Raw genomic sequence first — 54,663 nt, forward strand, 5'->3', positions numbered from 1 at the left:
CCCAGACTGCGCAGCCAATGTCGCATCTCGACGGCTCCGGTTCACCGATCCGGCCGCGACCACCTGCAAATACTCAATAGCGCGGGAGGCGTCCTCGACCTTGGCGGCGAAGTCAGCGGCCTCACGGAAACCCATAAGCGCGGCGTCAGCGGCCGCCGTCGAACACATACCCTTCAACAACTCAAGGCCCCGGGCAAGACCACCGGAACCGCCGCCGTCGGCCGCTAAGTCAGACCCGAAAGCAGGCGCCAACCCAGCTAACTGCGCCGTCCCGGCGGGGACACTACGGAGCCCGCGGAAGTGGCCTTCGGGAAGCACAGCGGCACCGGGCAACACTGCCCACGGCCCTGCGCCTCCTGCCGGATCTTCCCCCATGGCTTCCATAGCTAAACTCTGCCAAAGGGGTCGGACATTATTAGTTATCCGACTGCCCAGGCGACCACCAGCAGCGCCCCGACGCTGAGCAGCGTGGTGCAGAGGATCACGTCCCTGGCCACGGTTATGCCCCTGCCGTAGGGGGAGGCGAAGAGGAACACGTTCTGTGCGGTCGGGAGGGCGGCCATGATGACACTCGCGAGGAGATGCTGGCCTTCCAGGCCGAAAACGAACCGGCCCAATACCCAAACAACCAGTGGCATGCCTGCAATCTTCAGGAAGGTCGCCACCAGGGTTTCCGTGCGCCCGTCGTCTGCTTGCAGGGGTGCCTTCCCGGCCAGGGAGAGGCCAAAGGCCAGCAGCACCATCGGAACCGCGCCGCCCGCGAGCATATCGATGGGTTTCTGTAACAAGTCCGGGGCGCTCCAGCCGGTAAGCGCTACAACGGCGCCGAGCGCGGAGGCGATGATCATCGGGTTGGCGAACGGCTGGACCAGCATCTTTTTCCACGAGATTCTGGCTCCGGAGGACAGCTCCAGAACGGTCAGATAGAAGGGGGCCATGACCAGGATCTGCACCAGCAGCACCGGTGCCACGTGCTGGGCCGTTCCCACGGCGTAGAGCGAGACCGGGATCCCGATGTTGTTGGCATTGGCATAGCTGCTGGCCATTGCTCCGACAGCGGTCTCCGCAACGGGTCGGCGGAAGAACAGGAAGCTTAGCAGGCAATAGAGTAGCCCCACTATCACTGCTGACAGCAGCGCCAGTGGGGCGTCCGTTCCGAGCGCCGCCCGGATGTCACTTCCGGCCACCACAGTAAAGAGGAGTGCCGGGTTGGTGATGTAGAAGGCCGTGCGGGTCAGCGCACCCTGGATCTCGGGACCGAGGATCCGCAGGCGGGCCGCGACATAGCCCACGGCGATGACGGCGGAAACTATGAGGATTCCGGAGACGACGCCGCCCAAGCTGAGCCCTTCTATTTAGCTCTATTCAACATAATGAGTGGGTTCCGCACGGCCGGCTCCTGTTGCGGGGAGGTCCGGCCGTGCGGAAGATTTTGGTGCTTGTCTACCCCACTCGCATTAGCGAACGAGGCAGGGACGCTTCGGGTCGAAGGACCAGCCGTCGATGTAGTACTGCATGCCGATGCTGTCGTCGCGGGCATCGAGGCCGTGCTGCAGATACAGCTCGTGTGCCTTGTCCAGCGCGTCCCGGTCCAGCTCGATGCCGAGACCGGGTGCATCCGGAACTTCGATGGCGCCGTTCCTGATCTGCAGCGGGTCCTTGGTGAGGCCCTGGCCGTCCTGCCAGATCCAGTGCGTATCCAGCGCCGTGATCTCGCCCGGTGCGGCCGCGCCTGTATGCGTGAACATGGCGAGCGAGATGTCGAAGTGGTTGTTCGAGTGCGAGCCCCACGTAAGGCCGAACTCGTTGCACAACTGCGCCACGCGTACCGAACCGTGCATGGTCCAGAAGTGCGGGTCTGCCAGTGGAATGTCGACGGCGTTGCTGCGGATCGCGTGCGACATTTCGCGCCAGTCCGTGGCGATCATGTTGGTGGCCGTCTTCAGGCCGGTGGCACGCCGGAATTCCGCCATGACTTCGCGCCCCGAGAAGCGGCCTTCCGCGCCGCAGGGGTCCTCGGCGTAAGCCACCACGCCCTGCATTCGCTTGCCCAGCCGGATAGCCTCCTCAAGAAGCCACCCGCCATTGGGGTCGAGCGTGACACGGGCTTCGGGAAAGCGCTTGGCGAGTGCCGTGACGACGTCCACCTCGGCGTCGCCGGACAGCACGCCGCCCTTGAGCTTGAAGTCGCTGAAGCCGTAGCGCTCCTGCGCGGCCTCGGCCAGGGCCACCACTGCTGCGGGTGTCATCGCTTCTTGCCGGCGCAGCCTCTCCCAGCGGTCCGCCGGCGCATCCTCCACGAGGTACGGAAGGTCGGTCCGTCGGCGGTCGCCGACGAAGAAGAGGTAACCGAGCATGGGAACCGAGGTGCGCTGCTGCCCGTCGCCCAGCAGTTCCGCGACGGGGACGCCCAGGAACTGGCCGTGAAGGTCCAGCAGGGCTGATTCGACGGCGGTGACCGCGTGGACCGTGGTGCGCAGGTCGAAGGTCTGCAGGCCACGGCCGCCGGCGTCGCGGTCGGCGAACTCTGCGGCAATCTCGCGCAGCAGGGACCGGTAGCGGGCCACCGGCTTGCCGGTGATCAGTGCGCCGGCTTCCTCGATGGTGGTGCGGATCTTCTCCCCGCCGGGAACCTCACCGAGTCCCAAGCGGCCGTCCGAGTCGGTCACGATGACCACGTTCCGGGTGAAGAAGGGCCCGTGGGCGCCGCTGAGGTTCATAAGCATGCTGTCGTGGCCGGCAACCGGGACGACTTCCACGCGGGCGACGGTTGGCTGGGCGCTCATGCGTTGACCTCTTCTCTCTCTGCCTGAGCGGCGTCTGCCTGGACAACCGTGCCGTCGACGCGGCGGCTGAGCTGCCAGGGGTTGGTGTCCTGGAGGGGTGCGGGGAGCAGTTCCTGGGGCAGGTTCTGGTAGGCGACGGGGCGGAGGAAGCGGTTGATGGCGAGGGTCCCGACGGAGGTGGTGCGGCTGTCGGAGGTGGCGGGGAAGGGGCCGCCGTGGACCATGGCGTGGCCGACTTCGACGCCGGTGGGCCAGCCGTTGACGATGATGCGGCCGACTTTCTGCTCCAGCGCCGGGAGCAGCTGGGCCGCCGTCGGGTGGTCCTCTCCGGTGAGCTGCAGCGTGGCGGTGAGCTGGCCCTCGAGCCGGCTGATGGCGGTGAGGAGTTCCTCGGTGGTGGAGTAGCGGATCACCAAGGACGCGGCGCCGAAGATTTCCTCGTGCAGCACGTGGTTGGAGACGAAGGTGTTGATGTCGGTACCGAAGATGGCCGGTGCGGGGGCGTTCTCTGTGCCACCTTGGGTGCCTTGGCCCACGAGATCGACGCCGGCTGCGGCGCCGAGCGCTTCGGCGCCGGCGTTCCGGGAACCGGCGATGCCCTCGGTAAGCATGGTCTGCCCGGCGCAGCCGGATACCGCGCGTCCGACGGCGGCGGCGAGTTTGTCTCCTGCCTCGCCGGCCGGGGCGAAGAGCAGGCCGGGGGAGGTGCAGAGCTGGCCTGAGCTGCCGGTGACCGCGGTGACGTACTGCTGTGCCAGTGCGTCGATTTGTGCGGCGGAGCCTTTGAGGGCGCCGGGGAAGACGAAGACCGGGTTGAGTGAGGACATCTCGGCGTAGACCGGGATCGGTTCGGGGCGAGCGGCGGCGGTTTGCATCAGGGAGACGCCCGCGGCCCGGGAGCCGGTGAAGCCGACGGCCTTGATGGCCGGGTCGGACACGAGGGCCTGGCCGATGCTGGCGCCGGGGCCGTAGACCAGCGAGAACACGCCGGGGTGCAGCCCGGTGTCCTTGACGGCCTTGACGACGGCTTGGGCGACAAGTTCGCCGGTGCCGGGGTGGGCATTGTGGGCTTTGAAGACGACGGGGCAGCCGGCGGCGAGGGCCGAGGCGGTGTCTCCTCCCGCCGTCGAGAAGGCCAGCGGGAAGTTGCTCGCGCCGAAGACCGCGACGGGGCCGAGCGGGATCTGGCGCAGGCGGATGTCCGCGCGCGGCAGCGGGGTGCGGTCCGGGATCGCGGGGTCGATGCGCACGCCGCGGAAGTCGCCTTGGCGGACCACGGTCGCGAAGAGGCGCAGCTGGCCGGTGGTGCGGGCCCGTTCGCCCTGCAGCCGGGCCGCGGGGAGGCCGGTTTCCTGGCCGGCGCGGATGATCAGTTCCTCGCCGAGGGCATCGATGTTGTCCGCGATGGCGTCCAGGAACGCGGCGTGCGTCTCGGGGTCAAGGGTGCTGAAGGACGGGAAAGCCTCGGCGGCCGCGGTCGTGGCGGCTTTGAGCTGCTCTTCGGTGATCAGCGTGTAGGCGGGCTCGAGCCGCTCATTCGTGGCCGGGTCGAATCCAAAAGCGGTTTTGCCTGCGCCCGGGACGGGCTCTCCGGCGATCAGTGAGTGTCCGTTGAGTGTCATGGTTCTTCCTAGGAGACGGTGGCGATGAGGGCTTTGAGGTCGGCGAGGTCCTGCGCGGCGAGGTTCTGCAGCGGCGGGCGGACACCACCTGCGGAGCGGCCGATGACGTCGAGGCCGGCCTTGACGATGGAAACGGAGTATCCCTTGACCCGGTCGCGGATGTCCAGGTACGGGATAACGAACTCGTTGAGCTTCTTGTTGACGGCCACGCGGTCGTTGTTGCGGACGTCCTGGTAGAAGTCCAGGGCGAACTGCGGGACGAAGTTGTACATGGCGCTGGAGTACGTGCTCATGCCCAGCTGCAGCAGCGGAAGCGCGAAGGTTTCCGCGGTGGGGAGGCCCCCGAGGTAGAACAGGCGGTCGCCGAGCTTGGCGTAGACGCGGGCATCGTGCTCAAGGTCGCCCACACCGTCCTTGAAGCCGATCAGGTTTTCGTGCCGGTCGGCCAGGGTGGCCACAGTGGTGTCCTGGTAGATGGCGTTGGCGCGGTTGTAAATGATCACGCCGAGCGAGGTGGCACGGCAGACGGCGCTGACATGCTCGACCAGGCCGCCCTGGTCCGCCTCGGTGAGGTACGGCGGGAGGAGCAGGATGCCCTCGGCGCCCGCCGCTTCGGCCGCTTTTGCATTCTCGATGGCCTGGGCGGTGGACCCGCCGGCTGACGCCAGGACCGGAACTGTGTTGCCGACTTCCTCGACGGCGGCACGGACGACTCGTTCCGACTCGGCAGGCGTGAGGGAGAAGCCTTCGCCGGTCCCGCCGGCGGCGAAGAGCCCGGCCACCGGGTAGCTGGCCTGCCACGCGAGGTGCTTGCGGTAGTTCTCCTCGTCAAACTGCAGCTCTGCATCGAAGGAGGTCACGGGGAAGGAGAGCAGCCCGTTCTTGAGTGTGTCGGCAAGTTCCTGGGGTGAGTATTTGGCCACGGTGTGGTCCTCCATGTTGGCGCCGCTTCGGTGCGGCGGATGAGTTCGTTCCTTCCACAGTAGGGAGGCATTTGATGCCTGTCTAAGTTCATTTTTGTATGCACTGATACCGTCCCGGCATCATTTGGGCTACGGACTTCGGGGCTCAGTTACCGCGGAATTCCAGCCCGTGCAGCAGACGGGAGAGCGCTGGGTTCCGGATGTTGCGGTTCCAGATGGCATGGAGTTCCACCGGATCCTCCACGCTGCTCTTCAGCGGAAGGAACTCGACTGCTTGGATGCCCAGCAGGGTGGCGGAGTGCGGAACGAAGGCCACGCCCCGTTTTGCGGCGACCAGCGAGACCATGGTGAGGATCTGGCTGACGGTGTGGACCACATTCGCGTGCTGCACGGGAATCATGCGGACCACGAGGTCATAGAAGTACCGGGCCTGCGTTGGCGAGTGCATGATGAGGGGTTCGTTCTTGAGGTCATCATGAGTGATGTCCCGGCCCAGGTCGGCGAGCGGGTGGCCTGAGGGAACCGCCAGCACCATGGCTTCCCGGTACAGGAGGTGGGAATCAAAGATTTCGCTGTCGAAGGGCGGGCGGGCCAGGCCAAGATCCAGTTCGCCGGTCTGAAGTCCCATGATCTGCTCGCCGGTGACGAGCTCCTGCAGGTCGAGGTCGACGTCCGGAAGGATATCCGCGGCCTCCTCGAGCAGCGGCCCCAGAATGCTGAACCCGCTCGCGGCGGTAAAGCCGATGCGCAGATGCCCTGACCGGCCGGATGCTATCCGGCGGGCCGTGACCGGTGCCCGTTCCGCCAGTGCGATCAGCCGACGGGCCTCCTCCAGGAAGGCGCGGCCCGCGGGCGTCAGCTCGACTTTCCGGTTGTCGCGCTCAAGCAACTCGGCGCCCACTGTTTTCTCAAGCTTTTGGATCTGGCGGCTGAGGGGCGGCTGCGTCATGTTGAGCCGCTCGGCGGCGCGGCCGAAGTGCAGCTCCTCGGCGACAGCGATGAATCCTGCAAGCTGGTCGAACGTAAACATGATGCCTTCCCGGTATTACCCGATGCATATTTGGGTTTAGACACGCATCATACCGGCTCCCTACACTCGAGAAAGCGAGCCGGCCGTGACCCGGTTCACAACTACTTGCCGGGCACCCCCCGCCCGCAGTGCAAACGAGGAGTTTCAATGACGCACTTCCCCTCCCGCCGTTCCATTCTCGGAGCAGCATCCGCCGTAGCGCTGATGGCCCTGACTGCCTGTGGCAATGTCGCCGGCGGCGGCGCCGATACATCGAAATACCCGAGCGGACCGGTTAACCTCACGGTTGGCCAGGCTCCCGGCGGAAGCACCGATCTTATTGCCCGCGCCATTTCAGAAGGCGCGTCAAAGACCCTGGGCGCCCCGATGCCCGTAGTCAACAAGCCCGGTGCCAACGGTGCCTTGGCCTCCAAGGAGGTGGCGGGCAAGCCGGCTGACGGCCAGAACCTGATCCTGCTCAACGCTTCCCTGATCACCATCACGCCGCTCGCCGTGACCGCGGACGAGGCTGTGAACATTGATGATTTCGATGTCATCGCCGGTTTGTCCCAGGATGACTACGTGCTGGTGGCAAGCGAGAAGTCCGGCTTCAAAACCATCAAGGACGTGACAGGGGCGGGCCGCAACATCACGTTCGGCACCACCGGCGTGGGGACCGGAAGCCAGCTGGCACAGACCGTGCTTTTCAAGCAGGCGAATGTGAAGGGCACCGACGTTCCCTTCGACAGCGGCAAGCCGGCATTGACTGCTGTCCTTGGCAACCAGGTGGAGCTGGCGACCATCCAGCTCGGCGAGGCAATGCCCCAGATCAAGGCCGGCAAGGTTGCCCCGCTGCTGGTCTTCTCCGAGGAGCGCAACACCTTCCTGCCGGACACGCCCACCGCCAAGGAATCGGGCTACGACGTTCCGGTGGCCCAGTACCGGGCCGTCGCCGCGCCCAAGGGCACGCCTCAGGAGGTCAAGGACAAGCTCACCGCAGCGCTGCAGGAGACCTTCAAGTCCGACGCCTATAAGCAGTTCAATGAGCAGAACCTGCTGACCCCGAAGGAAATCTCCGGTGAGGAAGTTGTCACGCAGTGGAAGGACTACGCCGCGAAGTACAAGGCACTGGTGGAGAAGTACAGCATCAGCCTGAGCGGAACAAAGTGATTTCTGTGAAGCCAACACCCCCAGTGCCCGACGGCGGAGCGCTCCCCGGCGTTGATCTGGACGATCTCACGCCGGAACAGCTGGCGGCCCAATGGGAAGAGGAAAAGCCGCCCGCCGCCGGGGCTCTGGCCAACGTGGCCTCCTCGCTGGTGGTTCTCGGCCTAGGCGCCGGTGCCATTATCCTGTCCCTGGCGATGGGACTGGGCACGCCGGCCGCTCCGCAACCCGGACTCTGGCCGTTCATCATCAGTTGCGTGATGGTGGCGCTGGGCCTCTTTCAGCTGGTGATCGGCCGGCGCAACCGGGACGCGGAGAAGTTCACCCGCATGTCCATGGCACCCCTGACCGGCCTGGTGACACTGGCCCTCATGGTCGCGCTGATGCCGACAATCGGATTCGAACTGCCGGCGTTGGCGCTGTGCATCGTCTGGATGCGGTTTCTGGGCAGCGAAACCTGGCGCTCCACGCTCGTGGTGAGTGCCGTCGTCGTTGGCGCGTTCTATGGGCTCTTTGTCCTCGCGCTCAACACTTCCATCCCCCATCTCTTCTAGGAGACACCCGTGGATTTTCTGAATCCCGTGATCAACGGATTTGCGGTTGTCCTGGAGCCGACAAACCTCCTGTACTGCCTCATCGGCGTGGTGATCGGCATGCTGATCGGCGTGCTGCCAGGCCTCGGCCCGGCTGCCACGATCGCCATTCTGCTGCCACTGACCTACAACGTGGAGCCGGTGACCGCCATCATCATGCTGGCCGGCATCTTCTACGGCGCGCAATACGGCGGAACGATAACTTCGGTGCTGCTCCGGCTTCCCGGCGAGGCGTCGTCGGTGGTGACCGTATTCGACGGCTATCAGATGGCGCGGCAGGGCAAGGCCGGCACCGCACTGGGACTGGCCTCCATCGGATCCTTCGTCGGCGGCACCGCGTCCATCATCGGCCTGACCTTCCTCGCCCCGATCGTGGCGAGCTTTGCCCTGGACTTTGGCGCGCCGGAGTACTCCGCCCTGGCCCTGCTGGGCATCCTGCTGGTGGCAACGATCAGCAGCGGCGCAAAAACCAAGGCTCTCATCGCCGCGGCACTCGGACTGCTGCTGGCCACCGTCGGCCGCGACGTGTTCACCGGCGAGAGCCGCTTCACGTTCGGCAGCCTGGAGCTCGCTGACGGGATCGACTTCGTGCCGATCGCCATGGGCATCTTCGGCCTTGGCGAGATTCTGTACAACCTGGAGGAACGCCACCGTGCCGCCAAAGCGCCATCCAAGGTCGCCAATGTGTGGCCGTCACGCAGCGACCTGAAGCAGGCCTCCGGTTCGATAGGACGCGGCTCCATCCTGGGCTTCTTCCTTGGCATTCTGCCTGGCGGCGGCGCCACGATTTCGTCCATGGCCTCCTACGCCATGGAAAAGAAGCGGGCCAAGCAGCCGGAACGCTTCGGCAAGGGAGCCCCCGAGGGCGTTGCCGGGCCCGAGACGGCAAACAATGCAGCCGCCACCTCCTCCTTCATCCCGCTGCTCACGCTGGGTATCCCGGCCAACGCCACCATGGCCCTGATGTTCGGAGCGCTGCTCATCCAGGGTGTGACCCCAGGCCCGCAGTTGGTGGAGGAGAACCCGGACCTCTTCTGGGGCGTCGTGAATTCGATGTATATCGGCAACATCCTGCTGCTGATCATGAGCCTGCCGCTCGTGGGCCTGTTCGTGAAGATCCTGCGGGTCCGGGCCGCGATCCTGGCTCCTGTCACGGCACTGATCACCCTGCTTGGCGCCTACACGATCAATAACAGCATGTTCGACGTAACGCTTGTGGTGGTGTTCGGCGTCATCGGCTACCTGATGAAAAAGTTCGGCTTCGAGCCCGGTCCGCTGGTCCTGGCGTTCGTGCTGGGTTCGCTGCTGGAGAGTTCGCTCCGCCGCTCGCTGCTGGTCTTCGGCGGCGATCCGCTGGGCTTCTTCGGCAGGCCGATTTCGGCAACATTGCTAGCGGTGTTCGTCCTGGTCGCCGTGCTGCCGGGGATTCGGAGCATGCTGGTCAAGCGCAGGGCAGTCGTTCCCGCAGAGCCCGGTACCGTACAAATCAAGGAGAAGGTATGAGCATCATCGTCGGTTTCGTCCCTACGCCCGCCGGTGAGGCGGCCTTGAGTGCGGGCATTGCCGAGGCCCGGTTGCGGAAGCAGGACCTCGTGATCGTCAACTCCGCCCGCGAGGGTGCGCTGGTGGATAAGTCGGTGGCGCCGGTGGATGTGCTTGCCCAGGCCTCCCGGCGGGCCGCGGAGGCGGGCGTGAAGGCAACTGTGATCCAGCCGCCGTACCAGCACGACCTGGCAGACGAGTTCCTCGAGGTCGCCCGCGAAGCCGACGCCTCTCTGATCGTCATTGGCCTGCGGCACCGGTCGCAGGTGGGCAAGTTCATCCTCGGCAGCCACGCGCAGCGAATCCTGATGCAGGCAGACCGTCCCGTGCTCGCAGTCAAGGCGGGCGACGGCCAGTTTTAGTCGGCGCCACCGCTTCGTAAGGCACACTGCATTGACAAGGCACTGCCAACTACGGCACCACCGCATGGAAACGAGGCGGGCCGGAATCCAACAGGGATGCCGGCCCGCCTCTGTTCTGTGCCCAGTTCTTGCTTGTCGACATCTTTCCGGGGATCCCCGTCACGTGCCGACGTAGGCCGCCAAGTGCTCCCCGGTCAGGGTGGAACGCGCGGACACGAGGTCGGCGGGCGTGCCCTCGAAGACAATCCGCCCGCCGTCGTGCCCGGCGCCGGGACCGAGGTCAATGATCCAGTCGGCGTGGGCCATCACCGCCTGGTGGTGTTCGATGACGATCACCGACCTGCCGGAGTCGACGAGCCGGTCGAGGAGACCGAGCAGATTTTCGACGTCGGCGAGGTGCAGCCCGGTGGTCGGTTCGTCGAGAATGTAGACATCGCCTTTTTCGGCCATCTGGGTGGCCAGCTTGAGCCGCTGCCGCTCGCCGCCGGACAGCGTCGTGAGCGGCTGGCCGAGGGTGAGGTAGCCGAGGCCGACATCGGCGAGCCGGTCCAGGACCTTGTGGGCAGCCGGCGTGCGTGCTTCGCCGTCGTTGAAGAACTCCTCGGCCTCGGCCACCGGCATCGCGAGCACTTCGGCGATATTGCGACCGCCCAGTGTGTACTCCAGCACCGCCGCCTGGAACCGCTTTCCCTCGCACTCCTCGCAGGTAGATTCGACTGTGGCCATGACGCCCAGCTCAGTGTAGATGACGCCCGCGCCGTTGCAGGTGGGACAAGCACCTTCGGAGTTGGAACTGAAGAGCGCCGGCTTTACCCCGTTGGCTTTGGCGAATGCCTTGCGGATCGGTTCGAGCAGGCCGGTGTACGTCGCCGGGTTGCTCCGTCGCGAACCGCGGATCGCACCCTGGTCGATCACCACCACGCCGTCGCGGCCGGCGACCGAACCGTTGATCAGCGAGCTCTTGCCGGAGCCGGCGACGCCAGTGAGCACGCAGAGCACCCCTAGCGGGATGTCGACGTCTACGTTCTGGAGGTTGTTCGTCGATGCGCCGCGGACTTCCAGCGCACCGGAGGATGAACGTACCGAGTCCTTGAGCCTCGCACGATCGTCGAGGTGGCGGCCGGTGATGGTGTCACTCTCCCGCAGCCCATCCAAGGTGCCCTCAAAGCAGACGGTGCCGCCCCCGGTGCCGGCGCCGGGGCCGAGGTCGACGACGTGGTCAGCGATCGCGATGGTCTCCGGCTTGTGCTCCACGACGAGTACGGTGTTGCCCTTGTCACGCAGCTGCAGCAGCAGCCGGTTCATCCGCTCGATGTCGTGGGGGTGCAGGCCGATCGTCGGCTCGTCGAACACATAGGTGACGTCAGTGAGGGAGGATCCGAGGTGGCGGATCATCTTGGTCCGCTGCGCCTCGCCACCGGACAGGGTCCCGGCCGGCCGGTCCAGTGAGAGGTAGCCCAGCCCGATTTCGGCGAACGAGTCGAGCAGGTGCCGCAGTCCTTTGAGGAGGGGTGCGACCGACGGCTCGTTCAGCTCGCGGACCCAGCCGGCGAGGTCGCTGATCTGCATCTCGCACAGGTCGGCGATGTTCTTGCCCTGGATTTTCGAGGACCGCGCTTCCGGGCTGAGCCGTGTGCCGTCGCACTCGGGGCAGGCCTGAAACGTGATGGCACGCTCCACGAAGGCCCGGATGTGAGGCTGCATCGCGTCGACATCCTTGGAAAGCATTGATTTCTGGATCTTCGGGATCAGGCCCTCATACGTCAGGTTGATGCCCTCGACCTTGATTTTGGTGGGCTCCTTGTAGAGGAGGTCGTGCATCTCCTTCTTGGTGAACTTCGCGATCGGCTTGTCCATGTTGAAGCCGGCGCCGCTGAAGATGCGTCCGTACCAGCCGTCCATGCTGTAGCCGGGGACCGTCAGGGCACCCTCGCCGAGCGACTTGCTGTCGTCGTATAGCGCAGTGAGGTCGAAGTCGGAAACCGAGCCCATGCCCTCGCAGCGCGGACACATGCCGCCCAGGTACACAGCGCCCTGCACAACACTCTTCTCGACGCGGCCGCCTGCTTTCTCGGTGCTCATCACCCCGCTGGCCTTGCGCGTGGGGACGTTGAAGGAGAACGCCGTGGGTGGCCCGACGTGCGGCTGTCCGAGCCTGCTGAAGAGGATGCGCAGCATCGCATTGGCGTCGGTCGCCGTGCCGACGGTGGAGCGGGGGTTCGCGCCCATTCGCTCCTGGTCGACGATGATCGCCGTCGTCAGGCCTTCGAGGAGATCGACGTCCGGCCGCGACAGCGTTGGCATGAAGCCCTGGACGAAGGCGCTGTAGGTCTCGTTGATCATCCGCTGCGACTCCGCGGCGATCGTGCCGAACACCAGGGAGCTCTTGCCCGATCCGGAGACGCCGGTGAACACGGTCAGCCGGCGCTTCGGGATCTCGACGCTGACGTCCTTGAGGTTGTTCACCCGCGCGCCCTGGACTCGGATCAAATCATGGCCGTCGGCGACGTGCTGCGTGGGCTCCTGCGTGTCACTACTGGTGGCCATGCTCATCATGTCTCCATCTGTTGATCGGGGCGGCAATCGTCGTATCGGCGCGAGTGCTCGAGGGGGTACCGGGCTCAGCGGTCCTGAAGCAGTCCCAATACGTTGCCGTCGGGGTCGGTGACGGTGGCCACCAGACGGCCGCCGCCGACGTCGTGCACGGGTTCCTTCACGGTGGCGCCCGCGGCGGTCACCTCGGCAAGCTTGGCTTCGATGTCCGGCACATGCCAGTAGGCTACGGGTGAGGTCATGCCCTGCGGTCCACCGCCCGGCACCAGCCCGATATGCTGGCCTGCGGTGTCAAAGCCGACATAGTAGGGGCCGTCGGCCTGCGGCGGCACGCCGAGGAGGGCCGTGTACATGCTCTTGGCCGCAGCCAGGTCGGACACGGGATGCAGGACGGTCTTGATTCCCTGGGTGGAAGAGTCGGTCATGGTCACTCCTGTGGTCCTGGGCCGTATTCGACCCGGTATTTACGGTGTGATGTCGATGGGATTCATGCTAGCCGCAGCGCCTTGCGGACGCGTGCTGTCTGCCTCATTTTCTTGAGCCGATCTTGCGTTGACACTGTCCGGGTCTTGAGGCTCCGGGGTGAGACTGTGATCGGCGGCCGTGCAGCAGCGTCGCGGCCGGCGTGTAGCACCAATGATTCTTGGGGAAGGATCTGTGATGGCTGGAAGCAATGTCGAGACGTTCTACGAAGACCTGTTGTGGAAAACCCGCCGCGAAGGGAGCGCTCAATCCCTTGTGGTGAGCACGAATCAGTCCGAGGCGCTGGACGCCGGACGACGAGCCGCTGTGCGCGACAGGGTCGACCACCTCATCCGCGACGTCGACGGCACACTCCTGTGTCAAAACAGCTACCGCGACCTTCCAAACCGCTACTAGCGCCGACCGGGACCGGGCGTGGCCGGCGTGTCGGGACGCCCTGCGAACTGGGTCCCGGCCCCCGGCTTCTTGGCAGATATGATTTCCCTCAATCACTTGCATTTTCCAAGGGGGAGACATGGAAGGTACCGTGCGGCACGACCCCAGGACGCGTCGTGGCTGGATCTGGCCTATTGTCGCCGGATTCGCTGTCTCGGTTACCGGCATCATCGTCGGTCTGCAGAAGGTGGGCCCCCTTTGTGGCAGCCCGTTGATTCCCCCAAGCCGTCAGGCTGAAATTTTCGACGCGCTTCGAAGCGGCTCACGGATGGCCGGTGAGTGCTACCGGAAAATCGATGAGGCCGCGGCTCCGGTCTGGATGCTGATCGCCGCGGGCATCATTATGGTCCTGACCGCAGTGATCATTCGGGTTGTCGCGATCAACCGGTACACGGCCGCCTCTGCCGTTCCGTCGGTGGCGTCACAGATCGAGGACCTGGAGCGCCGGTACCGTGATGGCCTGATCAGCACCGAGGAGTTCGACCGCAAGCGGGCCCGGCTGCTCAACCAGCTTTAAGAAGCAACGCCTAAGGAAGCCGCGTCGGCCGCAGCAGGGCAGGCGCGCCGGCGCTTCCGGGGTCGAGCGGCACTGGGCTGATGAGCACGGCCGGCCCGCGGTGCAGGATGCCGTCCGAAAGGGGCTGACAGCGGACGCCTCCCCGCCCGCGCAGGGCCTTGTGGGCGCCGGGGGCGAGCATCTGATCCATCCAGGCGCAGGGGTGGGCAGGACGTCCGGCCCTTAGCCGCAGCAGGTCACCGCGCGATTCCAGCACGAACTCCTTGCCAAGCAGCGGAGCCAGGTGGGCGCCTCTGAGGACTACGTTGCGTCGCGTCAGCAGCGGGTCGAATGGTGCGACTCCCAGTTCCGTGGCCATGGCATCGAGGGCTTCGGCCGCGATCAGGGTTACCGCTGCGTCCATATGCGCGGCCTTGCCGAAGAACCGATCACCGACTATGCCCTTGCCGGCTACCAGCTCCACCCGGTCGGCGTCGGTTGTGGGGACGTCTGCGGCACCCTCGCGTGCACGGCCAAAGTACGCGTGCGCCGGCGACACCAGCAGGTGCAGGATCTCCAGGTCGTACCTGTGGGTGACTGTCATACAACTATCCTCCCCAATATGGGGGATTTGTGGGTGCCCGGGCATCGTCGGCTTAGAATCGACAGTAGTCAACCACTGAGGGAATCATGAAGAAACTCACCACCGCCCTGCTGGCCGCCGGGCTTCTACTGTCCGCTTCCGCCTGCGCCTCGCCGCAGCTTTCGACGGCGGAAACCTGCGACCGGGTCAGGACTGTAGTTTCCAGCCCCACGGGAAACATGGGCAAGACCGGCATGATCAAGCTTGCCAACCAGATCCGGCCGATCGAGGCCGTGTCCTCGAACGACCTCAAGCCGGCCCTGCAGGCAATCCTGGAGTACGCGGACGAGTCCGTGAAAGAGCACCCTGACAACGCGAAGCTCGCGCAGCTTACTGCCGCGTACCAGGAAGCGGGCAGCACGTACAGCAGATTCTGCAGCTGATTTCTGGGGCTGATTTCTGGGGGCCGGTGCTGCTGGCCCAGCGTGCTTAGGCTGAGACGCTCAAGGCTGCGTTGGCGTCCTTCAGAACCTCGGCAGCCCTGCTGCTGAGCCGGCAGACGCGCCCCGGCTGGTGTTCGGCTCGGCCGAGGAGTTCCTGCACGAACAGCTGCTGCCCACCTACGTCCCGGACGTCGATGACCGCAGCGCCAAGTGGTGCATGCTTAGATCACCAGAAGCGGTACGAACTGGCATCTGACCTTCAAGACGCAAATCAGGAAACTGGACGTTATGCTCCAAGCCCCGGACGGGTCGGAACTAATCTCGCCGAGTCTGAACATGGGCTTTCCCGCTCAACTCTTAGGCGTGCTCTCGCAAGAATGAGCCAGTTATGGAAGGGCCAGCCTCTAGACGGCGTTGAGGCTGATTCGCCTCGAACCATATGGCCCGTCCTCTAAGTGCATGAAAGCAAACGGGGTGCCCGACATTCGATACAGCATCTTGCTGGCCTGCCAGACGGTAAGGCGGAGGTCATCGTAGCCTTCCAGCTTTATATGCACCGTCTCAATACGGGGCTCATTCAGGGCCGACGATATAGAAAAGGAGTACGCACGGTTCGGAAATAGCTGCCAGATATGGGCGTGAAGGTCAGGCAGAAGGCGAAGAAGCTCGACAGCGTTACGACTAACGCCGCGGCCATCCCAAAGTTGTATGAGACAGAACCTTTGTGTCTGGTGGAACTTCCGGAGGTTTTTCCTATCTTTCAGGCCCTGGAAGAAGACGAAAGCCTTGGACAGAGCAAGGATGAGGAGAGACGCCCAGACGTTCTGGATCACGCTCTCCATGAAGGGGCCGATTGCGCTGCCTGTGCCAGGGATGTCAACGGGACTCGACTTGAGCCCTGCGCGCCGGAGCCAATCGTGCACTTCTTGGCGGATGTCTTGCGCCAAGGACTCATCATCGTGGCCGCCGTCGATAACGCCAACGCCAATAGTGCCGGCTTGCGATGATGATCTCTCAGGGTCAGCCATAGCCCGACCATACCCTTCTGTACTAATGCGGCTGGCTGCGGGGCATGCCGCCTGCCGCTTCCGCGCTCCAACAGAAGGCCAGGATGGCGTAGCCAGCCTGACGAAACGATGATTATCGGCGTGGTAAATAAGCCAACCACGGGACGGCTACGATCAGCGCTATCCCTGCGTTTCCTGACAATGACGCGCACAAACCGTGCGCGCGTGGCCAACGTTGACGTATGCGTACTGCTGTGCGGTCGGGAAGACGAGGTGGTCACCCGCGCGGAGCTCGGTATCGCCGTCTTCCGTCACGCATGAGAGCCTTCCGCGAACCTCCGTTTCATCGCGGCGATTCAGCAGGCAGCGGAACTTCCGAAAGTAATTAGCAAGTACACTTACTATTTAATAGTAACCATGCTTACTATTATCTGGCGTGCTGGTTCATCAACAGCAGCTACCCCTGAACAGGAAAGAGAGCAATGATGACCGAGAACCAATGGCCGCAGACATCTGATCCCTACGCAGCTGACCCTTACGGCACGCCAGGAACAGCGACCTCATCCACGGCGAAGGGTGGGGTCACCACTAAGAAGGACGCTGTGAAGGAAGAAGCGTCGAACATGGCCGGGAAGACAGCAGGCGCAGCCCAGGGCGTGGCTGAGACTGCCAAGGCCGAGGTCGCGAACGTCGCCTCCGAGGCGAAGACCAGCGCCAAGGATCTTCTGCACCAGGCGAAGACGGGCATGACGGACCAGGCGGGGGCCCAGCAGCAGAAGGCCGTCGAAGGGATCCGCACGGTCTCCTCGCAGCTGCGCACTATGGCCGACGCTCCTGAGCAGCAGGGTGTCGCGTCCGATCTGATCCGCCAGGCCGCGGAGCGTTCCGAATCCGTCGCGTCCTGGCTGGAGAACCGGGACCCGGGTTCCCTGCTGGGTGAGGTTAAGTCCTTTGCCCGCCAACGGCCAGGGGCGTTCCTGCTGATCGCGGCCGGTGCCGGTCTGCTCGCCGGACGGCTGGGCCGCAGTCTTCAGGCCGGCGCCCCGTCAGCCACGGCAACGGCAGGCGGCGCCGCTGCGCCGCAGGCGGCCCGGACCCTGGCTCCTGAGAGCACCCTCGCCTCGGGGATGGGTGAGCCCTTCTACGAGGAAACCACCACCGGTGTATCTGCCTACGGGGAAACCGCGTACGGGGAACCCACCATCCAAGGCACGCGTGGGACCCCGGCACAGACCCCGCCGGGAAGTTCCACTGCAGGCGTGCCGCTGCGCGATATTGAGGACCAGTACGCAGAGGGTGAAGGGCGCCAGCTGTGAGCAGCCAAATACCGGAGCCTCCTCCCACAGCCGCGCATGCGAAGGCAGACACCAATTCCCTTGGCGAGCTCCTGGGGGATGTCACCCGGGACCTGTCCACCCTTATGCGCCAGGAACTGGAGCTGGCCAAGGCGGAAGCGAAGCAGTCGGCCACGAAGGCTGGCAAGGGCGGCGGCATGCTCGCCGGCGCCGGCGTCGCGGGCCACTTCGTTCTCCTGTTCCTCTCCATCGCCCTCTGGTACGCGCTGGGCGAGCTGATGGGCCTGGGCTGGTCCGCCGTCGTCGTGGCCGTGATCTGGGGCATCATCGCCGCGGTACTTGCCTCGATTGGCCGCAAGGAACTCAACAAGATCAAGGGCATGCCCCAGACCGCTGAAACACTCCAGGAAATCCCACCGACCCTCAAACCCAATGGAGAGAACCGATGAGTGAAAATCCGGACGCCATCCGCGCCGACATCGAAGCAACCCGTGCCCGCCTGGGCACGAACGTGGACGCCGTGGCCGACAAGGTCACGCCCTCGAACATCGTGAACCGCCAGACCGAGAAGGCCAAGGACAAGGTCAGGAACGCTGTCTTCGGAGTGAAGGAGAAAGTCATGGGAGCAGCGGACACCGCCACGTCCAAGGTCTCCTCCGCCACCGGCAGCGCAGGTTCCACCATGGGTGATGCCGGATCCACCATCGGCTCCACGCTCAGTGACGCAGGTTCAGCCATCGCCGACGCACCGCACCAAGCGGCTGCCAAGGCCCAGGGCAACCCCCTGGCCGCAGGGCTGATCGCCTTCGGCGCCGGACTGCTCGTCTCCTCCCTGATCCCGCCCAGCCAGAAGGAACGCGAAGCAGCCCAGACCCTCAAGAGCGCGGCCGAACCCGTCACCACCCAGCTCACCGACGCCGCCAAGGACATGGCCCAGGGCTTGAAGGAACCCGCCCAGGAAGCCATGGAAAACGTCAAGGCCACCGCCACCGACGCCGTCCAGAACGTCAAAGACGAAGGCCAAACCGCAGTTTCTGACGTCAAGTCCAGCGCCTCGGACGCCAAGGACCACGTCCAGAACACGTGAACAGCCCGGACCAGTTCCCTGCGCCGCCCCGCAGGGAACACCCCGGCCGAGGGCTTGCCCGTTCGGCGGGCCCGGATGACTGGCCGATACACCGGCTCCTGAGCATTGCCGCACGCCTGGACGAACGGTGGATCAACCGTCACCTCACACAACTCGGTCTGACCAAGAGCGCCCTCGATGTGCTGGAAGCCGTCGCCGAGCTCCAACCGGCCAACGTCTCAGACCTGGCCGCGCTGCTCTGCATCAGTAAACAAAGCCTCGGCAGCACGGTCCGGCGCCTGCAGGGTCTTGGCTTCCTCGTCAGGGAGCACGGTAACGACCGCCGGAACGCCGACATTCGGCTCACCGAGCGCGGCGAGTCGGCGCTGCAGGCCGCGGAAGATCTCCTGCACCAGCTGCCGCATACCGGTCTGGAGGCTGAGAACACGCTCCGCGGACAGCTGGAACACCACATCCATGCGCTCAGGCAGTACGAAGCGCACCACCTGTTCCCATAACCACGAAGGAGTCCACCATTATGATGACCACCAACCGCGCAACCGCCCCCAAGACCAGACTCCAGACAGCATCCCAGGCCGTCGGGGCAGTCTTCCTGCTCGTCGGCATCCTGGGATTCATCCCCGGCATCACGAGCAACTACGACTCCCTGGGATTCGCAGGACACGGATCCGAAGCCCTCCTGCTCGGCATCTTCCAGGTTTCCGTGCTGCACAACATCGTCCACCTGCTCTTCGGCGCCGCAGGTATCCTCATGGCCCGCACGCACAGCCAGGCCAGGAACTTCCTCCTCTACGGCGGCATCATCTACCTGGTCCTTTGGCTCTACGGGCTGCTCATCGGCCACGACACACCTGCGAACTTCGTCCCGGTCAACAGCGCCGACAACTGGCTGCACCTCGTCCTCGGCCTCGGCATGATCGCCTTGGCGGTACTCCTGTCCCGGAACACCGCAACCCGCCGCTGACGACCACCACAGCCACCTATCGCTCATCCCGACAACCTGCCGTTGTAGCCGGCGGTCCGGGTGGAGTACCAGCCAGGGCAGCATCGCAAAGGGCGGATGTCCCGACCCCGGACACATTCATTGCCCTGACCCGCCACCCACCCACCATCACCGTCACATCGAAAGGCCGCTGATGCTTTTCATCTTCGGACTAAGTACCAAACTCAAGGCACTACCCTCCCGAGCCGCAACATGCCGGTACTGCAGGGCTTTCGTTCAGCACTACCTCGAAGAGCGTGCCGCCAGGATCACACTCTTTTTCATCCCCGTCTTCACCACCTCCAGGTCGTACCGCATCACCTGCTCAAACTGCGGGCAACACTCCTCCATCAGCAAACGCGAGGCAAACGCGCTAAGCCGGTAAACAACACGGTTCCCGTTTCTGCCCCAAGGGAAAAGCATTGGTCCGGTGGCGGACTCAGTTTCCCAGGTCTCGGCTTACGAGACATGCAAACTAGCGTCACTGGGAACAGGCGTAGTGTGGCCGACCCTCATATCCGGTGGAAGCACACACGAGAAACGCCAGCTCAAAGGCCAGATCCTGGCGCGGCGTGGGCCTTGCCGGCTATGCCTTCGAACTCAGCGTGGTTGCGCGGGCAGGGCCGTAATGAGTCGTTGGCCAACCCTTTGCGGCTCACAACGTCTCTGGCCGGGACGCGCTGGTGGAGCCGGAGCTGGGTCATCAGGGCGCTGCCCCTGCGGTAATCAAGGGGTCAGAGGTCTGCTGCCCGCGCCTCCAGGACGGCCCGGGTGCGGTCGTTCCTGGCGAAAGCGGCCGCCGTCGTGAATTCCGCGCGGGCTTCGTCGGTCCGCCCCAGCCGAACGAGCAGTTCGGCGCGGACGCTGGGCAGCAGATGCCCTCCGCGCAGGGCGCCGTCCGAGGCGAGGCGGTCAACGATGGCCAAGGCGGCGGCAGGACCCGTCGCCATGGACACGGCCACGGCCCGATTGAGTTCCACGACGGGGCTCGGCGCCACACGGCCGAGCACCTCATAGAGCAAGACAATGCGCGCCCAGTCCGTCTCCTCAATGCTCGGCGCCACCGCATGGCATTCGGCGATGGCGGCCTGCAGGGCATAGCTGCGGCGGCCCCGCCCGAACTCGTCGGCCCGGGCCAGGGCTGCACGGCCCCGCCCGATCTGGCTACGGTCCCAGCGGGTGCGGTCCTGGTCCGCCAGCAGGATGGGCGTGCCGTCGGGCCGGGTGCGGGCGGCGAAGCGTGAAGCCTGGAACTCCATGAGTGCCACGAGCGCATGGGCTTCGGGCTCGCGTGGAACCAGCCCGGCGAGAACGCGCCCTATCCGCAAGGCCTCGTTCGCCAGATCGGGGCGGATCCACCGGTCTCCGGACGTGGCCGAATAGCCCTCGGTGAACATGAGGTAGACGACCCCCAGGACCGCGCCCAGTCTCCCGCCCCACTCGTGTGGTTCGGGGACCTCGAAGGGCACGTGTGCTGCGGCCAGGGTTTTCTTGGCCCGCACAATCCGCTGCTGCACGGTGGCGACCGGAACGAGGAACAACCGGGCGATCTCGTCCGTCGTCAGGCCGCCCACCGCCCGCAGCGTCAGCGACATTTGCGCTTCGCGGGAGAGGACGGGATGGCATGCCGTGAAGACGAGCCGCAGCACGTCGTCGTCCACCGGCTCCCATGACAGGTCTTCCGCGTCCGAGAGTCCGTGGGCAATGGTGCGGTAGCGCTCATCCAGCATCTCGGCCCGCCGCCAGGCGTCGACCGCCTTGCGTTTGGCGACGGCGGTGAGCCAGGCGGCGGGATTCCGCGGGACGCCGGTCCCCGGCCACTGGGCCAGGGCATCGGCCACGGCCTCCTGGGCCAGATCCTCGGCAAGACCGAAATCCCGGGTGGCCCTGGCGAGGGCCGCGATGATGCGGGGGCCTTCGATGCGCCACAGCGCATCGATCCGGCGGCGGACTGCCGCGCCCGCCGCCTCGATCGCGGCTTCCTCATTCACCGGGGCCTCCTGGCTCACTCCCGCTTCACCGGTCGGATCAGGCCTGGCCCAGCTCCTCGCGCCAGAGCGCCTCCTTCTGGATGTACTCGTTGTCCTCGAAGTCAGCGAAGTCCTCGGCTTCTGCGACGCGGCGGACCTCCAGCTTCGAGCCCGGTCCGAGCGGGCAGCGGCTTGCCCATTCGGCGGCCTCCTCCTTGGATGCGACCTGGACGATCCAGAACCCGTTGAACAGCTCATGCGTTTCGCCGTAGGGGCCGTCCGTGACCACGGGGGGTTCCTCGGAGAAGTCAACCACGAAGGCGGAACCCTCTGAAAGGTCGGCGAGGCCCTCGCCGGCCAGCATGACACCGGCCTTGATGAGTGATTCGTTATAAGCGCCCATCTTGTTGAGGATCTCCTCGAAGGGGACCTTCTTCGATTCCTCAATTGCCTCGTCGGTGGCGCGCATGATGAACATGTACTTCATGGGATTTCTCCTTTGACTGGATGAGGACGCCGTGTGCGTCCTTCTACTATCCCGTCGAACGGGGGTGCCAGGAATCGACACGCGCATGAAAAGTTTTTTGAAGTCTAGGCGCAGGACGTCACTACACAGCCGGCACGGCGACAGATTCCCCAGACGCGGCGGGCACTATACCGACGGACCCCCGCTGGATCAGCTTCGCATTGAACTCCGGGGCAGGGGCCACGGGCGAGCGGCCCTCGATTTGCCGGATCAGGGCAGCCGCCGCCGCCGCACCCATCTCATAAACGGGCTGCGCCACAACCGTCAGGGGCGGCGTGGTGAGGCGCGTCCAGGCGAAATCGTCGTACATCATGAACGAGACATCGCCAGGCACAGCCAGTCCCAGTTGCTGGATGGCCTCCAGGACGCTCAGTGCGATCAGTCCGTCCGAAGCGACGACGGCGGTGGCCGCGTCGTCGCCGAGGAGGACCTCGCGGGTGAGGTTCCGGATGGATTCGGCGGCGCCGGCGTTGAGCCGTACCAGGTCTTCCGGAAACGGGCAGCCGGCATCGGCAAAGGCCCGCCGCATCCCGTCCAGGCGATCTGCGATCTGGGAGGAGTCCAACCGCATGTCCGGGCTGTAGGCGGCGTCGGTGCGCAGGGTTGAGATGAAGGCGATCCTTCGGTGCCCGGCATCAAGGAGGTGGCGGGTGGACTCGTACGCGATGGGTGCCATATCGACGGCGACCGTCTGCACATCGAGGCCCTCCGCGGCTCGGTCCAGCAGAACCAGTGGCCGGCCGGAATCGCGGACGCGCCGCAGATGTTGGGTTTCCACAGAGGACGCCGGGGCAATGATGAGGCCATCGACCCGCTTGTCCAGGAGCACCCGCACGGCGTCCACTTCCGCGGCCGTGTTCTCGTCCGTGTTGATCAGGATGACGTTGAACCCGCTCTTCTTGGCGGTGTCCGTGATGCCCCTGGTGGCGAGTCCGAAGTGGGGGTTTTCGATGTCGCCCACCACCACCCCGATGGTGTGGGATTTTCCCGTATTCATGCTGCGGGCCAGTTCGTTGGGCCGGTACTCCAGCTCTTCCGCGGCCGCGAGGACCCGCTCACGCACGTCCTCGCTAACGGCCCCGTAGTTGCCCAGGGCCCGGGCGGCCTGGGCCTTGGATACCTGGGCAGCTCTTGCGACGTCGGCGACTGTTACGTCCCGCCGTCTGGCTCCGTCACTGCTCATGTTCACCTTTCCAAGGAGGGCTGTTGACGCGGCTTGTGAGTTCCGCTACATTTTCATTCAATCGATGTGAGTCCGGTCTCAATCGTAGGGACTGAGACCGGACTCAGCAAGACCTTCATCGACCAAATCCTTTGGCGGCCCTGACAGCACCGCTTTCCCTCCCACGATTGGACAAACGCTGTGATCAAATTGAACTTCCGCCCGGCAGCCGTTGCTGCGGCAGCCCTGGCGGCGATCCTCGCCCTTTCCGGCTGCGGCGGATCATCATCGGCCAATTCGACTCCTGCCGAGAACCCGTACGGCCTGATCGAACCGGGCACCATCCGGGTGGCAAGCTTGGGCGATTCGAAGCCGTATACCTTCACTGACGCGCAGGGTAACTTCACCGGTTTCGACGTCGAACTCTTCAAGGACGTGGCCCACCGTGCAGGCGTAGACAACGTGGTCTTCACCGGCCAGGACTTTTCCGGACTGCTTGCCGCTGTGGCCAACGGCCAGTTCGACGTCGGCGTGGCCGCGATCGGCATCACGGACAAGCGCAAGGAAACCGTCGACTTCTCCGAGGGCTACCTTGCGGGATACCTGACGGTCATCACCACCAAGACCTCGGGCATCAAGGACGCTGACGGTCTTTCCGGCAAGCGCCTGGGCGTGGTCCAGGGAACGCTGCAGGAAGCCTACGCGGTGAAGAACTTCACGTCGGCAAACCTGGTGCGCTTCCCTGACAACAACACCGCCATCTCCGCCGTGAACAGCGGCTCCGTGGACGCCCACTTCCTGGACTACGAGGCAGCCAAGGCGTACCAGGAGCAGTATGGCCTGGTCAGCGCCGCAGACATCCCGTCCTTCGACGCCCCTGCGGGTTTTGCCGTGGCCAAGGGCAAGACCGCCCTCAAGGAGGCGCTGAACAAGGGCCTCGCGGAAGCGATGGAGGACGGAACCTGGAAGAAGCTCTACCAGAAGTGGTTCCCCGGTTCGCCGATGCCGGAGCAGTACCTGCCGAAGGCCGAGCAGACCGCGTCCCCGGCCCCCAGCAAGTAGCCCCCAAAGGCAACCAAGCCAACCGGCTTTCCGGGCGGGCCGCCCTGCGCGGCCCGCCCGGGACCCCTAAGCGAACTACGTCTGAGAGCAACCATGGACTGGCTCAACACCATCATCCGAACTTTCTTTGACTTCGGCGCAATGGCCGAAGTGCTGCCCCAGCTACTGGGCGTGGGCCTCCTCAATACCCTGATCATCTCCATCGCCGCCACCGTTCTGGGTGTGGTGCTGGGCATGGTGATCGCCATTATGGGCATCTCGCCGTCCAAGTGGCTGAGGGTTCCGGCCCGGATTTACACTGACCTCTTCCGGGGCCTTCCCGCAATCCTCACCATCCTGCTGATCGGACAGGGCTTCGCGAGGTTCAGCCAGTCCGTCTTCGGACCGTCGCCTTACCCCCTCGGCATCATCGCACTGAGCCTTATCGCCAGCGCTTACATCGGCGAGATCTTCCGCGCCGGCATCCTCAGCGTGGACAAGGGGCAGGGCGAGGCCTGCCGCGCGCTGGGCATGAGCTACGCCAAATCCATGGCCCTGGTGGTGGTGCCGCAAGGCATCCGCCGCGTGCTGCCCGCCCTGGTGAACCAGTTCATCGCCATCGTCAAGGACTCTTCCCTGGTCTACTTCCTGGGCCTGCTGGTCAGCGAACGTGAACTGTTCCGGGTTGGCCAGGACGCCGCCGTGCTGTCCGGCAACCTCTCGCCGCTGGTCATGGCCGGCATCTTCTACCTGGTGATCACGGTGCCGCTGACCCACCTGGTGAACTACTTCGACAACAGGTTCCGCACCGGCCGCCGCCGGCCGTCTGCACCCAGCAGCGGGCTGAAGGAAGTCAAGGAACTCGACGCGGCCTCGCCGCTGATTACCGGGAGCAACACATGAGCCTCGCAAGCAACACGGCCAACACTGCCGCGGAAAGCAGCACGTTCCACGGTTCAAGCCTGGAACTGAAGAACCTGACCATGGCTTATGGGGACATTGAGGTGCTCCGCAACGTCAGCCTCACGGTGGCCCCCGGCACCACCACGTGCATCATCGGCCCGTCCGGCTCAGGCAAGTCCACGCTGCTGCGCGGGATCAACCGCCTGCATGAACCCAAAAGCGGCGACGTGCTGCTGGCCGGGGAGAGCGCCCTGAAAGTCAAGCCCGACATCCTTCGGGCCCGCATCGGCATGGTGTTCCAGCACTTCAACCTCTTTCCTGACCACACTGCGCTCGAGAACGTGGCCCTGGCTCTCTGGAGCGTGAAAGGAATGCCTAAGGCCGAGGCAAGGGAACGTGCCCGCAGCCGCCTCGCCGAGGTGGGACTCGCCGAACGCGCCGACCATCGTCCCCGGGACCTCTCGGGCGGACAGCAGCAGCGTGTCGCCATTGCCCGGGCCCTGGCCATGGAACCTGAGGTGATGCTCTTCGACGAGGCCACCAGCGCGCTGGACCCCGAACTGGTCAAGGGCGTGCTGAACCTCATGGCCGGACTGGGCCGCCGCGGGATGACCATGGTGGTGGTTACGCACGAGATGGGCTTCGCCCGCAAGGTCGCGGACCAGGTGGTCTTCATGGATGAGGGCGAAGTGGTGGAGGCCGGCACGCCGGCCGAGCTCTTCGACAACCCGCGCAGTGAACGGCTGCAGCGCTTCCTTTCGGAGGTGCTGTGATGCGGACCGTGGCAACGGCACCCATCCGGACGGCCGTCGTCGGCTTTGGCATCTCGGGGAAGGTCTTCCATGCGCCGCTGATCGCAGCCGATCCGGGCTACTCCCTGGACGTGATCGTGACATCGGATCCGGAGCGCGCCGCTGAAGCCGCGCGGCTCTACCCGCGGGCCAGAGTGGTTCCCAAACCCGAGGCGCTGTTCGCCCTCGCCGCCGATCTCGACCTCGTCGTCCTCGGCACTCCGCCGCTCACGCATTTCGACCTCGCGGCCACGGCCATTGCCCACGGCCTCCATGTGGTGGTGGACAAGCCGTTCGTCACAACGGCGGCGCACGGTGAAGAGCTGATCGCCAGGGCGTCCGACGGCGGTGTGCAGCTGACGGTGTTCCAGAACCGGCGGTGGGACGCCGATTTCCTTACGCTCCAGAAGCTCGTACACGAAGGCGCCCTTGGGGAGGTCCGCACTTTCGAGTCGCGCTTCGAGTGGTGGCGGCCGGACGGCTTTGGAAACTGGCGGGACACTGCCGGGTTGACCGAAGGCGGCGGCATCCTCAACGACCTCGGCGCCCACCTGATCGACCAGGCCATCCAGCTGTTCGGCCCCGTTGGGGAAAGCTACGGGGAGACAGCCAACTACGGCCATCCGGATGGTGCCGACACCGAGGCCTTCGTGTCCCTGCGTCACGAATCCGGCGTCCGCTCCAGGCTGTGGATGAACGGCATGGCGGCCCAGGTCGGCCCGCGCTTCCACGTTCTCGGTTCCACGGCCGGCTACACCAAATGGGGCCTGGACAGCCAGGAGGCAGCACTGGCGGCGGGCATGTCGCCGTCGGATCCCGCGTACGGCGCTGACGCCCAGGAGTCTTGGGGGCTTCTGGGAGTGGACGGGTCTGCCGTGCCGGTACCGGCAGCGAAAGGCGGGTACCCCGGTTTCTACGCCGGGCTCGCTGCTTCGCTCCGGGGTGAAGGGCCGCTGCCGGTGGACCCCGCGCAGCCGCTCGAAACCCTCAGAATCATCGAAAAAATCCACGCCTTCGCGTAGCCCGCCCCCAGTTACCTGGCCGCATGGCCAAAGCACCAGAACACAAAGAAAGGGACAACGCATGTCCTCCACCACCAAGCGTGTCGCCGTCATCGGCGGCGGCATCCTGGGCGTCTCCACCGCTGTCCATCTGCTCCGCGAGGGCGCGTCCGTGACGCTGCTGACGGAGCGTGGCCTCGCGAGCGAGGCCACCGGCCGCTCGCTGTCCTGGCTCAATTCGGCGGGCGAGCGGTCAACGCCGTACCACCTGCTGCGCCTCGCGGGTATTGACCGGTACCGCACGCTCTTCGCCGCAGATCCCCACCGCGAGTGGCTGCAGTTCGGCGGCGGCCTCATGTGGAACGCGGCCGGGCAGAGGGAGGATACTGAGGCCCGCCACGCGTACGAGAAGTCCGTGGGGTACGACTCAGTGTTGCTGGCACCGGAAGACGTTGCCGCCGCCACGCCCGGCATCGATGCCGGTGCCATTCCGGAGAACGCCATTTTCAACCCGGGCGAGGGCTGGGTCAGCCTGCCGGCCCTCGTGGAATTCCTGATGGAGGAGTTCCACGATCGCGGCGGCAAGCTGGTGGTGAATGCCGGCAAGGCCTCCGTCGTGACCGACGGTGGCCGCGCCGTCGGCGTCGAAACGGCGGCGGGCGAGACGTACGACGCCGACGCTGTGCTGGTGGCGTGCGGAGCGGCGACACCCGCCGTCGTCGCGCCCCTGGGCGTGGAGATCCCGAACGGTTCACCGGTGTCCATGCTTGTGGTGACCAAGCCGGTGGACCACGACGTGCGGGCTGTGATGAACACGCCGCGTGCCGCCGTGCGGCCCAACCCGGGCGGCACCTTTGCGCTGGACCACGACTGGTACGAAGAGCACATCACCGGGCACGCGGACGGCACTTTCAGCATCCCTGATGACGTCGTCCAGGAACTTGCGGATGAAGCATCCAAGCTCATCGCCGGAAACCCCGAGCTGAAGCCGGCGTCGTGGAAGATCGGATACAAGCCCATCCCTGGCGACGGCGAACCTGTCTTCGGCGAACTGGGCCAGGTGCCGGGCTGCTTCGTGGCCTTCACCCATTCCGGTGCCACGCTGGGGCTCATCGCCGGCGAGCTGCTCGCGGGGGAGATTCTGACCGGAAACAGGCACCCGATGCTGGCCACATTCCGGCCGGGGCGGTTCTCCTGACCGTATATTCCTGAACCGGAACTGTTGCATGTGAAGAATAGGGCGGCGGCGCCGCCGTCGCCCTATTCTTCGCACGCCAGGTGTACTTTGAGGGGATGGAGGTCCTCGACTGGCTGCTCGATTCCGACCCTTCGATCCGCTGGCAGGTGCTGCGTGACCTTGCGGACGCGCCGCCGGGGGAGGTGTCCGCCGAGCGTGCCCGCGTGGCCAGCGAGGGTTGGGGCGCCCGCCTGCTCGCGCTGCAGGGTGCGGACGGGCAGTGGGACGGCGGCACGTACTACCCGGCGCAGTATGACGATTCGGCGCCCGGCCAACCCTGGACCGCGACGACCTACAGCCTGCTGCTCCTGCGTGAATTCGGACTCGACCCCGACAGCAACGAGGCCCGCCGCGCCGTCGGACTCGTGCGGGAAAACAGCCGGTGGGAGGAGGGGGACCAGCCCTTCTTCGAAGGGGAAGTGGAGCCGTGCGTTAACGGCATGGCCGTCACCCTCGGAGCCTATTTCGGACAGAATGTCGACGGCGTGGTGTCGCGTCTGCTTGGGGATCAGCTGGCCGACGGTGGCTGGAACTGCGAGGCGGAAAACGGCTCCACACGGTCCTCGTTCGGGACCACGATCAACGTGCTCGAGGGGCTGCTCGAGCACGAACGGGCGACGGGCGGTTCGCCGGCGTCTGCTGCGGCGAGAAAGCGCGCTGAGGAGTACCTGCTTGAGCGCGGACTCCTGCGCCGGAAATCCACCGGCGAGCTGATCAACGAGGAGTGGCTGCACTTCTCGTACCCGACCCGCTGGTTTTATGACGTGCTTCGGGGCCTCGAGTACTTCCGGGCAGTGGGCGGTCCGCCGGACGAGCGCACGGCCGAAGCGGTCGGTGTGCTCCGTTCCAGGCGGCAGGCCGATGGCACCTGGCTGCTGGAGAATACCCACCCTGGGAGGATTCACTTCTCAATGGAGGACGGCGACGGACGCCCCAGCAGGTGGAACACCCTCAGAGCGCTGCGTGTGGTCAGGTGGTACGGAGACTGACGGTTGTTCCTTGTCCGGCCCCCGCAGGGACGGACAAAGAACTGCCGGTCCCGGCATCGCCTTGGGGAGTGCGGTGCCGGGCCGGCATACTGGCCGAGCCATTCGGAAGGGCACCCGTTCCGGCCAGATGCCCATAGTGTGGCAGCCCGGCCTTGCAGAAAGCTTGCGGAACCCTGCGGCGCCTGACTAGGAACGAAGGGGTGCTGTGGAGTGCCCGGGGGAGCCGCTCGATTCACGCGGGATGAGCGTTGGCATGGATTTCCGGATTTTTGGTTCCCTGTTGGGATTCACGATGAGGTCGATGGCGTTGCCGGCGATCTGGTCCAGGGGCACGCGCACCGATGACAGCGGGGTGGAGAGCCGGGATGAGAGGGGTATGTCGTTGTAGCCAACCAGGGCCAGGTCTTCTCCGACCGTGACGTGGAAACGGTGGGCCGCTGCGATGAGGCCCATGGCCAGGTTGTCGTTGGCCGCGAATACGGCGCTGGGGCGCCGCCCTGCGTTGCTGCCCAGGAGGGATTCTCCGGCGGAGAACCCGTTTTCTATGCCGTAGCCCACGGCGAGCAGCCATTCTTTCGGGGGCGTGATGCCCGCTTCCGCCAAGGCTCTACGGGCACCGGCGAGCCGGGCGGTCCCGGTGGAAGTGAAGGCCGGGCCGGTCACGACGGCGATGTCACGGTGACCGAGGTCGATGAGGTGGCGAACTGCCAGGTATCCGCCCACTTCATCGTCGCCTAACGCAGAGGGGCTGACCCCGTCGGTGCGCAGCACCAGCGCGTGCGCCATGCCCCGTTCGCGCAAGCGGCGGGGGAGCTCGTCATCGATTCGGGCCGTGGCCAGGATCAGCCCGTCCACGTTGCGGTCGAGCAGGGTCTCTGCGGCACGGCGTTCATCATCAGGGTCATCACCGCTGGTGGCAACCATCGCGAAATAGCCGCGGTCCGACGCCGCCCGCTCGAGCTCCTCGAACATCAGGGCCATTACGGTGTCGCTGAGGCGGGGGACGAGCACTCCGAGGGTCCGGGTTTCGCCCCTGCGCAGGCTCGACGCGAACGAGTTCCGGCGGTATCCGAGTTCCTCCGCCACTTTGCGGACGTGCGCCGCGGCTGCAGAGCGCGACGCGGTGCCACGTTCGTCCAGTGCCCGGCTGGCCGTGGAAAGACTAACTCCGCTGGCCGCCGCAACGTCCCTCAAGGTGACGTTCGTGCCTGGGGCAGCCGATTCCATGCGAATTCTCCTGTTCGGAATTGTCCTAGTAGACACTCTATTTCCTCCTCGTTCGGAACCTGCCCCTTGACAGTGAGCTGAACCACACCGCAGAATGAAAACGTTCCCGCAAACGTTCTCACATCATCCTAGCGGGACTTCGATCAACAAGACAGAGGAAGCTCTTATGACCATGGACCTCCGCGGGCTGGTTCCCGCACCTGTAACGCCGTTCAACCGGGACGGCAGCGTCGACGTCGACGCGATCCACCGCCTCGGGGGCTGGCTGGCCAGCGTCGACGGCGTCAAGGGCCTCGTGGTTCTCGGTCACGCCGGCGAAGGCACCTTCCTGACCCAGGAAGAGCAGGCCCTCGTCATTCGTGAGTTCAAGAACGCCGTCAACAGCGAGATCCCGATCATCGCGGGCATCACCGGTGAGGGCAACACCGTTGCTGCCTTGGAAGCTAAGCGTGCCGTTGAGGCAGGCGCCGAGGCAGGTCTGGTCTACCCGTCCCACGGCTGGCTCCGCTTCGGTTACCAGAAGGGCGCCCCGCAGACCCGTTACAAGGAACTCTACGAAACCTCAGGCCTGCCGCTGATCCTCTTCCAGTACCCGGATGCCACCAAGGCAACCTACGACCTGGAAACCCAGCTGGAGATCGCCGGCATGGAGGGCGTGTTCGCTACCAAGAACGGCGTCCGCAACATGAAGCGCTGGGACACCGAGATCCCGGTCCTGCGCGAAACTTACCCCGATCTGCAGATTCTGACCTGCCATGACGAGTACCTGCTTCACACCATGTTCGACGTCGACGGCGCACTGGTGGGCTACGGCGGGCTCGCCCCGGAACCGCTCGTGGAGCTGATCGCCGCCGGCAAGGCCAAGGACTACGCAGCCGCCCGCGCCATCCACGACCGCCTGCTGCCCGTGACCAAGAACGTGTACCACCGCGGGTCCCACATGGAAGGCACCGTCGCCCTCAAGGAAGGCCTCATTGCCCGCGGCATCCTCGAGCACTCCACCGTCCGGCCGCCGCTGCTTCCGCTTGCTGAAGGTGCAGGAGACGAGATCGCGAAGGCCCTGCAGTCCGCCAATCTGGGCAACGTCACCGTACCTGCGTAACATCGCAATTCAGGGGTGGCGGGCCGACAATGGCCCGCCACCCCTCTCAGAAACTTCACGCTCCCACCGGTCAAAGAGGACCCCAGCAACGCAGCTGGAGAAGGAGGACTCGCCAATGCGCGAGCACAACAAGACCGCCCACGCAGTAAAGGTCCTGCCGGGGCATGCGGTCAGCAACGAACAAGCTTCACTTGCATCCGATCCACTGACAACTGACGCTCCGAAGCGCCGGACCTTCCTTGGCTATCTTGCTCTTATGGGTCCAGCCTTCGTCGTCGGAGCCTGGCAATTCGGTCCCGGCAACCTCACCACCGCAGTGCAGGCCGGCAGCCGATTCGACTACAGCCTCGTCTGGGTCATCGCCGTCTCCACCATCCTCATGATCTTCTTCACCGACATGAGCGTCAGGCTCGGCATCGCCACACCCATTTCCCTGATCACCTCCATCAAAGACCACCTCGGCAAATGGGTGGGCGTCCTTGCAGGCTTCGGCGTCTTCGGCATCACACTGATGTTCTCAGTCGGCAACGCCGTCGGATCCGGCCTGGGACTCTCCTTGATATTCGGCGGATCACCGGTCCTCTGGACGGTCGTCTGCACCGCCGCCGTCGGCTTCGTCCTCGCCTTCAAAAATGTCTATGGAATCGTCGAAAAAGCCCTCCTGGTTATCGTCGTACTCATGGGCATCGCCTTCATCGCCAGCACCGTCGTCGCCCAACCCGACTGGTACCGCTCCATGCAAGGCATGGTCCCGCAACTGCCCGCCGGCAGCGAAATCCTCATCGTGGCACTCGTCGGAACAAACTTCTCCATCAACGCCGCCTTCTACACCTCCTACGGCGTCAAGGAACACCGCCGCACCCGGGCCGACTACCGCGACATCACCCTCGTCGACACCATCCCCGGCATCGTCGCACCCGGCATCATGACCGCCCTCGTCATCATGGTCGCCGCAGCCGTGCTCGGTAAGACCGGAGCCGAGGCCGGGACCATCAACGCCCTGGCCTCCATCTTCACACCCCTCGCCGGCCCTGTCGGAGCGATGCTCTTCGCACTGGGACTCTCAGGGGCCGCCTTCTCATCCATGATCGCCAACGCCACCGCTGGCGGCACCATGCTCTCTGACGCCCTCGGCCGCGGCGCCAAGGCAGGATCACCCGTAGCCCGCATCGTCACTGGAGTGATCCTGGCCTTCGGACTCATCATCACCCTGTCCTTCCAGTCATCACCCGTCGGCCTGATTGTCATCGCCCAGTCCCTCACCGTCCTCATCGCACCACTGCTGGGCATCCTGATCGCCATCATGGCCAACAAAACCGCTGTCATGGGAGAGCTCCGCAACAAATGGTGGCACAACCTGTTTGGCGCCATCGGGCTCATCGCCATCATCGCTTCCTCAGTGCGGCTCATCACCACCCTGCTCGGATAGCAGTCCCCAACCAGAAGGCAAGCGTGCATTGCCCCCGTCTGCATAGGACGGGGGCATCAGCACGGCAACCTAATCCTCGGGGAGGGTGCCAGGGGACCGGTACTTGATCTGGCCGGCTTTCTGAAGGGCTTCCAGGGTTTCGTCCACGCTCAGAAGCACTGTCGTTTCCATTGAACTCAGCGCCCCGCCCCCGCTGATGGCCACCGCAACCGCTGCCATGGAGACGTTGTCAGGAGCCTCCCACAGGTTGTAGCCGTCGTGGGTGCCAAAGGCGTACCAGAAGCCGTGGAGTTTCCCGCCGACGGCTTCGATGTATTCCTGTGCGGCTTTCCTCCGGTCCTCGGGCTTGCTGACCAGCCGTGCCCAGGTCTCCGGTGTGTAGCTGAACTTCGACAGGTAGAGCGGCATGATTTCGTCCCCTTTGTTCGCAGTCGGGAGTGCGGATGCACCAAGAATGGCAGCGAGCTGTCCGCTCGGCAATGGCCATGATTTTCGCGCTCACGGGGGCGCCAAAAGCGCCTGCGCGGGCTACTTCCGCAATGCGCCGAGCCCGGAGATCAGCGCCTCGAGGCCCAGGGCGAAGGCCACGTCGGCGGGCCGCTCATGGCCCTGCTCGGCCAGGCTCTGCACGGCAGCGGTGAAGCTCGGGGTCGCATCGGCCATGGAACCGGCGTCGAAGATGTCCGCCGGCGCGGTCACGTCGTAGGCCGAACCGAAAATGAAGGACTCCAGCGCCACGATGGAGGAGACGATCCGCTCCTCCGGGAAGCCGGCCTCCCGAAAGGCGGCGCTGACCGTTTCATACATGGCCAGGGTCTGCGGGGCGTCCGTTACGGGCAGCACGGCGATGACCGGGATCAGCGGGGTGTGCCGGGAGAAGACGTCGCGGTAGCTCCAGGCCCATTTCCGTACCGCCTCTTCCCACGGTTCCGTGTCGAAGGCTGAGAGGTCCACCAGCGCAGCCAGGTGGTCCTCCACCAGGAGCAGCACGTCGCGTTTGGATTTCACATGGTTGTACAGCGCCGACGGCGCGACGTTCAGCGCGCGGGCCAGCGCGGCCATGGTCAGGGCGTCATAGCCCTTTTTCTCGACCAGTTCGAGCGCAGCGCGGGTGATGCCGGATTTGTCGAGGACCCCGCCGACCGGCCGGCCGGCGCGGCGCCGGGCGTCGGGTCCGGCCGTCAGGCTGCGTCGTGCCGCGTCTTCCACGGCAGTCTCTCCCGGGGCGGTGTTTCCCGGGGCGGGTGATGCCGGCATTGGTGGCCTTTCTGCAGGCGGTTTCTCCATCAGTATTCCATCAGCCTCTTCCCGTACACGGACGGAGCGGCTATAGTTTCTCATAAATGAATGACATTCATTTAGTGGTACGCATCACCTGGGCGGCCACAGAGAGAGGACATCATGCTGAATTTTGACCGCGACGTCGTGATCGTGGGCGCGGGACCCTCCGGGCTGACGGCAGCCCGTGAACTGAAGAAGGCCGGCCTCACGGTGGCAGTACTCGAGGCCCGCGACCGTGTGGGCGGCCGGACCTGGACCGACACCGTGGACGGCGCCACCCTGGAAATCGGCGGGCAGTGGGTCTCACCGGACCAGACCGCCCTGCTGGCCCTCCTGGACGAGCTGGGCCTGAAAACCTACTCCCGCTACCGTGAGGGCGAATCCGTCTACATCGGCGCCGACGGCACCCCCGTCCGCTACACGGGGGATTCTTTCCCCGTCAGCGCGTCAACCGCTGCCGAGATGAACAAGCTCGTGAGCCTGCTCGATGGGCTGGCTGCGGAAATCGGCCCCACCGCGCCGTGGGCCCACCCGAAGGCGCGGGAACTGGACACCGTTTCCTTCCACCACTGGCTCCGCCAGCACTCAAGCGATGAAGAAGCCTGCAACAACATCGGCCTCTTCATCGCCGGCGGCATGCTCACCAAGCCCGCCCACGCCTTTTCCACCCTGCAGGCAGTGCTGATGGCTGCCTCCGCGGGATCGTTCACCCATCTGACGGACGAGGACTTCATCCTGGACAAGCGGGTCATCGGCGGGATGCAGCAGGTCTCCCTGCTGCAGGCAGCGGAACTGGGGGACGACGTCGTCCTTAACAGCCCGGTGCGCACCATCCACTGGGAGGCCGACGGCGGCAGCGGCCACCGCGTCACGGCCGTGTCCGAGCGCGCCACCGTCAACGCCCGTTTCGTGATCATGGCGGTGCCGCCCAACCTGTACTCCCGCGTCTCCTTCGACCCGCCGCTGCCCCGCCGGCAGCACCAGATGCACCAGCACCAGTCGCTGGGCCTCGTGATCAAGGTGCACGCCGTCTACCGGACCCCGTTCTGGCGCGAGGAGGGCCTCTCCGGCACCGGCTTCGGGGCAGGATCCCTGGTCCAGGAGGTCTACGACAATACCAACCACGGCGACACCCGCGGCACGCTGGTGGGCTTCGTTTCCGACGAAAAGGCTGACGCCGTCTTCGAGCTGGACGCAGCGGCGCGCAAACAGGCGATCCTGGAATCCATTGCCGGGTTCCTCGGCGAGAAGGCTCTGGACCCGGAGGTCTACTACGAATCCGACTGGGGTTCCGAGGAGTGGACCCGCGGAGCCTACGCCTCCAGCTACGACCTCGGCGGCCTCCACCGCTACGGCAAGGACCAGCACACCCCGGTCGGCCCCATCTACTGGTGCTCCTCGGACCTCGCCGCCGAGGGCTACCAGCACGTGGACGGGGCAGTCCGGCTGGGACAGGCCACCGCTGCCCGCATCGCGGCAGCAGCCAAAGCAGCCGCAGAAGCACCCGGTGCATTCGGTGACCGCCGGCTGGTCGAGGCTGCGGCCGCCGTCGGCTGACGCGGCCGCACCCACCCCATTCAACGGCGAATGAACTATCCGGAAGAGGCAATCCCATGAGCACCACAGACGCTGTCGCCCAGGGCGAGCACAAGAAACTCAGTGAAAAAGGCCTCAAGGCCGGGTCCGTGGGGCTGCTCGGCGCGGTGGTGATCGGCGTTTCGTGCATCGCACCGGCATACACGCTCACCGCGGCACTCGGTCCGACAGTGTCCGAGGTGGGCGTGCACCTGCCGGCCATTTTCCTGGTGGGGTTCATCCCCATGCTGCTCGTGGCGCTCGGGTACCGCGAACTCAACAACGCAATGCCCGACGCCGGAACCTCCTTCACGTGGGCAACCCGCGCCTTCGGCCCGTGGATCGGCTGGATGGGCGGCTGGGGGCTCATCGCCGCCACCATCATCGTGCTGTCCAACCTGGCGGCCGTCGCCGTCGACTTCTTCTACCTCATGCTGGCGCAGCTTTTCGGCAATCCCGAACTGGCGCAGCTCTCTGCCAACCTGCCGCTCAACATCGCCACCACCCTGGTGTTCATCGCCGCAGCCTGCTGGGTCTCCTACCGGGGCATGGAAACCACCAAGGCCGTCCAGTACGTGCTGGTGGGGTTCCAGCTGCTCGTGCTGGGCTGGTTCGCCGTCTCCGCGTTCCTGCACATAGCCAACGGCTCCGCCTTCGACGCCACGGCCATCTCGCCGGACTGGTTCAACCCGTTCGCCGTCGACTCGTTCTCCTCCTTCACGGCCGGAGTCTCGCTCTCGATCTTCATCTACTGGGGCTGGGACGTGACGCTGACAATGAACGAGGAAACCAGGAACCCGGAGAAGACGCCGGGCCGTGCCGCGACCGTGACCGTCGTCGTGATTATGGCCATCTACATGCTGGTCGCCCTGGCCACCCTCTCCTTCGCCGGAGTGGGGGAGAGCGGGCTGGGCGCCGGGAACCCGGAGAACCAGTCCAGCATCTTCGCGGTCCTGGCGGGCCCGGTCATGGGTCCCTTCGCCATCCTTATGTCGCTGGCGATCCTCAGCAGTTCGGCGGCTTCACTGCAGTCCACGTTTGTGTCGCCTGCGCGGACGCTCCTCGCGATGGGGCACTACAAGGCGCTGCCCGCGACGTTCGGCAGGGTCAGCCCGGCCTTCAAGTCGCCGGGCTACGCCACGGTTGCCGCCGCCGTCGCAGCCGCCGGGTTCTATGTGATGACGCGGACCACCTCGGAGAACGCTCTCTGGGACACCATCACGGCGCTCGGCATGATGATCTGCTTCTACTACGGCATCACGGCACTGGCCTGCGTCTGGTTCTTCCGGGCAGTGGCCTTCAGCAACGCCCGGGCCTTCTTTTTCAAGTTCCTGGCGCCGCTGCTCGGCGGGGTCATCCTGCTGGTCATGTTCGTCAAGACGGCCTACGACGCCATGGATCCCGCATACGGCTCGGGCTCATCCGTGGGAGGCATCGGCATGGTGTTCATCCTGGGCATGGGTGTGATCCTGCTCGGCGTGGTGGTCATGCTGGTGATGGCCAGGATCCGGCCGGGGTTCTTTAGGGGTGAGGTGCTGGCCCCGGGGCGCTGATGCCCTTGCAGCAGCGGGTAGAAAGTAAGCACGCTTACTAATAAGGTGGTCCGAGGGGTAGTTCCCACACTGAACCGCACGTACTGAACAGAACGAGGTGACAGCATGCCGGAAACCGCCAACATCAGCAAAGTCACGGACATCATCAACGATTCCCATATCGGGATGTTCACCACCATCAACGAAAAAGGCGCGCTGGTCAGCCGGCCGCTGGCCGTGCAGGACGTGAAGGACGACGGCGACATGTGGTTCTTCACGGGGGAGGGAACCTCACAGGTGGCCCACATCGGCGCGCATCCGCGCGTCAACGTGTCCTTCGGCCAGCGCACCGAGTGGGTCTCGGTGGCCGGGACCGCCGAAGTTGTCCGGGACCGGGACAAGATTCGTGAGCTGTGGAACCAGGCGGCCGAGGCATGGTTCCCGGACGGGCCGGACACTCCCGAGGTGGTCCTGCTGCGCGTGGACTCCGACTCCGCGGAATACTGGACCAGCCCCGGCGGCACCGCGGCCACTGTGCTGCAGTGGGTGAAGTCCAAGGTCACGCACAGCCGCATGAGCGTCGGCGAAAGCGGCACGGTGGAGCTGTAGCCCCATTTAGCCGCCTCAGGCCTTCCCGGAAGCGCTCCGAGATCGGGGGGCTTCCGGGGAGGGGCCTTCACCGCAGGCTGCCCCCGCTGCGGCTTCAGCGCAGCGCAGCGCCGCGTCGAGCCGGTCAACGGCTTGCAGGTAGCCGGGTGCGGCCAAGGTCTTCAATAGCTCCGCCTCCCGCATGGCCTTCACGAATGCCGCCGTTTCCGGCCGGCGCACATCGGACATGGCCGGAAAATCAATCGCCAGCGCGGGGTCGAGTTCGTAGCGCTGCCAGCGCTGCAGGACGGCGTTGTGAACGTTGGCTGCGGCCTGCAGGGCGGGCAGCTCCTCCCGCTGCCGGCGCCTGGACGAGTACCAGCCCAAAACTCTGGGGCTGGTCCGGTAGGCGGCCACGCCGCTGACGCAGGCTGCCGCCGCCAGCGCCAGTCCGGCCGGGGGCGAGGCCACCGCCGGGATGAGGAGTGCCGGGAGGATCACGGCAGAACCCCAGAAAACGTCCCAGAACAGCGGATCTGACGGGTCGCCGTCGGACTTTCCGGCATGGTGCCGGACGGCGAAGACGGTGCAGGCAGCGGCGGCCACGAGCACGGCACCCCAGAAGACAAGCTGCAGCGCCCCAAGAGGGACGGCTTCGATAACGGCGGACACTGCACCACCTCCAAGCAACGGGGCCCGGGACTTGGGCTCCACTTCAATTCCAGCCCCTCCGGTGCCGCCGGTCAATGGTCCCCTGGACGGCGGAAACGGTTTGCAGCGGGCGGCCTGCGGCGTAGCGTTGGCGGCATGCGACTTAAAATGTGCAGCATCCACGTCCGGGACCCGCAGGCAGCGCACTCGTTCTATACGCAGACGCTCGGCTTCGAAACGCTCATGGCCATGCCAGAGCACAACCTCTTTATCGTCAAGGACCCCGGTGATGCCGGCAGTGTGGGGCTGTTGCTGGAGCCGAGCGACAACCCGATCGCCGCCGCGTACATGAACGGACTTCATGACGCCGGGCTCCCGGCGATCGTGTTCGGCGCTCCGGATGTGCGGGCCGAGTATGAGCGGCTCACCGCCGTCGGGATCCCGTTCCAGGGCGAACCGTCGGAGGATCCGTCCGGGACGTCGGCCGTCTTCGACGACGGCTGCGGCAACTACATCCAGCTGCACCAGGACTGACAGCCAATGGCTGTGGCGCCGGACCGGCCTGCGGAAGGGACTGAATGGACGCCGTTGACGCCCTGAATGAGATCGCGTTCTGGCTGGAACGCAGCGCCGCGCCCACCTTCAAGGTGCAGGCCTTCCGGAAGGCTGCCGGTGTCATTGCGGACCTCGAGACGGAGGACCTGGCTGAGCGTGCGCGGGACGGCAGGCTGAAGCGGACCAAGGGCATCGGGGACACGACGTTCCAGGTCATCCGGCAGGCCGTTGACGGTGCCGTGCCTGACTATCTCGACAAGCTCAGGCAGGGCCGTGCCAAGCCGCTCGCCGCCGGCGGCAACGGGCTGCGCGCCCAGCTTCGGGGCGACCTGCACTGCCACAGCAACTGGTCCGACGGCGGATCGCCCATTGACCTCATGGCGGACGCCGCCCGGTACCTGGGCCGCGAATATCTTGCCCTGACGGACCATTCCCCGAACCTCAAGATCGCCAACGGACTGAGCGCCGAGCGCCTCAGCGACCAGCTCGAGGCCGTGGCCGCGGTCAATGCGGCCCATGCGCGCCAGGACTGCGCGGAGTTCCGGCTGCTGTCCGGAATCGAGGTGGACATCCTGGAGAACGGGGAACTGGATCAGGATCCTGACATGCTGGAACGGCTCGACGTCGTTGTGGCCAGCGTGCACTCAAAGCTGCGCTCGGACCGGCGCACCATGACGGAGCGGATGCTTAGCGGCATTCGCGACCCGCACACCAACGTGCTGGGGCACTGTACTGGCCGTCTGCTGCAGGGTTCGAGGGGCACCCGGCCGGAGTCAGAATTCGACGCCGAGCGGGTGTTTGCGGCGTGCGCGGAGGCGGGCGTCGCCGTCGAAATCAATTCCCGTCCGGAGCGGCAGGACCCTCCCGACAACCTGATGCGGCTGGCTCTTGATGCGGGGTGCCTGTTCAGCATCGACAGCGACGCCCATGCTCCCGGCCAGCTGGACTTCCTGCAGTACGGCGCGGAGCGGGCTGAACGGAACGGCGTCCCGGCAGAGCGCATCATCACCACCTGGCCGCTGGAGCGCCTGCTGGAGTGGCTCCGGTCGCGGGAGTAGCACGCTCCCGCCGGGTGTGGGAGCAGCTCCTCAGATATTAGTAAGTAGGGTGACTATTTCGTTGCCGAGTGGTAAACCTTGAATGTTCCGCTGAGGAAGCCCGGCGGGCGTGTCTCTCGTAGCGAGGTGCACCATGTCTTCCGTGAATCCTGCTGACCACCTGGACGAGCTGGGCCGCCGAACATTGCGGCGGGTGCGCGGCCGCCTGATGCCGCTGATCGTCCTGCTCTACTTCATTGCGTACCTGGACCGGAACAACGTCGGCTTCGCCAAGCTGACGATGAGCGAGGACATCGGCCTGAGCGCGTCCGCGTACGGGCTTGGCGCGGGCATCTTCTTCCTCGGCTACGCACTGCTGGAAATCCCGAGCAACGGCGGGATGTACAAGTTCGGCGCCCGCAAGTGGATTGCCCGCATCCTGATGTCGTGGGGCATCTTCGCCACGGCCATGGCTCTGGTGAACGGCGAAGTGACCTTCTACATTATCCGGTTCCTGCTCGGCGCGGCCGAGGCAGGCTTCTTCCCGGCCATCCTCTTCTACCTGACCCTGTGGTTCCCCGCCGCGCAGCGCGTCACCGTGCTCGGCATCTTTATCCTGGCCCAGCCGATCTCCAACGCCCTCGGCGCCCCGGTCTCCGGCCTGCTGCTGCAGATGGACGGCATCTGGGGCCTGCACGGCTGGCAGTGGCTGTACATCATCGAAGGCATCCCCGCCATCCTCCTCGGACTGCTCACCCCCATCCTGATGACGGACCGGCCCAGCCACGCCCACTGGCTGGCCCAGGACGAGCGCGAATGGCTGACCAAGACCATGGACGATGAGCTCGCCCACAGGACGAAGGGCCAGCCGCACCACTTCCTGGCCGGGCTCAAGGATCCGCGGACCATCGCGTACTCGGCGCTGTACTTCGGCCTGGTGTGCGGCATCTACGGCCTTGGCCTGTGGATGCCGACCATCGTTGCGGCCTTGGGCAGGTTCACCACTACGGAGGTTGGCTTCATCGTGGCAATCCCGTACACCATCGCCGCCGTCTTCGTGTACTTCTGGGGCCGGCGCTCGGACCGCACGGGCAACCGTGTCATGCATGCCAGCATCAGCATGGTGATGGCAGCCATCGGCCTCCTGGCCGCCGGCTATCTCGTGCAGGTCAATGCGGTTCTGGCCATGATCGCGCTGACCCTGGCGGCCATGGGCATCTACTCAGCCATCGCTCCGTTCCTGGCAATGCCTTCGACGGCACTGGTGGGCGCCGCGGCTGCAGCCGGCCTGGCCATGGTCAACTCCCTGGGCAACCTGGGCGGCTTCGTGGCCCCCTACGCCGTGGGCCTGCTCAACGACGCCACGGGAGACAACCGCTCCGGCCTCGTGTTCCTGGCGGCCTGCCTCGGCATCACCGCAGTGGCCACCTATCTCTACGCGCGCAGGCGTCCGGAGGGCCACGTGAAGCCCGGTACTCCTGCAACGGTCGGTGAGGAAGCTGTTGCCGCCGACGAGTTCGACATCAAGAGCTGACAAGCCAGGCGACGAGAGGGCTGCAGACCATGACTCATCACGAAACGTTCCCCGCCGAGCGGACCGCGGTGCTGACCGGCGCAGCGTCTCCGCGCGGCATTGGACGGGCGACGGCGGAGATGCTCGCCAGCGCCGGCTGGTCGGTGGCGGTTTTGGATATCGACGGCGACGCGGCCAAGACGGCGGCCGAGGAAATTGCCGCCGTCTACGGCGTCCAGACACTCGGGGTGGGCGCCGACGTCTCCGACCAGGCAAAAGTTAACACCGCCATCGACGAGGTCGAATCCACGCTGCCGCCGATCGTTGGCCTCGCCAACCTGGCCGGCATCAGTTCACCCACGGAGTTCATGGACGAGACGCTCGAGGCGTGGGAACGGGTATTCAAGATCAACATGACCGGCACGTTCCTGGTCACCCAGCGCGTCCTCAGGGGCATGATTGAGCGCAGACTTGGCCGGATCGTCAGCGTCTCTTCCATCTCCGCCCAGCGCGGGGGCGGCACCTACTCAAAGGTTGCGTACAGCGCCTCGAAGGCGGCCATCATCGGCTTCACCCGGGCGCTGGCCCGGGAAATGGGCCAGTACGGCATCACCGTCAACTGCGTGGCACCCGGTCCCGTGGATACGGACATCATGGGCGGAACGCTGACCGAGGAGCGCAAGGCTGCCATGTCCGCCGACATCCTGGTGGGCCGGGTGGGCACCGTGCGGGACATAGCAGCGCTGATGGTGTTCCTGATGAGCGAGGATGCCGGCTACATCACGGCGGCAACCTACGACATCAACGGGGGCCTGCAGATTTCCTGACGGGCGGTTACCCTTCGCACTCCGAGCAGTACTTGTTGCCGTTCTTTTCCCGCGCGAGCTGGCTGCGGTGGTGGACCAGGAAACAGGACATGCAGGTGAACTCGTCATCCTGAACAGGCACGACCTGGATGAGCAGCTCTTCGTGCGAGAGGTCGGCGCCGGGGAGGTCGATGCCTTCCGCGGTGTCCGCCTCCTCGACGTCCAGCAGCGCAGTCTGGGATCCGCCGCGCTGGGACTGCATCGCTTCGAGCGATTCGGCCCCGGGCTGTTCGTCCTGGCTGACGCGGGGTGCGTCGTAGTCGGTTGCCATTGGTGGTTTCACTCCTTCGCATGAGCGCCGGGATGGCACTCGATAGCAGGGATCAACTCTACTGGTACGCCAGGTATTCCCGCGCACGCAGCATACCCCGGAGAACAAGGAAGTCGTTGAGAGTGCGGATGGGGCAGTGGAGCCGATCATGCCCGCGCTGTCTTCTCCGGCTGTTGCCGGGGGAGCGCCGTCCTGACCGCGGTGCGAGGCCGTCACCGTTTCTGTTTTATCTGCCTCCTGAGAGGGAGGAGGGCGCCAGCCACGGTGATGACGGTGCCGGTGCCAAGGAGGAACCAGAAGTATCCGATTGGTTCCGGGATGGCGCCCGGCTTCTGTTCGTTGGCCCTCTGTGCGGCGGCCTCGGCGACCTGCTGTTTGTACAGTTCAACGGACAGTTCCGACGGTAGCCCCGCCGCGACTGGATCGAGCTTAGGCCAGTCGGTCACGATACGGGCGGCGTCACCATCCGGGGCAACGGTAAACGCCTGGGGTACACCGAGGAACGGCAGCGAGATGGCTGCCAGTCCTACGAAGAGAGCTGCGAGTGAACACCCGAGCAGCTCGATCTGGCGTTTCACGATTGCTGAGGTGTCGTCGATGAAAGTGTTCAGCCGCGCATAGGCCTTCTTTTCCCGAGCAGCGCTCTGGACGTCCCAGCCCGGATCGATCCGGGGCGGGCTCACCAGGTAGGTGAGGTAGACGCTGGAGAGAACGACGGCGACTCCGAGGAAAATCGGAGCGATGATCCCGCGCAGCGGAAGCGGGTTGTCCGTTACGGAGAACACCAGTGCAAGAACGCCGGTATAGAGGGCGGCTATGGCGGCCGAGGCCCTCTGGATGGTTTCCGCCGCGAATTTTGACCGGTCCAGGGAACCGAGGGCCAGATCGTAGTAGCGGTCGTGCATTTCCTTGAGATTTGCGGCGTCCGCGCTGGCGATGCCGGCCCGGCGGGCCACGTTTTCCTCGCCCTGGGACATGTCCAGCCAATCCGGGTCACTGTCCCGGTCCGAAGCGCTTGAACGCGGTTGTTGCGGTTGGCGTCCAAGAAGGTCCGCGAGCCGTTGTTTCATGTCTGCCAGGTTCATGGCCGGGGCCAGATTCTGGTCAGTTCCCTGACCTTGATATGAATGATCTGCCTATCAGGCCCCATCCCGAGATGGCGCGCGGGAAAACTGTTCTGCTCCGCCTCGCAGAAGTGTTCGTTATCTGTTGCTCGCACTGCCACTGCGACCCTTCAAAAGGCAATGGGACGGCTGGGAAATCCAGCGTACGCGCAGCTCACAGGGCTGTCCATGGGTGTGCTTCCTGCCCGGCCGTCGTGCCGCCGCATGGCCAGGGCCTAGAGTCAGGGAGCCCCGTCCGACCTGGCAGTGCGGGCGTTGCCCCGGGATTGACCGCGCTCCGGCGGCGGTATAAATCTTCACTAAGGGAAATTGCGGTGCACGGCCGGCGCGGAGGTGGAAGTCATGACGGATCATTCCACGCTGAAGGATCAACAGGTTCAACACGATGCCCAGCCAGATACTGGTCGCGGCTCCCGGTGGGTCCCCTGGCGTACAGAGGGGTTGCCGGACCGGAAGGGCGCGAGTGGTGGCCAGGATGGCCCCGAAGCCCCTAGCGGCTGGTGGAGGAGGGCGCTGTGGATGGTGTTGCTGTATTTGGCGGTCTTCGTGGTGCTGTCTGTCCAGGACCAGTCCGTACGGCCCCAGCAGGTGTCGTACACGGAGTTCAAGGTCCAGGTCGAGGCCGATAACGTCGCGGAGATCTTCGCCCGCGGGAACACCATCGAAGGAAGCCTCCGGCAGGACCGGCCCCTGCCCGGAGCGGGGGAGAACTACCGGCAGTTCAGCACCGAACGGCCCGTCTTCGCCAATGACGACCTGTTGGGGGCGCTGGAACAAAACAACGTCACCGTGCGCGCTACACCGGTGATCCAGGAACGGGGTCTGCTGCTCAATCTGCTGATCTCCGTGGCGCCGATCGCGTTGCTTGTCCTGTTCTATCTGTGGCTGCTCAGACGGCAGTCCGGGATCTTGGGGATGGGGGCGGGGAAGAAGTTCCAGCCAGTGGACCCGGAGAAAATCCGGGTGACCTTCAAGGATGTAGCCGGGATCGATGAGGTCGAAGCCGAAATTTCCGAGGTTGTCGATTACCTCAAGGAACCCCATAAGTACCAGGTGATCGGAGCCAAACCACCCAAGGGCGTGCTGCTCAGCGGCCCGCCCGGAACAGGGAAAACCCTGCTGGCCAGAGCAACGGCGGGGGAAGCCGGCGTGCCGTTCTTTCACGCCAGTTCCTCCGAATTCGTTGAAATGATCGTAGGAGTGGGTGCCAGCAGGGTCCGTGAGCTCTTCCAGACGGCCCGCAATTCCGCCCCTTCCATCATCTTTATCGACGAAATTGATGCGATCGGCCGCAAACGCAGCGGGTCGCTGGCCGTGGGTGGACACGATGAACGCGAACAAACGCTGAACCAGATTCTGACCGAAATGGACGGCTTTTCCTCCTCGGAGGGTGTGGTTGTCCTGGCCGCCACCAACAGGCCCGACGTTCTGGACCCGGCGCTGCTGCGCCCTGGCCGTTTTGATCGCTCCATCACCGTCCATGCCCCGGATCAGAAAGGCCGGGCACAGATCTTGGGCGTTCACGCCCGCAATGTCCGACTGGCCCAGGACGCTGATCTTCAGGCGTTGAGCAGGGTTACGCCCGGGATGACAGGGGCTGAACTGGCCAACCTGATCAATGAGGCCGCCCTGCTGGCCGTGAAGCGGGGCCGTTCTGAAGTCGACCAGCGTGACCTGCTCGATGCCCTGGAAAAGGTCCAGCTTGGTACCGTGCGCAACGTCGTCATGCCGGCGGAGGAGCGCAGGAGGACAGCCTTCCACGAGTCCGGGCACGCCCTGTTGGGCATGCTGGAGGCAGGGGCTGATCCGGTCCGAAAGATCTCCATCATTCCCCGCGGCCGCTCACTGGGTGTGACGCTCTCAACTCCGGACACGGACAGGTACGGCTACGACGAGAACTACCTCAAGGGCAGAATCGTCGGCGCCCTGGGCGGGATGGCCGCGGAGGAACTGGTCTTCGGTGTCGTCACCACTGGTGCTGAAAGCGATCTTCAGACCAGCACCCACCTCGCCCGGATGATGGTCGGTCGCTGGGGCATGTCACAGCGCATCGGCCCGGTCCAGGTGCTGCCGGAAGAAGGGGACCCCCGCGTCGCCGGTGTCTCCGAGGGCATGCTGGACGCTGTGGCCGAAGAAGTCAGGGCACTCGTGGACGAATGCTACACGCGGGCAAAGGGACTTCTGCAGGAGCACCGGTGGCGGCTGGAAGCCCTCGCTGAGCGGGTCCTGGACAAGGAAACCCTGGACGAGCCGGAAATCTACGAGGCCGCAGGCATCCAGCGGCCCCCGATCGCCGGAGGAGCCGCCTTGGCAGGACAACAACTGAATCAATAATCGACCTGCTTCGCAGACGCGGACCACCCGTGGCAGAACCGGCCGGCATCACCTGACCCGGGCCTCCCCCTCCTGCGCTCCGGAGGAGCCAGGCCTTACCGGGTGATTACTGTTCGAGGACGCTGTCGATCAGGTCCTTCAGGATTTCCCAGAAGTCCCGGGCCCGGAAAGATGTAACGGGTCCTCTCCCTTGGGCTTGGCGGACGGCATTGGCCACTGCAATCGCCTCCGCGAACAATTCGGCCGTAACGGCAGGGACACGCTCGGGTTCGAGGGCGAGGATATGTTCCACCATGGCCCGGGAATGCTTCTCCGCCTCTCCGCCCTGATCCTGGCCCAGCCTGCTTGGCTCAAGACGCGTCCTTGCCGTTGCGAATCCCCGGTCCAGATGGGGGGCGAAACCGTCGTCCATGTACTGGATTGTCATTGTCCCTACCTCCATTCGCGTCGCCTCAGGACCACCATGCCCGGTGGAATCAGCAGGCGATGGCGCGCTGCTTCCGCCTGGTCCTGATGGGGTTGTGTTCCGCGGTCGGGCATGCAGCGGTCCCCGGGAACGCAGGGACCGGAGACCGCTCTGAGGGAGGGGTGCCTCTGCCTGATGCTGCTTGTGCGCTAAAGACGCAGTGGCGCTCTTGATGAAAGCCAACCGCCCGATAGGCAGCCTTGGCTTCGGCATCCCTCCCGGTCTTTTAGGCGTTGATCTGGTGCTGTGCGCCAGCTCCGGATGTGATTTCAATCTTCCGGGGCTGTGCCTTCTCCGCGACCGGGATGCGAAGCGTTAGGACGCCGCCGTCATAGCCGGCCTTCACGTTTTCCGTGTCCAGCGCTTCGCCCAGGATCAGCTGACGGCTAAAGACCCCGCGGGGCCGCTCCGAAGCAAGCAGTTCAACCTCTTCACCGACGGCGTCCTTTCGCTCGGCACGGATCGTCAGAACGTTCTGCTCAACATTCACATCGATCGAGTCGACCTCCACGCCGGGCAGATCAACCGCCACCACGAACTCATTGCCTTCACGCCAGGCATCCAAGGCCATCGCGGCCGGATGTGCGGTCGTTCCCAGCACCTGCTGGGTCAGCCGGTCGAGCTGGCGGAAGGGATCGCTCATCATCAACATGACATACCTCCTTGATCATCGAGTGACCGGATCTATATCCGCTGACATAGATTTAAATAGCACCGGGAGCAGCAGCTGACAATAGGGCTCTCGGGAATATTTGCCAGCTGAAGACGGAGCTGGCTTTGATTACTGCAGGCTGCGAGTCCGGCGGTTCCCCGCAGGGAACCACCGGACTTCTGAGGCGGGCTGGTCCTACTTGTTGGCTACCAGGACGGGGCCGGTGGTGCCTCCCACGGTTGACTCAGCATAGATGGAGCCTGGGTTGGTGGTGCCGGCGGCGGCGTTGCGCAGCCGCAGGCTGAACTCGCCTCCCGTGGCTGGCGCAGCGGCGGCGGTGACTGCCACCTGCCCGAGCAGCCTGCCGGTGGGTCCGCCGACCCGGATGGTCACCGTGGCGCCGACGACAGAGCCGGTCCCTGAGATCCGGAAGTCGCCGCTCTTCCACTGCGCGCTGCTGACGGTCACCCGGTCAGGAACGGGCGTTACCCGGACCTCATCCGTTTTCACTGTGCCGCCGGCCGTGACCGTGAGCCGGAACGTGAGCGGGCTGTTGGTCATCGGGTACCTGAAGACCGGGAGGCTGAACGTCGGCTTCAGGGTGGTGGCCCCGCTCAAAGTGACCTTGTTCGGATCCGTGGCTCCGGCAAGGACCTGCTCCCACAGATAGGTGGCGCCGGTGGTGGTGGAGCCGGTGCCGTCCAGCGTCACGGTCGTTGCCGTGGTGCGCCGGGCGACTGCCTGGTCCGGCCCGGCCTTGGCTACGACGTCGCCTTCGGCGGTCATGCTCATGCTCTTGGTGGATTCCGCGCCCCAGCCGTTGATGTTCCTGGCTTTCACGGTGAAGTGGTACGCGGTGTCAGCGGCGAGTCCGTCATAGGTGAACGTGGTGGCGGTGCCGGCAGACCTTGCTGTGCCAAAGGCGGTGCCGTCCGCGGTGTAAGCCTGCACGGAGTATTCGCTGATGGCCAGGCCTTCCGCACCGGGATCCGGTGCGTTCCAGGACAGCGTTGCGGTGCCCTTGCCGGCCACGGCCAGCGGGGCGGTCGGTGCTGCCGGAACGGGATCGTTGGTGATGGTGAAGGTCGCCTCGCGGATCTCCGAGACGTTGCCGGAGGGATCGAAGGCCGCGAAGCGCAGCGTCGTCGTGGTGGTGATGTTCAGGGGACCCTCGTAGCGAAGGGCCGTTTCCCCGAGGCCGCCGCCCGAGACGACCGGATCCGAACCGTCAACGGTGTAGTAGATGTCGCTGTCCGCTTCGCTGGCGGTCAGCGTCACCTGCTGGGCGACAGGGGACGTAAGTCCGTTGGGTGAAGCCGTGACGGTCGGCGCGGTGCCGTCCGTTTGGGGCACTGCGTGCGCTGCCGGGAACGTCTCGCCCACGCTGCTCACGCCCACGACGTAGACGTCGTACTCCTCCCCGGACTTGAGGCCGGTGATCGTGGTTCCCGTGGCTCCTGCTCCGGAGATCCGCTTGCCGATTTCCTCTTTCTCGTTGTGGGTCTCGGTCCTGCCCACTGCTACGGCGCGGTACCCGGTGATGGCCGGAGTGCCTGGAATGGCCGCTGCGGGCTTCCAGTTCAGCTTGATTCCTCCGGCCACGTTGGCGGCCGTGATGTTGGAGGGCGCGGGCGGGCCGGACTGCAGCGGCCCGTTGGGGCAGCCGCCCATCCCTGGTCCTCCTGGTTCGCCGTATTCGGAGATGGTCAGGCCTTGGCGGTTGCCGTCTACGTCTGTCACCTCCCATGCCATGGAGCGTGCGCCGGCGGCGTTCGCGGCCAGTTCGGCCGCTGCCTGCTCATCGAAAACGTAGGTGGCGGTGAAGGTGTTCCCGGAGATCTCCAGGCCGGACGAGTAGCCACCCTTGTCCGAGGGCGTCAGGGGGCCGGGCAGGGCGCGGACATCCCGGCGGCCCACTCCTGTCTCGTTCAGGGCAGGCTCAATGATGCGCTGTTCCATCTGGTCGGGATCGACACCGCTGCCAAGGTAGCCCTTTACCGTGACGGTGTTGCCGTTAAGCTCGGAGCTGCCGGTCACGTAGGTGTCCTGGACCTTGGTTTCGCCGGCGTTCGCACCCTCGCCGTCGAACCTGATCGAGACTACGTCCCCGGGGCGGATGTCCGGAGTGACATTCACGCCCGTGCCGGCGCCCCAGCAGACCCCGCCGGGGTGGTTGATTTCGAACGCCACATCCCCTGCCGCAACCTCGCTGCGGGCGGACCCGATGACTCCGGCGTTGGGCCGCGAGACCTCGACGGTCGCGGACTGCCCAATACGGTCCTGGTAGCCCTCAATGGTTATGAAATCCCGGTCGGGAAAGACCACGATGTTGTCGGGGAAGGTGGGTACGGCAGCGCTGGCTGGTGGAATGGCGAAGACGGACGTTGCGCAAACCACGGCCGAAACGGTGGCAACGATCCCTGCCCTTCGGGTGCCGGGCAGAAGAGATGCGTATGCACCCGGCTTGCATTGTGCTGGCTTCATGGTGACCCCATCGACTTAGAGATGCGCAAGACCTTCGCGCACAACCACAGACTTGGTGACCCGGGTTGCGGAAATGCTGTGCTTCCCGGGCCGCCCGAGGGCCGCCAACCACCGTATTGGCGGTGCCCATGGTCCCCCAGGGGTCTGGGGGAGGGGGCGGGGGAATGCGACGGTCAACTTTCGCTGCGACGGCCGGAATGAAGCGTGTTGCCAGCCTTCCGTGGGCCTAAAACCCGGGCACGGGGCCGAGCCCCGTGCGGGCATGCGGTCCCCCTAGGGTGGGGGGATCAGCACGCCGGTACTTCCAAGGGCCGGGACGGGATCCGTGTAACAGAAGCCAGTTCAGGCCTGGCGGGCCTTCTTGGCGTCCTTCTTGGCGGCTTCTTCCTTGACGCGCTGCGCCTCGGCGCGGACGGCTGCGTGCGTGGCCCGCTCGGTGACCAGCCACGCCGGGGGAGCCTGCAGCAGCGCGGTGATTTCCGCCGTCGTCAGCGCCTCGTCAACGCCGCCGCGGGCAAGGCCGCTGATGGAGACGTTCAGCTTCTGCGCCACCACCGGGCGGGGGTGGGGGCCGTTGCGGCGCAGCTCGGCGAGCCACTCCGGCGGATTGGCCTGGAGCTCGGCGAACTCCTCGCGGGTGATGGTTGAATCCTGGAACTCCTGGGGTGTTGCGGGCAGATAGATGCCAAGTTTCTTGGCAACGGTGGCCGGCTTCATGGACTGGGAGTTAGCAGAGGTCATGCTTCAAGGGTATCCGGCTGCCGGCGCGCAGCGCACCAACGGCAGGACCGGCACCGTCCGTCCACGGGGGCCACTGGCGTACTGTGAACGTGTGCCCGCTGAAGATGAATCCACGTTAGCCCCCGCCCCGCCGGAACCCGGGCAGCGGCAGCTCCGCTTTGCCTACGTCGCCGGAGTCACGCCGGGGAAATGGATCCGGCGCTGGGAAGAGCGGATGCCGCATGTTCCGTTGCGCTCGTTCATGTCCGACGGCGGGGCGCAGCTTTCGGTCCTGCGTGACGGTTCGGCGGATCTCAGTTTCGTCCGCCTGCCCGTGGACCGCGAGGGCCTCAACGTCATCCCCCTGTATGAGGAACAGCCCGTCGTGGTGGCCCCCAAGGGGCACGAGATCGCCGTGTTCGAGGAAGTGGCCCTCGAGGACCTCGCACAGGAAACCTTCCTCGACGCCGACGAGCTTGGGGGCCCGGAAACCGCCCTGCAGGTGGTTGCTTCGGGGGCAGGCCTGCTGATTCTGCCGATGTCCGTAGCCCGGCACTTTAACGTCAAGGACACCGTGGCCCGCCGTCTCACCGGAGCGCCGGGCACCGAGATTGCCCTGGCCTGGCCCAGTGATGCCACCGACGAGGTGATCGAGGAGTTCGTCGGCATCGTCCGCGGCCGCACTGCGCAGAGCTCCCGGCAGCCGTCCGCCAAGGTGGAAAAGCCCAAGAAGGAGCCGAAGCCGGACCGGCGGGGGACCGGAGTGAAGAAGCCCAGGGTGGCCCAGCGCTACGCCCCGAACCCGGATAAGGGCCGCGGCAAGGGCTCACGGAAAAAAGGCAAGCGCTAGAACCTGGCCCTTGGCCTTCACTGCCAGTCCTCACCGGCAGTCCTTACTGACGCAGATCCAGCGCCTCGAGGAGCCGCCTGACCGAGCCGCCGAGGTTCCACTCGGCGGCGAGGCGCTCGAGTTCGGCGCGCGCTTCACCGGAGACAGGATGCAGCTGGGCGCCCGCCTCCTCAAGTGTCGGCAGCTCGAGGTCGCGGACAATCTTCACGACGGTGGGGGCGACCGTGAGGTAGTCGGCGGCCGCGGCGAGCTTCGCCCGCACCGATGCGGACATCCCTCCTCCCGCGTCCGCTGCCGCCGCGAGCAGCGCGTCGAGCGTGCCGTGCTCCAGCAGCAGCGAAGCGGCGGTTTTGTCGCCGATGCCGGCGACGCCCGGCAGCCCGTCGGAGGCGTCGCCGCGGAGGGTCGCGTAGTCGGCGTACTGTTCCGGCAGCACGCGGTACTTGCCGACGACGCCCGCGTCGGTGATCACTTCGAGGTTGCTCATGCCGCGGGCGGTGTAGATCACCCGCACCTGGCGGGAATCGTCGACCACCTGGAAGAGGTCGCGGTCGCCCGTCACCACATCAACCGGAAGGTCGGCGTGGCTGGCGTAGGTGCCCACGACGTCGTCGGCCTCATGGTCTGCGGCCCCGACAACGGCGATCCCGGCGAGGTCGAGCACGCGGCGGATCATCGGGATTTGTACCTCGAGCGCGTCCGGCACCACCTCCACGTCGGGGGAGCCGGCCACCACCTCTGCGACCCGATGCGACTTGTAGGTCGGGATGAGGTCGACGCGCCACTGCGGACGCCAGTCGTCGTCCCAGCACGCGACGAGATGCGTCGCCCCGTAGTCGGTGGTGAGCCGCGCGATCATGTCGAGCAGGCCGCGCACGGCATTCACTGGCGTGCCGTCCGCGCGGCGGATCGAGTCGGGCACGCCATAGAAGGCGCGGAAGTACAGCGACGCAGTGTCCAGCAGCATGAGACGGTCGGGCATAACTGATCCTGACACGGATGGCGCAAATCCTCGCGAAGAAGCGCCAATGTCTTGCATCATGACCGTGGCCGTATCCGAATCCAATCATTCGCTCCTGCGCGCGTTCTTCTGGCAGCACTCCCGGAGGCCAAACTGGACAGCTACCTCAAGAGCTTGGACTGCGGCGGTCGCCTGACCTGACTGGTCGGTGCTCCAAGCGCGGTGCAATGTTCCCGTCTTCTGGCGCGTTTTGGGCTGGGATGGTGTAGGTTGCATACCCGTCAGATAAGAACGCTAGAGAAGAGAACCATCTAAGTGGCCACCGATTACGACGAAGTCCGTTCCGACGTCAAGGAATCCCAGGACAACTCCTTGGAAGCACTCCAGTCCGCCAATGCCCCGGACGCCCGCAGCGTGGTCCGCGAGCTGGACGAGGCAGATGCCTTGGACGATGCAGTCATCCCAGGCGGAGAATTCGTCGCCGAGGAACTGGTCGTCCAGGTCGTCCCCCAGGCGCAGGACGAGTTTACCTGCTACTCGTGTTTCCTCGTCCGGCACCGGTCTCAGATCGCGCGCGAGCAGAACGGCCACGCTTACTGCATCGACTGTGAAGGCTAAGGGGCTTAGCCCGAAACGAGCTTGCACTAACCACAGCAACGCTCGAGACTCCATGCCAGGCAGCTTTGGACGAGACCGATAATCGAAGTCGAGGTCACCATGGATATGAAGCCGGAAGTCGGCGAACCCTTTGCAGGACGCTGGCAGGCCGAGTCACTGGAGGGCCTGGTGGGGCGGCTGCTGCCGGAAGCAGGAAAGCATCAGAACCGACCCTGGATTGTAGCGGTAGACGGAAGGAGTGGGGCAGGCAAGACCACCCTGGTTCATCGCCTACTGGCTCGAGTGCCGGACTCAGATGTCGTTCACACGGACGACGTAGCATGGCATCTCTCGTTTTTTGACTGGGCCGATGAACTCCGTGACGGTGTCCTCGAACCCCTGCTCCAAGGCCAGGCAGTCCATTACCGTCCGCCGGGTTGGGTGGCCCGAAAACGTCCAGGTGCCATAGCTCTACCCGCCGGGCGTTCCGTGGTGTGGGTGGAAGGGAGCGGATCATCACGCCAAGCGCTCTCCGACCTAATCGACGCTTCGATCTGGGTGCAGTGCGACAACCATGAAGCCCGACGTCGTCTCCGGGCACGAGATGGCCAGGAAGAAGAAGACCTTCACAGGGAGTGGGAAGAACAAGAAATTCCCTTCCTGCTTGAAGACCGGCCATGGGAGCGCGCTACTGTGATCGTGGCCGGAAGGCCGGCCCTGGAGCATGATCCGAATACGCAGGTAGTAACCGCTCAGCCGGCACCAGCAAGCGCGGAGATCACCTAACGCACGGATCTGCCATCTCCGCCCTCCACTGCCAATGCAACAAGATTGAGCGACTGACGCTGCTGGCGGGCGAGTAGTCAAGTAGGAGAGCACGCCTTTAAGGCCGATGAAGATCGTTCTGTCGGCTGCTGCGATCGAGGGGATATGCACGTACTGTCAGATTGCGATCTAAGGGTTCCTCGAACGGGTGCCAGAAATGTCAGAATCTGACCCTACTCTGACAACTTTTCGCCTACCTGCCTGACGTCAGGTTGGGGTGTGCCTCAACCAGATGAACTCCTCGCTGTTCATCGAACTTGACGAGACCGGCTGTACACCGGGCTCTACTCGCTCAACTTTCAGTTGATGGTCATGGCGTTGTCGCGCAGGTACAAATGGATTCAAATCGAAGTGCATACGTACCAGTAGGCACAGTGAGCTGGACGTTAGACAGTAGCTTGGGGTGCGAAAATTGATGGTGGCCGCACAGCCAAGCCTCGTGTTGTCCCGCACGTTTCTCCGAGGACAGCGTGATCGTGCCCGCGTTGCCTTGGTGTTCGCCTCCGCAAAATCGGTGTTCCTCCCGGTACCTTCCGGTACTTCCAGGGAGCCATTTTCCTCCAAACCCAGATGGAGAAGGTCGGACCGGACCCCGACGGAGGCAATGCTCAGGGTGACTGGGGCTCGGATTACCGCTCGGCGATCCGGCTTATCACTCGAAGCAAAGGCATATGAAGCGATGCAGCAGAGCGTGTAGAGCCGATGTTGCTATCGTTCATGCATAAGCCGCAGCTTGTCTCGCTAATGGCGCGTTGCATCTGGCCCGGGTTCGCGAGGAATCGCAGCACGGCACCAGGCCCAATTAGTCGCCGTAAGCTGCACTGGATTATCTTGTCCTAATGGGGGCAATGGGGGAAAAGGATGATGTCGCGGTGCAGGAAATTTCGGTAGTTGTAGCTGTCTTAGAGACTCAATTGCAAGCAGTCCTCGATGCAATTTTTCGGTTTAATGTGCAGACACGGGCGGTGTTCAGCCGAGCCGAGTCGCCTCTCGAGCTCGCTGCTGACTGTCGAGCACACCAGGCGGACCTCATCG

56 protein-coding genes and 1 pseudogene (2 of these 57 only partly in view) are annotated in these 54,663 nt (G+C 65.1%); 33 read left to right on the forward strand and 24 right to left on the reverse strand.

The features are described 5' to 3' along the window. The 6 genes and pseudogenes from ACIP90_RS03570 to ACIP90_RS03595 all read right to left on the reverse strand — a co-directional run. Window positions 1-384, reverse strand: a pseudogene (locus tag ACIP90_RS03570) (DUF222 domain-containing protein) (it extends 1,578 nt beyond the left edge of the window). Window positions 385-419: 35 nt separating this feature from the next. Further along, entirely contained in the window at window positions 420-1,340 is a 921-nt protein-coding gene (locus ACIP90_RS03575; protein WP_400577012.1) for an AEC family transporter, read from the reverse strand. Window positions 1,341-1,457: 117 nt separating this feature from the next. Beyond that, window positions 1,458-2,786 carry an enolase C-terminal domain-like protein gene (locus ACIP90_RS03580; protein ID WP_400577014.1) on the reverse strand — a complete coding sequence of 443 codons (1,329 nt, stop codon included), beginning with the start codon at window positions 2,784-2,786 and terminating at the stop codon, window positions 1,458-1,460. After that, complete coding sequence (locus ACIP90_RS03585) at window positions 2,783-4,408, reverse strand: aldehyde dehydrogenase (NADP(+)) (RefSeq protein ID WP_400577017.1); 1,626 nt, start codon at window positions 4,406-4,408, stop codon at window positions 2,783-2,785. Before ACIP90_RS03585 ends, ACIP90_RS03580 begins: the two co-directional genes overlap by 4 nt. A gap of 8 nt (window positions 4,409-4,416) precedes the next feature. Beyond that, window positions 4,417-5,331, reverse strand: a complete 915-nt coding sequence (gene kdgD / locus ACIP90_RS03590; protein ID WP_400577698.1) for a 5-dehydro-4-deoxyglucarate dehydratase — start codon at window positions 5,329-5,331, stop codon at window positions 4,417-4,419. 145 nt (window positions 5,332-5,476) lie between these two features. Next, window positions 5,477-6,361 carry a LysR family transcriptional regulator gene (locus ACIP90_RS03595; RefSeq protein ID WP_400577019.1) on the reverse strand — a complete coding sequence of 295 codons (885 nt, stop codon included), beginning with the start codon at window positions 6,359-6,361 and terminating at the stop codon, window positions 5,477-5,479. A 147-nt stretch (window positions 6,362-6,508) separates the two neighbouring features. Here ACIP90_RS03595 and ACIP90_RS03600 point away from each other — a divergent pair, with 147 nt between their 5' ends. From ACIP90_RS03600 to ACIP90_RS03615, 4 genes are read left to right on the forward strand one after another with little or no spacing between them, the layout of a single operon-like run. Further along, a complete protein-coding gene (locus ACIP90_RS03600) occupies window positions 6,509-7,510 on the forward strand; it encodes a Bug family tripartite tricarboxylate transporter substrate binding protein (protein WP_400577020.1) in 1,002 nt (333 codons plus the stop codon). A gap of 5 nt (window positions 7,511-7,515) precedes the next feature. Further along, window positions 7,516-8,061: a tripartite tricarboxylate transporter TctB family protein gene (locus ACIP90_RS03605; protein ID WP_400577022.1), complete on the forward strand. Its 546-nt coding sequence runs from the start codon at window positions 7,516-7,518 to the stop codon at window positions 8,059-8,061. 9 nt (window positions 8,062-8,070) lie between these two features. Further along, entirely contained in the window at window positions 8,071-9,603 is a 1,533-nt protein-coding gene (locus tag ACIP90_RS03610) for a tripartite tricarboxylate transporter permease (RefSeq protein ID WP_400577025.1), read from the forward strand. After that, the gene (locus tag ACIP90_RS03615) at window positions 9,600-10,004 is read left to right on the forward strand and encodes a universal stress protein (RefSeq protein ID WP_400577026.1); all 405 of its coding nucleotides are present in this window, start codon (window positions 9,600-9,602) and stop codon (window positions 10,002-10,004) included. The genes ACIP90_RS03610 and ACIP90_RS03615 overlap by 4 nt, the downstream gene beginning before the upstream one ends. A gap of 159 nt (window positions 10,005-10,163) precedes the next feature. Here the strand turns inward: ACIP90_RS03615 and ACIP90_RS03620 are convergent, their stop codons facing one another. Beyond that, window positions 10,164-12,557, reverse strand: coding sequence for an ATP-binding cassette domain-containing protein (locus ACIP90_RS03620; protein WP_400577029.1), 2,394 nt, complete (start codon window positions 12,555-12,557; stop codon window positions 10,164-10,166). A gap of 68 nt (window positions 12,558-12,625) precedes the next feature. Then, a complete protein-coding gene (locus ACIP90_RS03625; RefSeq protein ID WP_400577032.1) occupies window positions 12,626-12,982 on the reverse strand; it encodes a VOC family protein in 357 nt (118 codons plus the stop codon). A 235-nt stretch (window positions 12,983-13,217) separates the two neighbouring features. On the opposite strand from ACIP90_RS03625, the gene ACIP90_RS03630 reads away from it, so the two are divergent. Beyond that, on the forward strand, window positions 13,218-13,436 hold the full coding sequence (locus tag ACIP90_RS03630) for a DUF2188 domain-containing protein (RefSeq protein ID WP_400577035.1): 219 nt from the start codon (window positions 13,218-13,220) through the stop codon (window positions 13,434-13,436). A 118-nt stretch (window positions 13,437-13,554) separates the two neighbouring features. Then, window positions 13,555-13,992 carry an SHOCT domain-containing protein gene (locus tag ACIP90_RS03635; protein ID WP_400577038.1) on the forward strand — a complete coding sequence of 146 codons (438 nt, stop codon included), beginning with the start codon at window positions 13,555-13,557 and terminating at the stop codon, window positions 13,990-13,992. A 10-nt stretch (window positions 13,993-14,002) separates the two neighbouring features. On the opposite strand, the gene ACIP90_RS03640 is transcribed toward ACIP90_RS03635, so the two are convergent. Then, a complete protein-coding gene (locus ACIP90_RS03640; RefSeq protein WP_400577040.1) occupies window positions 14,003-14,575 on the reverse strand; it encodes an MOSC domain-containing protein in 573 nt (190 codons plus the stop codon). Between the two features lie 86 nt (window positions 14,576-14,661). Here ACIP90_RS03640 and ACIP90_RS03645 point away from each other — a divergent pair, with 86 nt between their 5' ends. After that, on the forward strand, window positions 14,662-14,997 hold the full coding sequence (locus ACIP90_RS03645) for a hypothetical protein (protein WP_400577043.1): 336 nt from the start codon (window positions 14,662-14,664) through the stop codon (window positions 14,995-14,997). Between the two features lie 404 nt (window positions 14,998-15,401). On the opposite strand, the gene ACIP90_RS03650 is transcribed toward ACIP90_RS03645, so the two are convergent. Next, on the reverse strand, window positions 15,402-16,025 hold the full coding sequence (locus ACIP90_RS03650) for a hypothetical protein (protein WP_400577045.1): 624 nt from the start codon (window positions 16,023-16,025) through the stop codon (window positions 15,402-15,404). 464 nt (window positions 16,026-16,489) lie between these two features. On the opposite strand from ACIP90_RS03650, the gene ACIP90_RS03655 reads away from it, so the two are divergent. From ACIP90_RS03655 to ACIP90_RS03680, 6 genes are all read left to right on the forward strand, one after another. Next, on the forward strand, window positions 16,490-17,320 hold the full coding sequence (locus ACIP90_RS03655; protein WP_400577047.1) for a hypothetical protein: 831 nt from the start codon (window positions 16,490-16,492) through the stop codon (window positions 17,318-17,320). Next, entirely contained in the window at window positions 17,317-17,748 is a 432-nt protein-coding gene (locus tag ACIP90_RS03660) for a phage holin family protein (protein ID WP_400577050.1), read from the forward strand. Before ACIP90_RS03655 ends, ACIP90_RS03660 begins: the two co-directional genes overlap by 4 nt. Further along, the gene (locus ACIP90_RS03665) at window positions 17,745-18,386 is read left to right on the forward strand and encodes a DUF3618 domain-containing protein (RefSeq protein WP_400577051.1); all 642 of its coding nucleotides are present in this window, start codon (window positions 17,745-17,747) and stop codon (window positions 18,384-18,386) included. The genes ACIP90_RS03660 and ACIP90_RS03665 overlap by 4 nt, the downstream gene beginning before the upstream one ends. Beyond that, entirely contained in the window at window positions 18,383-18,883 is a 501-nt protein-coding gene (locus ACIP90_RS03670) for a MarR family winged helix-turn-helix transcriptional regulator (RefSeq protein ID WP_400577053.1), read from the forward strand. The genes ACIP90_RS03665 and ACIP90_RS03670 overlap by 4 nt, the downstream gene beginning before the upstream one ends. Before the next feature lie 20 nt (window positions 18,884-18,903). Next, window positions 18,904-19,350: a DUF4383 domain-containing protein gene (locus ACIP90_RS03675; protein WP_400577055.1), complete on the forward strand. Its 447-nt coding sequence runs from the start codon at window positions 18,904-18,906 to the stop codon at window positions 19,348-19,350. A 172-nt stretch (window positions 19,351-19,522) separates the two neighbouring features. Continuing rightward, on the forward strand, window positions 19,523-19,753 hold the full coding sequence (locus ACIP90_RS03680) for a zinc-ribbon domain-containing protein (protein ID WP_400577058.1): 231 nt from the start codon (window positions 19,523-19,525) through the stop codon (window positions 19,751-19,753). Between the two features lie 349 nt (window positions 19,754-20,102). Here the strand turns inward: ACIP90_RS03680 and ACIP90_RS03685 are convergent, their stop codons facing one another. The 3 genes from ACIP90_RS03685 to ACIP90_RS03695 all read right to left on the reverse strand — a co-directional run bounded on the left by ACIP90_RS03685 (window position 20,103) and on the right by ACIP90_RS03695 (window position 23,047). Then, on the reverse strand, window positions 20,103-21,359 hold the full coding sequence (locus tag ACIP90_RS03685) for an RNA polymerase sigma factor (protein ID WP_400577059.1): 1,257 nt from the start codon (window positions 21,357-21,359) through the stop codon (window positions 20,103-20,105). A gap of 37 nt (window positions 21,360-21,396) precedes the next feature. Then, window positions 21,397-21,825 carry a YciI family protein gene (locus ACIP90_RS03690; protein ID WP_400577061.1) on the reverse strand — a complete coding sequence of 143 codons (429 nt, stop codon included), beginning with the start codon at window positions 21,823-21,825 and terminating at the stop codon, window positions 21,397-21,399. A 121-nt stretch (window positions 21,826-21,946) separates the two neighbouring features. After that, window positions 21,947-23,047, reverse strand: coding sequence for a LacI family DNA-binding transcriptional regulator (locus ACIP90_RS03695; RefSeq protein WP_400577063.1), 1,101 nt, complete (start codon window positions 23,045-23,047; stop codon window positions 21,947-21,949). A gap of 180 nt (window positions 23,048-23,227) precedes the next feature. Here ACIP90_RS03695 and ACIP90_RS03700 point away from each other — a divergent pair, with 180 nt between their 5' ends. The 6 genes from ACIP90_RS03700 (at window position 23,228) to ACIP90_RS03725 (ending at window position 28,988) form a co-directional block, all read left to right on the forward strand. Beyond that, a complete protein-coding gene (locus ACIP90_RS03700; RefSeq protein WP_400577066.1) occupies window positions 23,228-24,088 on the forward strand; it encodes an ABC transporter substrate-binding protein in 861 nt (286 codons plus the stop codon). Between the two features lie 93 nt (window positions 24,089-24,181). Continuing rightward, a complete protein-coding gene (locus tag ACIP90_RS03705; protein ID WP_400577068.1) occupies window positions 24,182-24,970 on the forward strand; it encodes an amino acid ABC transporter permease in 789 nt (262 codons plus the stop codon). After that, window positions 24,967-25,743 carry an amino acid ABC transporter ATP-binding protein gene (locus tag ACIP90_RS03710; protein WP_400577070.1) on the forward strand — a complete coding sequence of 259 codons (777 nt, stop codon included), beginning with the start codon at window positions 24,967-24,969 and terminating at the stop codon, window positions 25,741-25,743. The genes ACIP90_RS03705 and ACIP90_RS03710 overlap by 4 nt, the downstream gene beginning before the upstream one ends. Further along, a complete protein-coding gene (locus tag ACIP90_RS03715; protein ID WP_400577071.1) occupies window positions 25,743-26,783 on the forward strand; it encodes a Gfo/Idh/MocA family oxidoreductase in 1,041 nt (346 codons plus the stop codon). The genes ACIP90_RS03710 and ACIP90_RS03715 overlap by 1 nt, the downstream gene beginning before the upstream one ends. A 61-nt stretch (window positions 26,784-26,844) precedes the next feature. Further along, window positions 26,845-27,960, forward strand: a complete 1,116-nt coding sequence (locus tag ACIP90_RS03720) for an NAD(P)/FAD-dependent oxidoreductase (RefSeq protein WP_400577072.1) — start codon at window positions 26,845-26,847, stop codon at window positions 27,958-27,960. Window positions 27,961-28,055: 95 nt separating this feature from the next. Beyond that, window positions 28,056-28,988: a hypothetical protein gene (locus ACIP90_RS03725; protein ID WP_400577074.1), complete on the forward strand. Its 933-nt coding sequence runs from the start codon at window positions 28,056-28,058 to the stop codon at window positions 28,986-28,988. Between the two features lie 186 nt (window positions 28,989-29,174). Here ACIP90_RS03725 and ACIP90_RS03730 read toward each other — a convergent pair whose 3' ends face one another. Continuing rightward, the gene (locus tag ACIP90_RS03730) at window positions 29,175-30,215 is read right to left on the reverse strand and encodes a LacI family DNA-binding transcriptional regulator (protein ID WP_400577075.1); all 1,041 of its coding nucleotides are present in this window, start codon (window positions 30,213-30,215) and stop codon (window positions 29,175-29,177) included. A 166-nt stretch (window positions 30,216-30,381) separates the two neighbouring features. Between ACIP90_RS03730 and ACIP90_RS03735 the strand changes: the two genes are divergently transcribed. Both ACIP90_RS03735 and ACIP90_RS03740 read left to right on the forward strand, forming a co-directional pair. Then, window positions 30,382-31,317, forward strand: a complete 936-nt coding sequence (locus ACIP90_RS03735; RefSeq protein ID WP_400577077.1) for a dihydrodipicolinate synthase family protein — start codon at window positions 30,382-30,384, stop codon at window positions 31,315-31,317. A gap of 115 nt (window positions 31,318-31,432) precedes the next feature. Continuing rightward, entirely contained in the window at window positions 31,433-32,746 is a 1,314-nt protein-coding gene (locus tag ACIP90_RS03740) for an Nramp family divalent metal transporter (RefSeq protein WP_400577078.1), read from the forward strand. 69 nt (window positions 32,747-32,815) lie between these two features. On the opposite strand, the gene ACIP90_RS03745 is transcribed toward ACIP90_RS03740, so the two are convergent. Beyond that, a complete protein-coding gene (locus ACIP90_RS03745) occupies window positions 32,816-33,154 on the reverse strand; it encodes a GYD domain-containing protein (RefSeq protein ID WP_400577080.1) in 339 nt (112 codons plus the stop codon). Window positions 33,155-33,274: 120 nt separating this feature from the next. Further along, window positions 33,275-34,003 (reverse strand): TetR/AcrR family transcriptional regulator, encoded by a 729-nt coding sequence (locus ACIP90_RS03750; protein WP_400577082.1) that lies wholly within the window; start codon window positions 34,001-34,003, stop codon window positions 33,275-33,277. A gap of 144 nt (window positions 34,004-34,147) precedes the next feature. Between ACIP90_RS03750 and ACIP90_RS03755 the strand changes: the two genes are divergently transcribed. From ACIP90_RS03755 to ACIP90_RS03765, 3 genes are all read left to right on the forward strand, one after another. Then, window positions 34,148-35,584, forward strand: a complete 1,437-nt coding sequence (locus tag ACIP90_RS03755) for a flavin monoamine oxidase family protein (RefSeq protein WP_400577083.1) — start codon at window positions 34,148-34,150, stop codon at window positions 35,582-35,584. Between the two features lie 56 nt (window positions 35,585-35,640). After that, entirely contained in the window at window positions 35,641-37,155 is a 1,515-nt protein-coding gene (locus ACIP90_RS03760; RefSeq protein WP_400577084.1) for an APC family permease, read from the forward strand. Between the two features lie 105 nt (window positions 37,156-37,260). Further along, window positions 37,261-37,743, forward strand: a complete 483-nt coding sequence (locus ACIP90_RS03765) for a pyridoxamine 5'-phosphate oxidase family protein (RefSeq protein ID WP_400577085.1) — start codon at window positions 37,261-37,263, stop codon at window positions 37,741-37,743. Window positions 37,744-37,758: 15 nt separating this feature from the next. Here the strand turns inward: ACIP90_RS03765 and ACIP90_RS03770 are convergent, their stop codons facing one another. Next, the gene (locus ACIP90_RS03770; RefSeq protein WP_400577087.1) at window positions 37,759-38,394 is read right to left on the reverse strand and encodes a hypothetical protein; all 636 of its coding nucleotides are present in this window, start codon (window positions 38,392-38,394) and stop codon (window positions 37,759-37,761) included. A 135-nt stretch (window positions 38,395-38,529) separates the two neighbouring features. On the opposite strand from ACIP90_RS03770, the gene ACIP90_RS03775 reads away from it, so the two are divergent. From ACIP90_RS03775 to ACIP90_RS03790, 4 genes are all read left to right on the forward strand, one after another. Further along, window positions 38,530-38,907, forward strand: coding sequence for a VOC family protein (locus ACIP90_RS03775; protein WP_400577090.1), 378 nt, complete (start codon window positions 38,530-38,532; stop codon window positions 38,905-38,907). A gap of 44 nt (window positions 38,908-38,951) precedes the next feature. Further along, window positions 38,952-39,986: a PHP domain-containing protein gene (locus tag ACIP90_RS03780; RefSeq protein WP_400577093.1), complete on the forward strand. Its 1,035-nt coding sequence runs from the start codon at window positions 38,952-38,954 to the stop codon at window positions 39,984-39,986. 133 nt (window positions 39,987-40,119) lie between these two features. Beyond that, window positions 40,120-41,499 (forward strand): MFS transporter, encoded by a 1,380-nt coding sequence (locus ACIP90_RS03785; RefSeq protein ID WP_400577096.1) that lies wholly within the window; start codon window positions 40,120-40,122, stop codon window positions 41,497-41,499. A 29-nt stretch (window positions 41,500-41,528) separates the two neighbouring features. Beyond that, window positions 41,529-42,305, forward strand: a complete 777-nt coding sequence (locus tag ACIP90_RS03790) for an SDR family NAD(P)-dependent oxidoreductase (protein ID WP_400577099.1) — start codon at window positions 41,529-41,531, stop codon at window positions 42,303-42,305. Window positions 42,306-42,312: 7 nt separating this feature from the next. On the opposite strand, the gene ACIP90_RS03795 is transcribed toward ACIP90_RS03790, so the two are convergent. Together ACIP90_RS03795 and ACIP90_RS03800 are read right to left on the reverse strand one after the other, a co-directional pair. Continuing rightward, window positions 42,313-42,615, reverse strand: a complete 303-nt coding sequence (locus tag ACIP90_RS03795; RefSeq protein ID WP_400577100.1) for a DUF4193 domain-containing protein — start codon at window positions 42,613-42,615, stop codon at window positions 42,313-42,315. A 212-nt stretch (window positions 42,616-42,827) separates the two neighbouring features. Then, a complete protein-coding gene (locus ACIP90_RS03800; protein ID WP_400577102.1) occupies window positions 42,828-43,685 on the reverse strand; it encodes a hypothetical protein in 858 nt (285 codons plus the stop codon). 573 nt (window positions 43,686-44,258) lie between these two features. On the opposite strand from ACIP90_RS03800, the gene ftsH reads away from it, so the two are divergent. After that, the gene (ftsH, locus tag ACIP90_RS03805; protein ID WP_400577104.1) at window positions 44,259-46,073 is read left to right on the forward strand and encodes an ATP-dependent zinc metalloprotease FtsH; all 1,815 of its coding nucleotides are present in this window, start codon (window positions 44,259-44,261) and stop codon (window positions 46,071-46,073) included. Window positions 46,074-46,179: 106 nt separating this feature from the next. Here the strand turns inward: ftsH and ACIP90_RS03810 are convergent, their stop codons facing one another. The 4 genes from ACIP90_RS03810 to ACIP90_RS03825 all read right to left on the reverse strand — a co-directional run bounded on the left by ACIP90_RS03810 (window position 46,180) and on the right by ACIP90_RS03825 (window position 50,416). Further along, the gene (locus tag ACIP90_RS03810) at window positions 46,180-46,500 is read right to left on the reverse strand and encodes a hypothetical protein (protein ID WP_400577106.1); all 321 of its coding nucleotides are present in this window, start codon (window positions 46,498-46,500) and stop codon (window positions 46,180-46,182) included. A gap of 265 nt (window positions 46,501-46,765) precedes the next feature. Beyond that, the gene (locus ACIP90_RS03815; RefSeq protein ID WP_400577109.1) at window positions 46,766-47,191 is read right to left on the reverse strand and encodes an Hsp20/alpha crystallin family protein; all 426 of its coding nucleotides are present in this window, start codon (window positions 47,189-47,191) and stop codon (window positions 46,766-46,768) included. A gap of 195 nt (window positions 47,192-47,386) precedes the next feature. Further along, complete coding sequence (locus ACIP90_RS03820; protein WP_400577112.1) at window positions 47,387-49,675, reverse strand: fibronectin type III domain-containing protein; 2,289 nt, start codon at window positions 49,673-49,675, stop codon at window positions 47,387-47,389. Between the two features lie 342 nt (window positions 49,676-50,017). Next, window positions 50,018-50,416 (reverse strand): DUF5997 family protein, encoded by a 399-nt coding sequence (locus ACIP90_RS03825; protein ID WP_400577115.1) that lies wholly within the window; start codon window positions 50,414-50,416, stop codon window positions 50,018-50,020. 91 nt (window positions 50,417-50,507) lie between these two features. Here ACIP90_RS03825 and ACIP90_RS03830 point away from each other — a divergent pair, with 91 nt between their 5' ends. Beyond that, window positions 50,508-51,245 (forward strand): LysR family substrate-binding domain-containing protein, encoded by a 738-nt coding sequence (locus ACIP90_RS03830; protein WP_400577118.1) that lies wholly within the window; start codon window positions 50,508-50,510, stop codon window positions 51,243-51,245. A 43-nt stretch (window positions 51,246-51,288) separates the two neighbouring features. On the opposite strand, the gene ACIP90_RS03835 is transcribed toward ACIP90_RS03830, so the two are convergent. Then, complete coding sequence (locus tag ACIP90_RS03835; RefSeq protein ID WP_400577120.1) at window positions 51,289-52,227, reverse strand: 5'-3' exonuclease H3TH domain-containing protein; 939 nt, start codon at window positions 52,225-52,227, stop codon at window positions 51,289-51,291. Between the two features lie 294 nt (window positions 52,228-52,521). Here ACIP90_RS03835 and ACIP90_RS03840 point away from each other — a divergent pair, with 294 nt between their 5' ends. The 3 genes from ACIP90_RS03840 to ACIP90_RS03850 form a co-directional block, all read left to right on the forward strand. Further along, on the forward strand, window positions 52,522-52,824 hold the full coding sequence (locus ACIP90_RS03840) for a DUF4193 domain-containing protein (protein WP_400577123.1): 303 nt from the start codon (window positions 52,522-52,524) through the stop codon (window positions 52,822-52,824). A gap of 105 nt (window positions 52,825-52,929) precedes the next feature. Further along, entirely contained in the window at window positions 52,930-53,589 is a 660-nt protein-coding gene (locus tag ACIP90_RS03845) for a uridine kinase (RefSeq protein WP_400577125.1), read from the forward strand. A gap of 887 nt (window positions 53,590-54,476) precedes the next feature. Next, on the forward strand, window positions 54,477-54,663 hold the beginning of the coding sequence (locus ACIP90_RS03850) for a DNA-binding response regulator (RefSeq protein WP_400577127.1). It continues 629 nt past the right edge of the window; 187 of the gene's 816 nt are visible here — the first part of the coding sequence; the start codon lies at window positions 54,477-54,479; the stop codon falls past the right edge of the window.

Origin of the sequence: Arthrobacter sp. NPDC093139 (genome assembly GCF_044754165.1) — a bacterium.
Lineage (GTDB): Bacteria > Actinomycetota > Actinomycetes > Actinomycetales > Micrococcaceae > Arthrobacter.

What these genes read in the sequence shown, in the direction of transcription:
- ACIP90_RS03820 (WP_400577112.1), bottom strand. Translation starts at nt 49,675, where the DNA reads ATGAAGCCAGCACAATGCAAGCCGGGTGCATACGCATCTCTTCTGCCC.
- ACIP90_RS03735 (WP_400577077.1), top strand. Translation starts at nt 30,382, where the DNA reads ATGACCATGGACCTCCGCGGGCTGGTTCCCGCACCTGTAACGCCGTTC.
- ACIP90_RS03585 (WP_400577017.1), bottom strand. Translation starts at nt 4,408, where the DNA reads ATGACACTCAACGGACACTCACTGATCGCCGGAGAGCCCGTCCCGGGC.
- ACIP90_RS03640 (WP_400577040.1), bottom strand. Translation starts at nt 14,575, where the DNA reads ATGACAGTCACCCACAGGTACGACCTGGAGATCCTGCACCTGCTGGTG.
- ACIP90_RS03825 (WP_400577115.1), bottom strand. Translation starts at nt 50,416, where the DNA reads ATGACCTCTGCTAACTCCCAGTCCATGAAGCCGGCCACCGTTGCCAAG.
- ACIP90_RS03790 (WP_400577099.1), top strand. Translation starts at nt 41,529, where the DNA reads ATGACTCATCACGAAACGTTCCCCGCCGAGCGGACCGCGGTGCTGACC.
- ACIP90_RS03750 (WP_400577082.1), bottom strand. Translation starts at nt 34,003, where the DNA reads ATGCCGGCATCACCCGCCCCGGGAAACACCGCCCCGGGAGAGACTGCC.
- ACIP90_RS03835 (WP_400577120.1), bottom strand. Translation starts at nt 52,227, where the DNA reads ATGCCCGACCGTCTCATGCTGCTGGACACTGCGTCGCTGTACTTCCGC.
- ACIP90_RS03615 (WP_400577026.1), top strand. Translation starts at nt 9,600, where the DNA reads ATGAGCATCATCGTCGGTTTCGTCCCTACGCCCGCCGGTGAGGCGGCC.
- ACIP90_RS03690 (WP_400577061.1), bottom strand. Translation starts at nt 21,825, where the DNA reads ATGAAGTACATGTTCATCATGCGCGCCACCGACGAGGCAATTGAGGAA.
- ACIP90_RS03845 (WP_400577125.1), top strand. Translation starts at nt 52,930, where the DNA reads ATGAAGCCGGAAGTCGGCGAACCCTTTGCAGGACGCTGGCAGGCCGAG.
- ACIP90_RS03730 (WP_400577075.1), bottom strand. Translation starts at nt 30,215, where the DNA reads ATGGAATCGGCTGCCCCAGGCACGAACGTCACCTTGAGGGACGTTGCG.
- ACIP90_RS03725 (WP_400577074.1), top strand. Translation starts at nt 28,056, where the DNA reads ATGGAGGTCCTCGACTGGCTGCTCGATTCCGACCCTTCGATCCGCTGG.
- ACIP90_RS03595 (WP_400577019.1), bottom strand. Translation starts at nt 6,361, where the DNA reads ATGTTTACGTTCGACCAGCTTGCAGGATTCATCGCTGTCGCCGAGGAG.
- ACIP90_RS03645 (WP_400577043.1), top strand. Translation starts at nt 14,662, where the DNA reads ATGAAGAAACTCACCACCGCCCTGCTGGCCGCCGGGCTTCTACTGTCC.
- ACIP90_RS03760 (WP_400577084.1), top strand. Translation starts at nt 35,641, where the DNA reads ATGAGCACCACAGACGCTGTCGCCCAGGGCGAGCACAAGAAACTCAGT.
- ACIP90_RS03780 (WP_400577093.1), top strand. Translation starts at nt 38,952, where the DNA reads ATGGACGCCGTTGACGCCCTGAATGAGATCGCGTTCTGGCTGGAACGC.
- ACIP90_RS03775 (WP_400577090.1), top strand. Translation starts at nt 38,530, where the DNA reads ATGCGACTTAAAATGTGCAGCATCCACGTCCGGGACCCGCAGGCAGCG.
- ACIP90_RS03620 (WP_400577029.1), bottom strand. Translation starts at nt 12,557, where the DNA reads ATGAGCATGGCCACCAGTAGTGACACGCAGGAGCCCACGCAGCACGTC.
- ACIP90_RS03650 (WP_400577045.1), bottom strand. Translation starts at nt 16,025, where the DNA reads ATGGCTGACCCTGAGAGATCATCATCGCAAGCCGGCACTATTGGCGTT.
- ACIP90_RS03625 (WP_400577032.1), bottom strand. Translation starts at nt 12,982, where the DNA reads ATGACCGACTCTTCCACCCAGGGAATCAAGACCGTCCTGCATCCCGTG.
- ACIP90_RS03695 (WP_400577063.1), bottom strand. Translation starts at nt 23,047, where the DNA reads ATGAGCAGTGACGGAGCCAGACGGCGGGACGTAACAGTCGCCGACGTC.
- ACIP90_RS03705 (WP_400577068.1), top strand. Translation starts at nt 24,182, where the DNA reads ATGGACTGGCTCAACACCATCATCCGAACTTTCTTTGACTTCGGCGCA.
- ACIP90_RS03580 (WP_400577014.1), bottom strand. Translation starts at nt 2,786, where the DNA reads ATGAGCGCCCAGCCAACCGTCGCCCGCGTGGAAGTCGTCCCGGTTGCC.
- ACIP90_RS03745 (WP_400577080.1), bottom strand. Translation starts at nt 33,154, where the DNA reads ATGCCGCTCTACCTGTCGAAGTTCAGCTACACACCGGAGACCTGGGCA.
- ACIP90_RS03655 (WP_400577047.1), top strand. Translation starts at nt 16,490, where the DNA reads ATGACCGAGAACCAATGGCCGCAGACATCTGATCCCTACGCAGCTGAC.
- ACIP90_RS03635 (WP_400577038.1), top strand. Translation starts at nt 13,555, where the DNA reads ATGGAAGGTACCGTGCGGCACGACCCCAGGACGCGTCGTGGCTGGATC.
- ACIP90_RS03675 (WP_400577055.1), top strand. Translation starts at nt 18,904, where the DNA reads ATGATGACCACCAACCGCGCAACCGCCCCCAAGACCAGACTCCAGACA.
- ACIP90_RS03765 (WP_400577085.1), top strand. Translation starts at nt 37,261, where the DNA reads ATGCCGGAAACCGCCAACATCAGCAAAGTCACGGACATCATCAACGAT.
- ACIP90_RS03665 (WP_400577051.1), top strand. Translation starts at nt 17,745, where the DNA reads ATGAGTGAAAATCCGGACGCCATCCGCGCCGACATCGAAGCAACCCGT.
- ACIP90_RS03785 (WP_400577096.1), top strand. Translation starts at nt 40,120, where the DNA reads ATGTCTTCCGTGAATCCTGCTGACCACCTGGACGAGCTGGGCCGCCGA.
- ACIP90_RS03600 (WP_400577020.1), top strand. Translation starts at nt 6,509, where the DNA reads ATGACGCACTTCCCCTCCCGCCGTTCCATTCTCGGAGCAGCATCCGCC.
- ACIP90_RS03810 (WP_400577106.1), bottom strand. Translation starts at nt 46,500, where the DNA reads ATGACAATCCAGTACATGGACGACGGTTTCGCCCCCCATCTGGACCGG.
- ACIP90_RS03800 (WP_400577102.1), bottom strand. Translation starts at nt 43,685, where the DNA reads ATGAAACAACGGCTCGCGGACCTTCTTGGACGCCAACCGCAACAACCG.
- ACIP90_RS03680 (WP_400577058.1), top strand. Translation starts at nt 19,523, where the DNA reads ATGCTTTTCATCTTCGGACTAAGTACCAAACTCAAGGCACTACCCTCC.
- ACIP90_RS03715 (WP_400577071.1), top strand. Translation starts at nt 25,743, where the DNA reads ATGCGGACCGTGGCAACGGCACCCATCCGGACGGCCGTCGTCGGCTTT.
- ACIP90_RS03795 (WP_400577100.1), bottom strand. Translation starts at nt 42,615, where the DNA reads ATGGCAACCGACTACGACGCACCCCGCGTCAGCCAGGACGAACAGCCC.
- ftsH (WP_400577104.1), top strand. Translation starts at nt 44,259, where the DNA reads ATGGTGTTGCTGTATTTGGCGGTCTTCGTGGTGCTGTCTGTCCAGGAC.
- ACIP90_RS03720 (WP_400577072.1), top strand. Translation starts at nt 26,845, where the DNA reads ATGTCCTCCACCACCAAGCGTGTCGCCGTCATCGGCGGCGGCATCCTG.
- ACIP90_RS03630 (WP_400577035.1), top strand. Translation starts at nt 13,218, where the DNA reads ATGGCTGGAAGCAATGTCGAGACGTTCTACGAAGACCTGTTGTGGAAA.
- ACIP90_RS03710 (WP_400577070.1), top strand. Translation starts at nt 24,967, where the DNA reads ATGAGCCTCGCAAGCAACACGGCCAACACTGCCGCGGAAAGCAGCACG.
- ACIP90_RS03755 (WP_400577083.1), top strand. Translation starts at nt 34,148, where the DNA reads ATGCTGAATTTTGACCGCGACGTCGTGATCGTGGGCGCGGGACCCTCC.
- ACIP90_RS03740 (WP_400577078.1), top strand. Translation starts at nt 31,433, where the DNA reads ATGCGCGAGCACAACAAGACCGCCCACGCAGTAAAGGTCCTGCCGGGG.
- ACIP90_RS03815 (WP_400577109.1), bottom strand. Translation starts at nt 47,191, where the DNA reads ATGTTGATGATGAGCGATCCCTTCCGCCAGCTCGACCGGCTGACCCAG.